Consider the following 57,671-nt stretch of genomic DNA (forward strand, 5'->3'; position numbering starts at 1 on the left):
GATTGCACTTGTTTCGGCAATAAGCCATCCTGATTTAGGAGCATTAAAAAGAGCTATTGAATCTAATGTACAACGTAAAGTAACTATCGTTAAACCTAATGATATTAAATCATTACAAGATTACACTATTCTTATTTTATACCAGCCTACTGCTGAATTTAAAACCATTTTTGATACTAGTAAAGCGGCTGGAATCAATACGTTTATTATTACTGGAAACAATACTGATTTTAATTTTTTAAATCAACAACAGGATAATTTAGACTTTAAAATGAGCGCACAAAAAGAAGAGTATTTATCCGTTTTTGATACGCAATTTAACTTGTTTGCAGTTGAGAATATTGGGTTTGAAAATTTTCCACCATTACAAAACGCTTTTGGCACAGTAACTACAAAGGGAGCAATCTCAGTTTTACTGTCGTCCAAAATTAGAACTATCGAGACTAATGCCCCTTTACTCGCTTTTGCAGAAAATCAACGCAAACGAGTTGCTTATCTTTTGGGTGAAAACAGTTGGAAATGGCGTTTACAAACGCATATAGATAATCAATCTTTTGAAAAATATGATCTTTTCATAGATAAGATTGTTCAATTTTTAGCTTCTAATAACTCCAAAAAATCATTGGTAGTAGCGCATGAAAGTTTTTACAACTCAGGCGAAGCAATCGAAATTACAGCTCAATATTTCAATAAAAACTATGAATTCGACGAAAAAGCAAGATTGACAATTGCTGTTACTAATACTAAAACGAAACAAACGACGAACTACGATTTGTTGAAAGGAAACAATTCCTATAAAGTGAATCTGGATGGACTAGAATCGGGTTCCTATTCCTTTTCAGTAAAGGAATTAAATTCTAGAACGACGTACTCCAGCCGTTTTGAAATTCTTGATTTTGACATTGAAAAGCAGTTTATCAATCCTGATGTAGAGAAATTGACACAATTAGCATCGCAAACACAAGGAAAAATATATTTTCCAGACCAAATAAATGGTTTAATAAAAACACTTTTGGAAAACGAGGATTATAAAGCCATACAGAAAAATAGTGTAACCAAAACACCATTGATTGACTGGATTTGGTTATTAATCTTGATTTCCATTTTACTTGCGACGGAGTGGTTGGTTCGAAAATACAATGGATTACTTTAAGTAAATACAATGAAATACAATGGATTTTAGACTAAAAGTTTTTTATACGGTTGCCAATCGTTTGAGTTTTACAAAAGCAGCAGCGGAATTGTTTATTTCGCAACCAGCTATTTCAAAGCACATTCAAGAGTTAGAAGAACATTATAAGATTAAACTTTTTGATCGAAGTGGATCAAAAATCTCCTTGACAACTGCTGGGGAAGTATTGTTACAACATACCAAAAGTATTTTTGAAGTGTACCGCGAAATAGATTTTGACATGAGTACCCTCATTAATCAACGTTCGGGATTGTTGCGAATAGGCGCCAGTACAACAATCTCTCAGTATATAATCCCACCACTTTTAGCTCGATTTCATCAAAAGTTACAAGATATAAAAGTGAGTTTACTGAACGGAAATACAGAACAAATTGAAAACGCTTTATTGAAACAAGAAATTGAAATTGGAATTGTAGAAGGACAATCTAAAAATAAGTCTATTAAATATGCCGCGTTTTTAAAAGATGAATTGGTTTTAGTTTGTAACAGTTCCAATCCTTTGAGCAAACGTAATGAAGTGACGCAAAAAGATTTAAAAAGGATGCGTTTTTTAATGCGAGAACGAGGTTCAGGAACACTTGAAGTTATTGAACATGCGTTGAAACCATTTGAAATTAAAATATCCGAATTGCAAATTGAAATGCAATTAGGCAGTACTGAAAGTATAAAATCTTATTTAATAAATTCTGATTGTGTAGCTTTTATATCGATTCATGCGATAAAAAAAGAACTTAAAAGTAATGAATTGGCAATATTAAATATTAAAGAGCTGATAATTGAACGTTTCTTTTATATCATCACCTTGCAAGGAAAAACAGATTCGCTTTCGGATTTGTTTATACAAAACATTTCAAATCATTATAATTTAAAGTTATAGTAGATTACAATTTACGATTGGGATAAATTGTTTTATCTAAGCACCTTTGTACCGTAATAATTCAATTACTTTACAATGGAAACGCATCATAAAGAAATTCAAAAACAACCTTTTATTTTTTTTAAAGTTAATGCCAAATTGCAGCAACTCATTTTTTTTGTGTTGCTATTATTTTGTACAACAATTTTTGTCTCTCCGCCTATAGCCTTAGTATTAGGATTACTACTCGCCAATCTTTTTGGACATCCATTTTTAAATTTAAATCATAAAGCGACTAATTATTTGTTGCAATTTTCAGTAGTGGGTTTGGGATTTGGTATGAATATTCACAGTGCTGTTTCGGCAGGAAAAGAAGGTTTTTTGTTTACCGTGATTTCTATTTTCACCACTTTGGTTTTAGGAACCTTTTTAGGAAAATTATTTAAAATTGATAAAAAAACATCCCATTTAATTTCTTGTGGAACTGCAATTTGTGGAGGTAGTGCAATTGCAGCAATCGCTCCCGTAATCAAATCCAATGAAAAAGAAACGTCTGTCGCTTTGGGAGTCATATTTATTCTGAATTCAGTAGCACTTTTTGTTTTTCCAGCAGTAGGGCAGTGGTTGGGTTTATCTCAGCAAGAGTTCGGCTTGTGGTGTGCAATTGCCATACATGACACCAGTTCTGTGGTAGGAGCAGCGAGTAAATATGGTGCAGAAGCCTTGCAAATAGCCACAACAGTAAAATTAGCACGGGCGCTATGGATTGTTCCCGTAGCGTTGATCACTTCCTTTATTTTTAAAAATAATACAAAGAAAATTAAAATTCCTTACTTTATAGGATTGTTTATTTTGGCTATGCTTTCTACTACTTACTTGCCACAAATGAATCTTATTACGCCCTATTTTGTTTCAATTGCTAAAATTGGTTTGACCATAACTTTATTTCTAATTGGAGCCGGGTTAAATGGAACTATCTTAAAAGCGGTAGGACTAAAACCGTTAGCACAAGGGGTTTTGCTATGGATATGCATTGCCATCGCTACATTAGTTGCAATTATTTATCTAAAATAGTTTTATGATGAAATGTTTTTCTTTTGATCACATGAAATTGCAGTCGGATATAATCATACATAAGAGCAATTAATAAAAAAGTAGCAGCAATAAAAAGTGTTTTCATTTTCAGTGTATTATAGAGAAAACCACCTGAAAAACAGCCAATAAAAAAGAAAATGATGATGGATAGCCGAAGATAGATACTTATTTTTAATTTTTTCTTTTCGTCTGGCTTTTTATAAAAAAACAATTGAGACAGTTCAATTCCAAGGTCTGTAAAAAGCCCGGTTAGGTGGGTAGTTCGAACTATAGATTGTGAAATTTTTGTCACTAAAGAGTTTTGTATTCCCATGGCGAAAAGCATCGAAAAAGCAATCCATTTTCCTTCCATACTAGATAAGGCTGCTTGTGTTCCAAAAACACCAACAGCAATCAAAACAATCATTTCTAGAGAAATGGGCAGTACATGAGATAGATTAGGATGTTTTTTTGAAATCAATTCTGCTAAAAAATTAGAGGTAAAGGCGCCAAATAAAAAGAAAATAGTGAATACAAAAAAGGTAATAGCGGCTACGTAATCGCGTTTCATTATCTCTTCGGCAAAATAGGCGAAATGCCCCGTAACGTTAGTAGTTAAAGTTTGAATGGATAAAACTCCCGTAATATTTACAATTCCAGCTACAAAAGACAATAAAGTAGCCAAACGAAGATTGTGAACAAAAGTTCTATTTTTTCCTTGATGTCGAAACATAATTGTACTTTTCTTTTTTAATTAACACAATCTTAAATCCTTTTTTTTCTAATAACGAATTAAAGAAATACATTTGTCTTTCAAAAAAATAAATTTAATGAAAAATTTTAAAATTAGACCTACGTTTATTGCTTTATCTGCTCTTGGCGTTGCTTTTCTTCTATTGTCATGGGGAGTTATAGGTCATGAAAGAATTAACAGAGCAGCAGTAATGGCATTGCCAAAACCATTGCAAACTTTTTTTTACAATCACATTGATTTCATTACACAAGCATCTACTGTTCCAGATTTAAGAAGGAACGTCTTAAATGACAAAATGGAGCCGCCACGTCATTATTTTGACATGGAGAATTTTGGTGCTGTGGAAACTTTTCCAAAAAATATGGAAGAAGCAAAGGCTAAATATGATGAAAAGTTTTTGACTAAAAACGGAATCTTGCCTTGGCACATCCAAGATATGATGGCCAAATTAACTAAAGCTTTTAAAGAAAAAAGAAAAAATGAAATCCTATTCATTGCGGGTGATTTAGGTCATTATATTGCAGATGCACACATGCCATTGCATACTTCAGACAATCATGATGGACAAAATACCAACCAAAAAGGAATTCATTCTTTGTGGGAAAGTCGTTTGCCTGAATTGTTTGTAAAGAACTATAAATTGAATGTAGCACAAGGACACTATTTAGAGAATGTCGATAAAGCAACTTGGAATATTATTTTTGATACACATCGTTTAGTCGAACCACTGCTAGCTGCCGACAAAAAACTAAGAACCGCAACACCCGAAAACAAAATCTATGTGACCGACGCTACTGGAACTATCGTTAAAAATAAATATGGTGGCATGTTATATTCTGATGAGTATGCGGGTAAATTACATACGGATTTAAATGGGATGGTGGAACAACAAATGAAGAAAGCGATTACGGCAACGGCAAGTTTTTGGTACACCGCTTGGGTCAATGCTGGAAAACCAGACTTAAGCAATCTCGATGCTAGTGAACTTACAAAACGCAACAGTAAAAATCTAAAAAAAGATTTGAAAACCTTTGAAAAAGGAAGTCTTTTTGGATTAATAAATGAAAAAGAATAAATGCTCCTTTTCTAATTAAAAAACGGGTGAGACTTAAATCTCACCCGTTTTTTTATGCTAATTAATTTTTTGATACTTTTTGTTTTTCAACATATCGGAGGCAGTTTGATAGTATGAAACGGTTTCGTTAACTAAATCTGTTCTTTCTTTTTTTAATGGCGTTTGTTCGTAGAATATTTGGAAATCCAGCGGTACTGTCTGGTTTGGTTTCAACGCTAGCTGAAACTGTTTGACGCTTTTTTTAGGTGAAATAACCGTCAAAATATTGTCTTTTATCAATCCTAAATCCTGGTACGTTGCAATCAAGGCTCTAGGTTTATAATCTGGTTTTAACACATCTTGACCATAAAATTTACTTTGGTATTTAAAGTTTAATAGCCCTAAAACGGTTGGCATAACGTCAATTTGTGACATCAAATTAGTGTAATTTTGAGGTGCTACAAATCCAGGACTAAAAATCATAGCAGGAATTCTGTATTTATCTGCAGGAAGTTCTGTTTTGCCAGCACTTGAAGCACAGTGATCCGCTAAAATGACAAATACAGTGTTCTTGAACCAAGGCTGTTTTTTAGCCATTTCAAAGAATTTTTTGATGGCAAAATCAGTATATTTTACACCACCATCTCGCGATTTTGCATCGCCGGGAATATCAATTTTTCCATTGGGGTAAGTAAAGGGCCTATGGTTACTCACCGTCATAATATGATTAAAAAATGGCTTGTTAGTTGAAGCCTCTTTATTCATAATCCCAATAGCTTTATTGTACATATCTTCATCGCAAACTCCCCAAATATTATCGAAAGTAATCTCGTTTGGTGCAAACGTCTTTTTATCTACGATATCGTATTGATTTCCCGCGAAAAAATTTTCCATATTATCAAAAAAAGCATCGCCTCCATACATGAATTTTACGGCATACCCTCTTTCTTTAAATATAGCTCCGGTCGAGAATTTATTTTTATTGTCTTTCCTTTTTACAACACTTTCGCCCGCTGTGGGAGGAAAACATAGTGTAACCGCCTCAAGACCGCGCACTGTTCTGTTTCCTACCGCATAAAGATTAGTAAAAACCAAACTTTTTGCTGCTAAACTATCTAGAAAAGGAGTGATATTATTCTCGTTTCCATACATTTTCATAAACTCTGCACTGTAACTTTCGATTGTTATCAAAACCACATTCTTATGATTTTCGGCAGCTTCACTTTGAATTTGTCTCAAGGTTGTTTCTCCAGAGATTTGTGGAATCTGTTGCTTTAATTGTGCATAGGCATCAGCACTAGGAACGGTTTTATAAAATTTAAAATAGTCTAGCTCACTATTCATAAATGCCAAATAGAACTTATAAATTCCGTTCGCTTGCAATTCATTTGCAAAAATATTTTGTGAATTTTCCTTAACCGATAAAGCTGGAATGGCAAAAAGAGACAATCCAAAAAGGAGGAAATAAATTCCTGAAATTTTCATTTTTTCAACGAAAGCAGGAATGCTTTCGATATAAACTTTCGATTTTTTTACAATAATATAGGTTACTAGACCAGCAATGATGAATAGTGCTGAAAATATGGGGATAACTGGATATGATTCCATAATATTTCCAATCACTTCATTCGTGTAAATGAGATAATTTACAGCTATAAAATTGTACTTCACTCCAAATTCATTCCAGAAAAAGTATTCACTGATGCCATTTTGTAAAATTAAAACCACATATAAAAAGATCACAAAGGAAAATAGCCAGTACCGAATTTGGCTCCGATATTTAGGTAAAAAAAGAAGTGATGCAAATAAAATTGTTTTTATCGAAAGAAAGGCAATTACGATTTTTGGCAAAGCACTTCCATATTCATTGAGCACCGTGTTTCCAAAGGAAATATAAAGCATTAGTGCAACTAATAATCCAAGGATTAAGTAGCCATAAGGTTTAAAATATTTGGAATTAGATATAAAAATAAGGTAGAGCCATAAGAAGCCACTAACTAGCACGAAAACAAAAAAATCAGATAAAAAACCAAAGACAAATAAGGACAATGTATCCATCCAAGTAAAGGTTGCTTGAGTTATAGGATGAAAAAATAGAATTATTCTTAAACAAAAACTAACGGTAATGTAAAAAAGGAGTAAGTAATAGAATGGAGAGACTTTTTTTGATAAATTCATGTATTTATATTTTTATGTAAAAATATAATTAATTTATAAACTTAATTTTCTACCTAAATTAATATTGACTTAAGATAGAATTTAGCGGGTTCCAAAACAAAATAAAACCAATAATTTTACTAGGAATTTAAAATGCAATTACAATGAAAAAAAAAATATTGATTTTGTTTCTTTTCATAGGGACAATGGGCTATTCCCAAAACTGGAAATCTAGTTTTGAAGAAGCAAAATCGCAAGCTATTGCAGAAAATAAAAATATTATACTTGTGTTTTCCGGATCTGATTGGTGTGCACCTTGTATTAAATTAGATAAAACAATTTGGCAATCTAAAGAATTTAAAAAGGAAGCCGATGAAAAATGGGTCTTGTACAAAGCTGATTTTCCAAAGAAAAAAGCAAATTTGTTAGGTGCTGAAGTAACAAGTAGCAATAAAAAAATGGCTTCGGAATATAATAAATCTGGAAATTTCCCACTGGTACTTCTTTTAGATAAAACGGGCAGGGTATTAGGGATAACAGGATATAAGAACACAGGTCCAGAGCAATACATTCAACTCATTCATTCTTTTGAAATCAAATGAGAAAAACAGTCTGTATAGGTTTTTTGTTAGCATTAATAGTAGCTAATGCACAAATTGCGCACAAGCGAAAGTTGTCAATGTTAGGAAGTCCTTTTGAGGTAACCGCTGTTGCTACCGACACTATAAAAGCTAATGAATATATTGATTTGGCTGTAGCCGAAGTAAAACGTATCGAGAATTTAATTTCTGATTGGATTCCCACTACACAAATTTCTGACGTAAATAGAAATGCAGGAATAAAACCTGTAAAAGTAGATGCAGAAGTTTTTGATTTAGTAGAACGTTCCATCAAAATTTCTCAAATTACAAAGGGTGCATTTGATATTTCGTACGCTTCCATGGATAAAATATGGAAATTTGACGGTAGCATGAAAACTATGCCGACGGAGGAAGCCATAAAAAAATCAGTTGCAAAAATTGGATACAAAAATATTATTTTAAATAAAAAAGAACAGACTATTTTTCTAAAATCAGCGGGAATGAAGCTAGGCTTAGGCGGAATAGGACAGGGATTTATTGCTGACAAAATAAAGGATTTGTTATTCTCAAAAGGCTGTACAGCTGGAATTGTAAATGTTTCAGGAGATATTAATGCCTGGGGAAAACAACCAGATGGCAAATCTTGGAATATTGGAATAGTAAATCCTTTGAACAAAAATAAAATATTTGCAACTTTTCCCATCGAAGATAGTGCCGTGGAAACATCAGGTAGTTATGAGAAGTACGTTATTTTTAATGGCATTCGCTATTCTCATATTATCGATCCCAGAACAGGTTATCCAGCTACAGTAGTAGTAAGTGTATCCGTTTTTGCTAAAAAAACTGAGATCGCAGATGCTTTAGCAACTGGAATTTTTGTGCTGGGGGTGGATGTCGGGTTGGATTTAGTAAATCAAATTAAAGGTGTTGAATGTATTATTGTAGATGATAAAGGCAAGATTCATTCCTCCAATGGTATTGATGTTCAAAATATAACTAAATAAAAAAGTGAAGATGATAAATAAAATAGCCTTTTTGTTTTTTACAGCATTGATTTTACAGTCCTGCAGTTCCGTAAAAGAATACGAGAAAGAAAAAATTAACGATCCTGATATGAAATTATCAGCGAGAACCGCGGAACGATATGAGACTTCTTTTCAAGTGTATCGGGAAGCTGCTGCAGGAGCCAATGGAGGAAAATCTGGCGGTGGTTGTGGGTGCAACTAATTAAAAGCATGTATTTAGATGGTAAATTTGAATCCTTGAAAAAATGAAAATAAAAATTTTATCTTTTTTTATCTTACTGACTACTGCTGCTTTTGCACAAGATAAAGATCCGGTATTTAAAAAAAGAGTGCTAGAAAGTACGGAAGTTGACTTTTTAGCCAGTTACTACGATCAAAATGGTTCAAGATCAGCTGTCTCAGGCGGTATAGGATCTGAAAAACTTACAGATGTAGCCTCAAATATTGTGGTGGCAATGCCATTGAATGATGATGATGTTTTGACTATTGATTTGGGAATATCAGCCTATTCATCAGCTTCTTCAAGTAATATAAATCCATTTAATTCCACTGGCGCTTCTGCTGGAGGAGGTGGCGACGATGATGATAGAGTAGCGGGTGGAAAAGTAATGGCTTTAGGTCCTTCTGGAACGCCATGGCAAGCTTCATCTGGTGCGTCTAGAAGTGATCAATTGGTGTCGGTGGTTGCTAATTACAGCCATAGTAGTGACTCCAGAAATTTTATATGGAATACAGATGTTTCTTTTTCAAATGAATATGATTACACTTCTGTTGGGTTTGGAGGCGGAATTGCCGGTCTTTTTAATGAAAAAAATACAGAATTAAGCTTGAAAGTAAATGCATATTTGGATCAATGGAGACCAATTTATCCAACGGAATTGCACGAATATTCTAACTATGGTTCTAACTTTTTAAACCAAGGCTATTTTAATGGAGTAACGGTTTTGGATCAAAATGGACAATCTACCGCCAATTATTTGCCATCAGCATTTCAAACGATAAATGCAGTGAATAGAAACTCTTTCTCAGCATCCATAGGTTTTTCTCAGGTCTTATCTAATAAATTACAAGTGTCCGTATTTTTTGATGTATTGCAGCAACAAGGATTATTGTCTTCCCCATATCACCGAATCTATTTTGCTGACAAAGCTAATTTTTACATTGGACAAGCGCAATACATTAATAATTATGAGAGTACAAGCAATGCTGGAGTCTACAAATTAGCAGACGATATTGAAAGATTACCAGATTCTCGTTTCAAACTTCCTATTGGAGCCCGTTTAAATTATTACATTAATGAACACTTCCTATTGAGAACGTATTATCGTTTTTACTCAGATAACTGGAACATTCAGTCTCATACCGCTACTGTTGAACTTCCTGTGAAATTATCAGACAAGTTTACTGTTTTTCCAATGTATCGGTACTATACACAAATAGCTTCTAAATATTACGCACCGTACGAAACACATTTATCCACAGAAAAATTTTATACTTCAGATGCGGATTTAGCCACATTTGATGCTAATCAATACGGTTTTGGTATCAACTATACGGATATTTTTACGGCCTCGAAAGTATGGAAATTTGGTTTAAAAAACATTGATTTCAGATTCAATCACTATGAACGAAGTGATAATCTTAAAGCTAATATTGCTACAATTGGTTTCAAGTTTGTAATGCAATAAAGCTTAAATTTACAAAAAAAGTATAAAATGCACATATTAATTGTAGAGGATGAAGCGGGTATTGTTCAGTTCATCCAGCAAGGATTAGAAGAAGAAGGTTATACGATTACCAGTGCCTCTGATGGCTTAATGGGTTTTCAGTTAACTCAAAAAGAGAATTTTGATCTTATTTTGCTGGATTGGATGCTTCCAAAAATGACTGGTTTAGAATTGTGTAAAGCCATTCGATTGAAAAACAGCAGTACTCCAATTATATTTTTGACTGCTAAAGATACGATTCAAGAAACCATTGAAGGACTCAAAGCAGGCGCTAACGATTATATAAAGAAACCGTTTAGTTTTGATGAATTAGTGGAACGGATTAAAATTCATTTTAGAAGCCAAAAGGAAAATGAAATGCTTACTCTTGGTACGATTGAAATAGATACCGTCAAACATCAGGTTTTAGTCAATAAAAACGAAGTAGCACTAACACAACGTGAATTTGAACTACTAGGTTATTTAGTAAAAAACAAAGGAAAAGTATGTACCAGAACTCAAATTATTGAAGATGTTTGGCACATTCATTTTGAATATGACACTGGCGTTATCGATGTTTTTATAAATGCCATACGCAAGAAATTAAACTTAAAAATAGAAGAAGATTATATAAAAACCGTTCGCGGTATAGGTTATATTGCTAATGACTAAAAAAATGCCACAACTTTCCTTTAAAAATCGAATTGCTTCACATTATATTATAACTACTGCATTATTAATTTTTGTAGTTTTTTTTATTATCTATTCTATTGTTAAATTTAGTGTTTACAGCCATGTAAATACTGATATTAGTTTTGAAGTGGAGAAACATCTTACTGAAATTGAAGTTGTAGATAGTAGTTTTCATTTGATTCATGAAGAAGAGTGGAAGGAACGGGAGCACAATACACTTGATGTAAATCCAGTATTTATTCAATTTATTGATAAGAAAGGAGTTGTGATTGAAAAATCTCCCAATCTCAAAAAACAAACTCTGACCTATTTTGCTGAAAAAGTTGATAATGAGGTTTTTGACACAAAATTAGAAACGAACACTATTCGTCAAATTCAGGTTCCCATTTATCAAAAGACCAAGGTAATTGGTTATATACTAGTAGCAATGTCACTAGAAGATGCCTCGCTAGTTCTTAATAATTTATCTGAAGTACTGATGATTGCGTATCCATTAATTTTGATTTTGCTGTTCTTCATTGCTCGTTTTATTGCAGGAAGAAGTATCAAACCCATTAGTGCTATTATTAATACTTCCAATATTATTACCAAGGACAATCTGACTTCTCGAATTCCGATGCCTCAAAATAGAGATGAACTTTTTGTTTTGTCACAAACAATCAATAATTTATTAGACCGAATTGAAACCGCCGTTGAGAGAGAAAAACAATTTACTTCAGATGCATCTCATGAACTAAGAACTCCTTTAACCGTAATAAAAGGCACTTTGGAGGTTTTAATACGAAAGCCAAGAGATGCTGCTGAATACGAAGAAAAGATTAATTTTTGTGTAAAAGAAGTAAATCGGTTGAATCATTTAGTAGATCAGCTTCTCCTATTGGCGCGATTTGAAAACCAAAAGCAAACCTTAAAAATTGAAAAAGTATACTTGAATGCTATCTTTTTAGACACTATTGCTCGATCTTCTTCCACCATCCAATCCAAAAAAATTACTGTTTCAGCTGAATTTTCCCAAGATTATTTTATAGAAACAGACAGTTATTTATTTTCAATTATAATTAACAACCTGATTTCAAATGCGCTGAAATATTCTAATTCAGATGACAGTCTAACCATTAAAATAGTAAACAATGGTGCTAAGATTGAATGCCACATCATTGACTCGGGCATTGGAATACCTTCAGAGGATTTAGAAAGAATTTTCAATCAATTTTACCGTTCAAAATCAAGTGATCACCCTGAAATTAAAGGAACCGGTTTAGGGTTATCCATTGTTAGAAGATTATGTTCATTACTCAACATCACAGTGGCAATTACTAGTCAAGAGAATAAAGGTACGACCGTAATTTTAAGTTTATTTGAAGCAGACCTTAAGTAGTTCTTAAGGAAATCCTTATCTTTAGGCCTTACTTTTGAAGTATAAATAAGATAAAAAATGCTCGAAAAAATTATTGCTTTCAGTCTAAAGAATAAACTAATTGTTTTGCTTTTCACCCTTGGAGTTTTTGGATTTGGTTTGTACTCCGTATTCCAAATTTCCATTGGCGCCGTGCCCGATGTAACTAATAATCAGGTTCAGGTAATTACTACTTCACGCAATCTTTCTACTCAGGACATTGAACAGTTTATTACGTATCCCGTAGAAATAGAAATGGCAAATCTGCCTGGTGTAAAGGAAATCCGATCGATCTCTAAATTCGGCTTGTCTGTTGTGACCATAGTTTTTGAAGATAACCTGGGGACGTATCTGCCCAGACAGCTCATCGCTGAAAAAATTAAAGCCGCGTCTGAAAAAATTCCACAAGGTTTTGGCACACCAGAAATGGGTCCTATCACAACAGGACTTGGGGAAATCTACCAGTATACGTTAGAAGTTAAACCAGAATTCAGAGGTAATTACACGGTAACTGATTTGCGAACAATTCAGGATTGGGTAATAAAACGCCAATTATCCGGTATTAAAGGGGTTGTCGAAATTAATACATGGGGCGGTTATTTGAAGCAATATGAAATTGCAATCAGTCCGGCGCGATTAAAAGCGATGAACATTACTACGGCTGCTGTTTTTTCGGCACTTGAAAAAAACAATAGTATTGCTGGAGGCGCCTACATCGAAAAAGTAAATCAAAGTTATTTCATAAGAGGAGAAGGTAAAGTAAATGCTCTCGAAGATATTGGTAATATTGTAGTAAGTAATACCAGTGGATTACCGGTGTATATAAAAAATGTGGCCGACGTTCGTTTTGGTCATGCCAACCGTTTTGGAGCTATCACTGGAAATGGAGAAGGAGAGAAGGTTTTGGGACAAGTGATGATGCTTAAAGGAGGAAACTCCAAGCAAGTAATAGATGATGTAAAAAATAGAGTTGCTGAAATTCAGAAAACACTGCCTGAAGGTGTTTACATTAATGGTTTTTTAGAACGTAGCGAATTGGTTGGAAAAACAACATTCACTGTTGCCGAAAACCTAATTTTAGGATGCTTAATCGTAATTTTCGTTGTTATTTTGTTACTGGGTAATTGGCGTTCTGGACTAGTAGTAGCTTCAGTAATCCCATTGTGTTTATTATTCGCAATTTCGTTTATGAATATTTTTGGTATCGATGCGAATTTAATGAGTTTAGGGGCCATTGACTTTGGAATTATTATCGATGGAGCTGTAATTATCGTTGAGTTTATTGCTTTTCAAATAGCCAGCAAGTCAGCACACTTAGTAAATCTACCCAAAGAAGAACGTCAATTAGAAATAGATCAAATTACGTATAAAAGTGCTTCTAAAATGATGAATTCGGCTATTTTCGGTCAGTTGATTATTCTTATCGTTTTCATACCTATTCTATCGCTTTCGGGAATCGAAGGTAAAATGTTCAAACCTATGGCAATGACTTTTAGTTTTGCTTTATTGGGTGCAATGATCTTTTGTTTTACTTATATTCCGGTTGTTTCTTCTTTATTTTTGAAACCAAAAGTAGAAAATCCAAATTCGTTATCGAGCAAATTAATCCGTAAACTTAACTCTTGGTATTTACCCATTATTACTTGGGCAATAAGCAATACTAAAAAAGTATTGTATGGAGCTTTAGGATTATTATTGTTGGCTGTTGGATTATTTGCAACGATGGGAGGAGAATTTATTCCAACATTAGATGAAGGTGATTTTGTAATTCAGCCCGTTTTGAAAACTGGAACTTCGTTGACAAAAACGATTGCTACAACTACAAAAATAGAAAAAATAATTCTCAAAAAGTTTCCCGAAGTCACACAAGTTGTCAGTAGAATTGGCGCAGCTGAAGTACCAACAGATCCAATGTCTATGGAGGAAAGTGATGTTATCGTCAAATTAAAACCAAAATCAGAATGGACTTCGGCTTCCACAAAAGATGAATTGGCCGACAAAATTAAAGCAGCTATTGAAAAAGAAATTCCAAATATGGAAATCGAATTTACACAGCCTATTGAAATGCGATTTAACGAATTAATTTCCGGAACACGCTCGGATGTAGCGGTTAAAGTCTTTGGCGAAGACTTAAATATTTTAGCACAAAAAGCGCATGAAATAAAAAATGCAATTGCAAAAGTCGAAGGTGCATCAGATATAATTATAGAAAAAACAGAAGGTTTACCGCAAATGTCAGTGGTGTACGATCGTTCTAAAATTGCTCGTTACGGTTTAAATATTTCTGATTTAAATGAAATGATTGCTCTTGGCTTTGCCGGAAAAACAGTAGGAAATGTATTTGAAGGAGAAAAACGTTTTGATATGGTAATACGCTTAGATCAAGCAAATCGGCACGATATTGAAGATTTACGTAATTTATATGTTCCAACACCGAACGGACAACAAATTCCGTTGAGCGAATTAGCGTCAATCGAATATACAGAAGGTCCTGCAAAAATTTCAAGAGACAACACCAACAGAAGAGTTGTAGTGGGAATTAATGTTAGAAACCGAGATCTGCAAAGCGTGGTGACTGATATTCAAAAAATTGTAGCAACCCAAGTAAAGCTGCCAGCGGGATATTATGTGAAATATGGTGGGCAATTTGAAAATTTACAAAGTGCCAAAGCCCGTTTGATGGTTGCAGTTCCCATCGCTTTATTTTTGATTTTTATCCTTTTGTATTTCGCATTTGGATCTGTAAAGGAAGCCTTAATGGTGTATTCCGCGATTCCTTTGTCGGCAGTGGGTGGGGTTCTATTTTTATGGATGCGAGATTTGCCATTCAGTATTTCGGCAGGTGTAGGATTCATAGCCCTTTTTGGAATTGCAGTGCTAAACGGAATTGTGCTGATTGAACATTTTAAAGAATTAAAACACCAAGGCATGAAAGATATCGATGCATTAATTTTAAAAGGAACTACAGATAGGTTGCGTCCAGTTTTATTAACGGCAGCAGCAGCAGCACTAGGATTTTTACCAATGGCAATTTCATCATCTGCAGGAGCAGAAGTGCAACGGCCATTAGCAACAGTCGTTATTGGTGGATTGTTTACCGCAACGATTTTAACCATGATCGTTTTGCCAATATTGTATAAAGTTTTTGATAGTATCGCCCTTAAAAAAGCGAAGTTTAAGAAACATAGTAGCGCAACCTATATAATTTTATTTTTATTGAGTTCTTCTTTGGTTTTTTCACAAAATTCTAATCCAGAATTAGAAGGTCTCCTGTCCAAAGCAATTCAAAATAACAGAGGAATAAAGGCGGCTCAATTGCAAGTGGATAAAACAAAAGCCAATATTAAAACGGCAAATACTTTTGACAAAACTAATATTTATTATAGTTATGATCAAAATAATTTAGCATTGAATAATGCTCCATTGCGCGTTTTTGGAGTGCAACAACGGTTTGCTTTTCCTACAGTATATGGGGCGCAGAAAAAGGTATATTCCTCCGAATACGAGAGGGAAAAAGCTAATTTTGATATTCAGAAAAACAAGCTTTCTTTATCCGTTTCTAAATCGTATCAGCATATCGTTTATTTGCAGCAGCAGGAAAAACTGTATCAGTATTTAGATAGTTTGTATCAAAATTTTTCTAAAGCGAGCGACAGACGTTTTGAGTTAGGAGAAACTAATTATCTGGAGAAAATTACGGCTCAAGCTAAATTTCGCCAAATAAAAACTAAACTTTCACAAATAGATAAAGATAAAAAAGCGCAGTATGAACTGTTGCAATCCTTGCTTCAAACTGATGAGGAAATAGTTATTAGAAGCAATATTATTATTCCATTACACACTTTGACTAACCAGTCAAGTAAGTCATTTTATACCACATATTTAGAGAGTATTACACAAAATTATCAAAGTCAAATTAAGCTTCAAAAGCAGCATTGGCTACCCGATATTAATTTTGATTATTTTCAAGGAAAAAATAATGGATTATCACAATCTTTATATGGATTCCAAGTTGGTTTAGCAGTACCCATATTATTCTCTGGAACAGTTTCTAAAATAAAAGTTGCACAACTAGAATTACAAAGTTGGGAGCAACAAAAGCAAAATGAAGAGTTGAAAATAGAGCGGTACCTAAGTCAAAAAAAGAACGAGTTAGCCAAGCATCAAGAAGCAATAAATTATTACAATCTGTATGGAAAGAAATTATCAGACGAGATCATTAAAGTTGGAAATAACAGCTACAAACATGGCGAGATTGATTTCTTTCAATACATTCAAAGTTTAGAAAATGCTACTACCATTCAAGTGGACCATTTAGAAACTGTTCTTCAATTCAATCAAACCCAATTAGATTTGCAATATTTAAACTTTTAAATTAAAACAATGAAAAAATCACTATATATTATCACTCTGTCTCTTGTCTTGTTCGCTTGTAAAGAAGCAAAAACAGAAGTAGTAGAACAAAAAGACAATGGGTTGATTGCGGTGACCGCTGCCCAATTCCAGTCTTCAAGGATGGAAATTTCAAGTCCAATAGAACATGATTTTGATGTAACGGTAAAAGCAGCTGGAAAAATTGATGTTCCGCCACAAAACCGGGCTAAAGTAAATACTTTTATGGGTGGTTATGTGAAATCAACAACACTTTTAGTTGGAAATAAAGTAACTAAAGGCCAAGCTTTGTTAACGTTGCAAAGCACAGAATTCCTTGATATTCAAAAGGAATATATGGAAGTGGCGGAGCAAATTACTTTTTTAAAGTCTGAATATGACCGTCAAAAAACATTATATGATGAAAAAATAACTTCCCAAAAAAACTACTTAAAAGCAGAGAGTGAGTTCAGAAGGGCCAAAGCAATGCATCAAAGTTTGCGAGCCAAATTAGTACTTTTAAACATTAATCCGAAAAATGTGGAGAAAGGAATTTTAACTTCGATAATTACTATTTTTTCTCCAATAACGGGAGATATTGTCATTATGAATGCTAATGTGGGTATGTATGTCTCTCCTTCTGATGTGATTTTAGAAATTGTAGATACGGATCATTTGCATTTAGAATTAGGTGTTTTTGAAAAAGATATCTTAAAAGTTAAAATTGGACAAAAGATCCTTTTTAAAGTTCCAGAAGCTTCTCCAGAGTTCTTTAATGCTGAAGTCCATTTGGTTGGTAAATCAATTGAAGGAAATGATAGAACAATCAATATTCACGGGCATTTAGACGATGCTATTAAGCAAAAATTATTGACCGGAATGTTTGTTGAAGCTGAAATTGTGACAAATTCCAAAAAAGGTTTGGCCATTCCATCTCAAGCATTGATAACGGAGAATAACAAAAATTTCGTACTTTTAGTAGCTGAGGAAAAAAACGGGTACTCTTTTAAGAAAGTAGGCGTGACAGTAGGCGAAAAGTCTGAAAATTTTGTTGAAATACTACCAAGTGCAAACATTACAACCTCAGCGAGAATTTTAACAAAAGGGGCATTTGATTTATCTAAATAATCATTAAACAAGGACAAAAATGGATTTAAACAAACTAAAAGATCAATTGCAAACGGAAGTCGATACCGCCTTTTTATACGATAGTATTGCTGAAATTCAGTCTGATGATGCGCTTACAAGAGTGTTGCGTAGCCTTAGCGAAATTGAAAAAGGTCATGCGAAACACATGCATGATAAAGTGTTGACATTCGAACCAGAGTATAAAATGCCTTCGCCTTCTTCTAGAGCCAAGTTTCAATTAAAACTGGGTAAAATATTTGGTTACACCTCCATCATTAGCAGTCTTTCAAATATAGAGAAGCAGTTTGCAGCAAATGCAATTAAAAATAAAATTAAAAGTGGAGAAAAGCCTACAGGATTTGAGCACAATCATCTTAATATCATTGAAGCCGTAAATAATAATGCCGCACTTAATGTTTCCGGTGGCTTGCTGTCTAAATTTGAAAGTCGACATAAATCAGTAGGAGGAAATGCATTGCGGGCATCTGTTTTAGGCTCTAATGATGGCTTAGTTTCCAATATGAGTTTAGTAATGGGAGTAGCTGGGGCAGCGGTTTCAAACAATACGATTTTGTTAACAGGTAGTGCCGGACTTTTAGCTGGAGCTATTTCGATGGCCTTAGGCGAATGGCTTTCGGTACAAAGTTCGAGAGAATTAAACCAACGCCAAATTGATTTGGAAACTGAAGAATTAGAAGCTTCACCAGAAGAAGAAAAAAAAGAATTGGTTTTACTATATCAAGCCAAAGGAATGAATGCTATCGAAGCACAAAAATTGGCCGATAAAGCTTTTGAAAATCCTCAAACGGCAATTGATGCTATTATAACAGAGGAATTAGGTATCGATAAAAATGAGTTAGGTGGATCAGCTTGGGAAGCCGCAACGGCTTCTTTTATTCTTTTCGCCATTGGAGCCATAATCCCTTTGTATCCTTTTATGTTTTTAGATGGAAAAAATGCAATATTACTAAGCGTAGGTAGCAGTGTTATTGGACTATTTGGTATTGGAGCAGCTATCACGTTATTGACTGGAAAAAGCATTTTGTTCTCCGGATTCAGACAAGTTGGGTTTGGGTTGGGAGCAGCAGCAATAACATACGGTATAGGCTCTCTGATTGGAGTTTCATTGGCGGGATAAACCAGCAATTAGCGGTCTGTAGTGCTTAGCGAATGAAGAAAATTAGATAATAATAATAATAATACACTTTGAATTTTTAAAACTTAAATAAATTAGGACATGAATGACGCTCATATACATTTGGTGGTAAACCATTTTCCGATTATCGGAACCATCTTTGGACTTGGAATTTTAGTAGTTGGATTACTTCTAAAAAACAATGCTGTTAAAAATACAGCTTATGTTTTGTTTGTAATTGCAGCTATTTTTGGCTTCTTTAGCATTGCAACTGGTGAAGGTGCAGAAGAAATAGTTGAAGACTTTCCTGGAATTGGCAAAGCTATAATTCATGAACATGAAGAAGTAGCAGAGAAATTAGCGTTGGTCTTGTACGCACTAGCCCTTATTTCTGTTTTTGGGATTTACACTAATGTGAAAAATAAAACTAAAGCCACTTTAGTTTCCTACATCGCTTTAGGTATTGCTTTGATTGCCGTTTATTTTGCGCAGCAAACAGGAACTTCAGGAGGAGAAATTCGTCATACTGAAATTAGAAATGATAGTACTTTTTCTCCTATTGGGAATACAAACGCTGCTGATGCAAAGGAAAAAGAGAACGACTAGTATTAATTTAACAAAAATATAAGTTTAAGTTAAAATAAAAATTGCTTTGTAAATATTTAATAGACTATATTTGCACAAGTATAAAAAAAGATTACAAAATGTTTACAAATCAATTGCATCATCATCATTTCCATTATTGCTCTCAAGCGATGTGTTAATGATATGTGTGTAAATCATCATATTCTAAAAACCCGTTTGAGTACATCAAACGGGTTTTTTATTGCCCAATGTTTGTACTCAATCAAAATATTTTAAACAAAAAAAAACAAAATGAGTACATTAAAAATTGCAATTCAAAAATCAGGACGTTTAAACGAAGACAGCATTCAAATTCTTAAAGATGCAGGTATTTCAATCGACAATGGTATAGACCAGTTAAAAGCCGAAGCATCAAATTTCCCATTAGAGGTTTTGTATTTAAGAAATTCAGATATTCCTCAATATCTAATTGACGGAGTTGTAGATATTGCCATAGTTGGGGATAATTTGCTAGTAGAGAAAGGAAATGATATCGAAGTTATACAAAAACTAGGTTTTTCAAAATGTAAAGTATCTGTTGCTGTGCCTAAAGCATTTGATTACAAATCGGTTCAAGATTTAAACGGAATGCGTATTGCCACTTCTTACCCTAAAACAGTACTTGATTTTTTCAATTCCAAAGGAGTGACGGTCGATATTCACCAAATATCAGGTTCAGTAGAAATAGCGCCAAACATAGGTTTAGCAGACGCTATAGTTGATATTGTGTCTAGCGGAAGTACTTTATTCAAAAATAATCTTAAAGAAGTAGAAGTTATTTTTAAAAGTGAAGCAGTTTTAGCGGTTTCACCAAAAGTAACACCAGAATCTCAAAAAATAATCGATACTTTAAAATTCAGAATCGAATCTGTTTTAAGAGCAAGGAAATCAAAATACATTTTGATGAACGTTCCTAATGACAAGATTGAAGCAGTTGGTAAAATTCTTCCTGTATTAAGAAGTTTAACCGTGTTACCATTAGCACAAAAAGGATGGAGTAGTGTGCACTCTGTGATTGATAAAGACACTTTTTGGGATGTTATCGATCAACTAAAAGAAGCTGGTGCCGAAGGAATCTTAATTTGTCCAATCGAGAAAATGGTATTGTAATATACGATCTCCGAAATTGGAACTTAGAAATCGAAGTTGATAGCTTTAAGTTATAAAAAACAAGCAATACTATTCTTTGCGAACTTTGCGAAACCTTTGCGAACTTTGCGGTTAAACACAACAAAATGAATAAAATATACAATCCAAAACCAGAAACGTGGTCCGCTATTTTAGAACGGCCAACCAAAACTGTAGATGATATTGAAGCTACGGTAAAAGAAATCTTTAAGGAAGTTCAGAAAAAAGGGGATGAGGCCATATCCAAATATACGTCGCTGTTTGATGGCGCTTCCATTGCAAATATTGAAGTTTCGACAGCGGAGATTGAGGCGGCTGTTGCTACTGTCTCCGATGAATTAAAAGAAGCGATTGTATTGGCAAAAGCAAATATTACCAAATTTCACACGGCTCAAAAAACAGATCGGGTTGAAGTAGAAACAACCGAAGGAGTAAATTGTTGGCAAGAGAAAAGACCGATTCAAAAAGTAGGATTGTATATTCCAGGAGGAACAGCGCCACTTTTTTCAACCGTATTAATGCTCGCAGTTCCTGCAGAAATTGCAGGTTGTAACCAAATTGTACTGTGTTCGCCACCGGATAAAAACGGAAACATAAATCCAGCAATCTTGTTTGCTGCAAATTTATGTGGAGTTACAAAAATTTTAAAAGTAGGTGGGATTCAAGCCATTGCTGGAATGACTTTTGGAACAGAAACGATTCCAAAAGTGTACAAAATCTTTGGTCCAGGAAATCAATTTGTAACAGTTGCAAAACAATTAGCCACACAATTTGGAGTAGCTATTGACATGCCTGCTGGACCATCTGAATTATTAATTGTGGCTGATGACACTGCAGTTCCCGCATTTGTAGCCTCTGATTTATTGTCGCAGGCAGAACACGGAGCAGACAGTCAGGTTATTTTGGTTTCGACTTCTAAGAAATTAATGGATGCGGTAGAAAAGGAAGTGCAAATTCAAATCGAGGCTTTACCTAGAAAAACCATTGCCGAAAAAGCGATTGCCAATTCCAAATTAATTTTTGTTGAAAACGATAAAATCGCATTGGATTTAATCAATGAGTATGGACCAGAACACTTTATAATCTGTTCTGAATTTGATGATTATTACAGTAATGGCGTTTGTAATGCAGGATCTGTTTTTATTGGAAATTTCACTCCTGAAAGCGCGGGTGATTATGCATCAGGAACCAATCACACCTTACCAACGAACGGCTACGCTAAAAATTACAGTGGTGTCAATTTAGACAGTTTTACAAAAACGATGACTTTCCAAAAAATATCTGAAAAAGGAATACAAAATATTGGAAAAGCAATCGAAATTATGGCTGATGCCGAAGGGTTGCAAGCACACAAAAATGCAGTTACATTACGATTAAAAGCACTTGAAGATGGGAAATAGTTTTGATATCAATAATTTGGTTCGAGAGAATGTAAAATCAATGAAGCCGTATTCCTCTGCTCGTGATGAATTTGAGGATTTTGATACTGCTGATATGATTTTTTTGGATGCCAATGAAAATCCGTTTGAGAATGGAGTAAATCGCTACCCTGATCCGCAACAAATGAGTGTAAAATCTGTTTTGGCAAAACAAAAAAATGTAAAAACGACTCAAATTCTGCTTGGAAATGGCAGTGATGAAGTGCTGGATTTACTGTTCCGAGCTTTCTGTGAGCCAAAAACAGATAATGTGATTACATTACCACCAACGTACGGAATGTATGGCGTTTTGGCCACTATCAATGCAGTTGAAAACAGAGAAATTTTACTTTCAAAAGATTTTCAACCAGAAATTGAAAAAATCGTCGCTGCCATAGATGAAAATACAAAAATGATCTTTTTGTGTTCTCCAAATAACCCAACCGGAAATTCATTTTCAGATGAAGGAGTTGCCTATCTTTTACAAAATTTCAATGGTTTGGTGGTCATTGACGAAGCGTATATCGACTTTTCTAAAAAGGACAGTTGGATCAATGAATTAGATGAATATCCTAATTTAGTAATCACTCAAACGCTGTCAAAAGCGTATGGTTTAGCAGGGATAAGATTGGGAGTTTGTTACGGTTCTGCAACTGTAATTGCAGTTTTAAATAAAATTAAACCACCGTATAATGTAAATGAATTGACTCAAAGACGCGCTTTGGAGCGATTGGATGATATTGCTAAAGTAACAAGTGAAATCACTTCTATTATAGCACAAAGAGAAGAATTACTTAAAGTATTGCTTGATGTTAATTATGTAGAAAAAATTTATCCAACTGAAGCCAATTTTATTTTGGTAAAAGTAGATGATGCTAATAAAAGATACGCTGAATTAATTGCCAAAGGAATTGTAATTCGAAACAGAACAACACAACCACTTTGCGAAAATACGTTGCGTTTGACTGTTGGAACCGAAATAGAAAACAAAAAATTAATAGAAGCTTTAAAAGAAATTTAAATGCTAATTGAAGCAAATTTCTACAGATTCTTAAATTTTCTATTTTAGACTAATTTTTTAGTCTTCTTTCGGGAATTGAAATAAATTAATTTGTAAAAATCTGTGAAATCGGTGTTTCAAAATAAAATAATATGAAAAAAGTCCTTTTTATAGATCGTGACGGAACAATGGTTTTAGAACCAAACGATTACCAACTTGACAGTTTTGAAAAATTAGAATTTTATCCGAATGTTTTTCAGTATTTGGGTAAAATTGCTTTGGAACTGGATTTTGAGCTGGTTATGGTAACCAATCAAGACGGTTTGGGAACTGATTCGCATCCAGAAGCAGGCTTTTGGCCCGTTCACAATTTAGTTATGAAAGCATTCGAAAATGAAGGAGTTGTTTTCAGTGAAGTGCTAATTGACAAAACCTTTCCGCATGAAAATGCACCCACACGCAAGCCAGCAACGGGTTTACTTTCAAAATATATTGGCAATCCAATATACGATTTAGAAAACTCATTTGTAATAGGAGATCGAATTACAGATGTAGAATTGGCCAAAAATTTAGGTGCAAAAGCAATTTTTATCAATACGGACGAAGCATTAGGAGGAGATGAAATCGCGTCAATAAGAGAAGAATTAGACGCAGTTATTGGATTACAAACCACGGATTGGAAAGTGATTTACGAATTTCTAAAATTAGAGGAACGTTCCGCCACCATTTCAAGAAAAACAAATGAAACCGATATTTACATCATCCTAAACCTAGATGGAACTGGGAAAAGTAAAATTGAAACCGGAATTGCTTTTTTTGATCACATGTTAGACCAAATTGCCCGTCACGGACAAATGGATCTAGAAATTCTTGTAAAAGGAGATTTAGAGGTTGACGAGCACCATACAATAGAAGATACTGCCATTGCGCTTGGTGAAGTTTTTGCCAAAGCATTAGGCAATAAATTAGGAATTGAACGTTATGGTTTTTGTTTGCCAATGGACGATTGTTTGGCACAAGTTGCTATTGATTTTGGTGGAAGAAACTGGTTGGTTTGGGAAACCGACTTCAAACGAGAAATGGTTGGTAAAATGCCAACGGAGATGTTTTTTCACTTTTTTAAATCATTCTCAGATGGTGCAAAAGCAAACATCAACATCAAAGCCGAAGGTACAAATGAGCATCACAAAATTGAAGCTATTTTCAAGGCTTTCGCCAAAGCGATAAAAGTTGCTGTAAAGCGCGATACCGAAAAAATGATTTTACCAAGTACAAAAGGAATGCTGTAGCCCCCTAACCCCTGGAGGGGGAACTAAAATGTAAAAGAATAAAAATGAGTCAAAATATAAAAGAATCAACTTCAACTCGCCCTTTGGGGGATGGTGGGATTGTAATCATAAATTACGGAGCTGGAAACATTCAAAGCATTATGTTTGCCATGGAACGATTGGGTTTTCAAGCTGTTTTAAGCAACGATTGGACGGAAATCAAAGCTGCGGACAAAGTGATCTTTCCGGGTGTTGGCGAAGCAAGTTCTGCCATGAGAATGCTTGTTGATAGCGGACTGGATGTGCTGATTCCAACCTTGAAACAGCCTGTTCTAGGGATTTGTCTTGGCATGCAATTGATGTGCAACAAATCAGAAGAAGGAAATACGACTGGATTGGGAATTTTCGATGTTGATGTGGTAAAATTTACTTCAAAAGTGAAAGTGCCACAAATGGGTTGGAACCAAATTTACAATTTGAAATCGCCTTTATTTCAAGGAGTTGCTGAAAATGAATACATGTATTTAGTGCATAGTTTTTATGCGCCGCTGTGCGATGAGGCCATTGCAACAACAAATTATGAATTGGAATATGCATCGGCGCTGCTAAAAAACAATTTTTACGGAACTCAATTTCACCCCGAAAAAAGTGGTGATGTTGGAGAGCAAATTTTAGAAAATTTTCTGAAATTATAATTTTAACACTTTCGACTTTCGAACTTTAAGACTAATTAAAATGAGAATAATACCAGCAATAGATATCATAGACGGAAAATGCGTTCGCTTATCAAAAGGGGATTACAATACGAAGATAATTTACAATGAAAATCCGCTTGAAGTGGCCAAATCATTTGAAGCTCACGGAATTGAATACTTACATTTAGTTGACTTAGATGGAGCAAAGTCGAGCCAAATTGTGAATTACAAAATTTTAGAACAAATAGCGACTCAAACCAAACTAAAAATCGATTTTGGCGGTGGCCTAAAGTCGGATGCCGATTTGAAAATCGCTTTTGAAAGTGGTGCCAACCAAATTACAGGTGGCAGTATTGCAGTAAAAAATAGAGCAATTTTCGAAAAATGGATTGCTGAATATGGTTCTGATAAAATCATTTTGGGAGCGGATGCAAACAATGAAAAAGTAGCGGTATCTGGCTGGTTAGAAGATTCTGATGAAGATTTGATTCCGTTTATTCAAGAGTATCAAAACAAGGGTATTCACTATGTGATTTGCACGGATATTGCCAAAGACGGTATGCTTGAAGGACCTAGTTTTGATTTGTATGCTAAAATTTTGGAGCAATGCAATGTTAAATCAGGTGCAGTCGCTATTAAATTAATTGCGTCTGGCGGAATCTCCACTTTTGATGAATTACCAAAATTAGCCCAATTAGGTTGCGAAGGAACAATCATAGGAAAAGCAATTTACGAAGGACGAATTAGTTTGAAACAATTGGAAAATTATATTATAACAAACCCTATCAGGGTTTAAAACCCTAATAGGGTTAATCACATTAGACTATGCTTACAAAAAGAATAATTCCTTGTCTAGATATAAAAAACGGACGTACCGTAAAAGGTGTAAATTTTGTAGATTTGCGCGATGCCGGCGATCCAGTAGAATTAGCCAAAATCTATTCTGATGAAGGAGCTGATGAATTGGTTTTCCTAGACATTTCAGCAACCGAAGAACGACGCAAAACCTTGATTGATTTGGTTCGCAAAGTGGCAGCAACAATCAATATTCCGTTTACTGTTGGCGGTGGAATTTCTTCTGTAAAAGATGTCGAGGTTTTACTGCAGAATGGAGCAGACAAGGTGTCTATCAATTCATCGGCGGTAAAAAATCCACAGTTGATAAATGATTTGGCACAAAAATTCGGCAGCCAATGTATCGTAGTTGCTATTGATGCTAAACAAATTGACGGCCAATGGATTGTACATTTAGTAGGAGGAAAAGTAGCAACCGAATTGAATTTATTTGATTGGGCGAAAGAAGTGGAACAGCGCGGCGCGGGCGAAATCTTGTTTACCTCAATGGATAATGACGGTACAAAAAACGGATTTGCAAATGAAGCTTTGGCACAACTATCGGAACTGGTTAATATTCCAATTATTGCTTCAGGCGGTGCCGGAAACCTACAACATTTTGTAGATAGTTTTTCCATTGGTAAAGCAGATGCAGCATTGGCGGCAAGCGTATTTCATTTTAAAGAAATTGAAATCAAAACATTGAAAACAGCACTCAAAAATAACAATATCGAGGTTAGAACATAAAAATAGATAATGGAATAAAGAGAAAAGAAAATCTGATTAGATACTCTTTCAATCTTTAAATTTTCAATCTTTAAATTATAAAAATGAATATAGATTTCTCAAAAAATACAGACGGATTAATTCCAGCCATAATTCAAGATAGCATAACTAAAACGGTTTTGATGCTCGGTTTTATGAATGCCGAGGCGTATCAAAAAACAGTTGATACTAAAAAAGTAACTTTTTATAGTCGTACCAAGCAACGACTTTGGACAAAAGGCGAGGAAAGTGGCAACTTTTTGAATTTGGTCGAAATAAAAAATGACTGTGATAACGACACCTTGTTGATTCAAGTAAAACCAGAAGGGCCAACTTGTCACAAAGGAACGGATACCTGTTGGGAGGAGAAAAACGAAGCGAATTATGGCTTTATTTCTGATTTAGAAAACACGATTCAACTGCGAAGAGAAAATGCAGATTCTGAAAAAAGTTATGTTGCCTCTTTGTTTAAATTAGGGATGAACAAAATTGCTCAAAAAGTAGGAGAGGAAGCAATTGAAGTAGTAATTGAGGCAAAAGATGACAATGACGATTTGTTTTTGAGCGAAAGCGCCGATTTACTTTTTCATTATCTTATTTTATTACAAGCCAAAGGTTTTAAATTAAACGATGTGGTTGAAGTTTTAAAAAGTCGTCAGAAATAGAAATTTATTTCAAATATTTTTCAGCAATAAAACCCAATAGTCAATGTATAAACTATTGGGTTTTCTTTTATTTCAAATCGTAATCCACTATATTTACTATTATTTTAAAAATAGGAATACCACAATGCAAGTGATGAATTTAGACAATACCACATTGACACTAGAACGCAACGATCCAAACATAAATTCTGGACTGTACATCATCTTAACTACCGATGAAGATGATTCCCGACCAGTATATATTGCTGGAAATTTTAATGATTGGCGTACTCAGGACAAAGATTTTATGATGGAAAAAATTGGAAACAATCTTTATCACTTTAAATTCTCGCATGATTTTGATTATCCAGAATTGCTTTTGTATAAATTTACGAAAGGAGATTGGAGTGAAGTTGAGATTGACCGTAACGGCAACCGAACAGAAAATCGTTCGACAACTGCGCACACCGGTATTGTAAATGAACATGTTGCGAGATGGAGAAAAAACTGGTTGCCATTCAAGCAATCTTTTTTGCCACAGGTTCAGTTGATATCAGATGAATTTAAGATTCCACAACTCAATAAAACAAGGAAGATTTGGGCTTTATTGCCGCATGATTATGACAGTTCAAGCGAGTCTTATCCCGTACTATATTTGCAAGATGCTCAAAATTTATTCAACGAAAAGGCGGAGTTTGGAAATTGGGAAATTGACAAAAAACTAGCCGTTATGTCCGAGTATAAAATTGGAAAAATTATCGTAATTGCTATAGAACACGCAGAAGAAGATCGTATTATAGAATACAATGTAGGGAAAACTGTTTTGGGAAAAGGACAAGGTAAAAAATACATTCGGTTTGTAACTGATACGTTAAAACCCTACGTAGATAGTAATTTTAGAACAAAAAAAGAACGCGAATTTACAGGAATAGGAGGGAGTTCGATGGGTGGATTAGTAAGTATTTTTAGTGGATTGCGAAATCCCGAGGTGTACGGCAAACTGATGATTTTTTCGCCTTCATTGTGGGTAATACCAGATTTAAAAATAAAACCTAAAAAAACTAATGCAGCGGATACGAAAATCTATTTATATGCTGGCGGTGACGAAAGCAAAACAATGATTGAGCACATCAAAAAGTTTCAGAATGATTTGCTTGCAAGTGAATTTGTAAATGACGACTCTAAAATTAATTTAAGTATTAACAGACAAGGAAAGCACAGTGAAACCTATTGGAGTGATGAATTTCCAAAAGCAATTGAATGGTTGTTTTTTCAATCGAAGTAAAGTAAACATAGCGCAATTATCAAATAAATAAAGTAGGTAATAAAAAAGAAACAAATGATAACAAACACGATTCAAAATACAGATGATTTTTCAGGAACAATTTTGATTCCCGTTTTTGAAACTTATGAAAAAAGTATTGTTCCCATTGCATACAATGGATTAGAGATTTCTTCTAAATTATTTTATGGAAAAAAAGACACGCATTATGTAGCGGAGAAAAATGAGGCGACCTATATATTTATTGGTTTAGGTAAGGCGATTGATTACAGATCTCTGAAAACTATTTTTAGACGTATTTCATCAAAGCACAAAGAACTCTTTAGTTCAAATATTGCTTTAGTTGTACCAGAACAATGCATTGAAAATCAAGTTGAAGCCATAGTTTCGGGTTTGCTTTTAGGGACTTATAATTTGGGTCATTTTAAAATAGATAAAGACGAACATCCTTTTCTAGCTATCGATTTTACTTTGAGTTTAGTTACCAATCAGGATTTTTTGGCTGCAGCCAAAAAAGGAATTAAAATTGCAAAAGCGCAATTGAGTACTTTTACTTTAGTTGATTTGCCGCCTAACACCGTCACACCAAAATACCTTGCCAATTGGGCTAAAGAAAGCGGAGCGAAATACGGTTTTGAGGTGGAAATTCTGGGTTATGAGGCATCAAAAATTGCAGGTTTAGGTGCTTTTTTGGCGGTAGGAAAAGGAAGTGAGAATGAGCCACAGTTTATCATTATGAACTACACACCAAACGCGGTAGTAGGGAAAATGAAACATGTGGGATTAGTAGGGAAAGGAATTACTTTTGACACAGGTGGACTAAATATAAAATCGGCAGGAATGGTTCACATGAAGTGCGATATGGCTGGAGGTGGTGCTGTTTTTGGAGCGATGCAATTGATTGCTGATTTACAATTACCCATCAAAGTGACGGCAATCGTTCCTTGTGCTGAAAATTCAGTGGATGCCAAGTCATTTTTGCCTAGCGATGTGATTCATAGCTATAGCGGTCATTCTATAGAAATTATTGATACCGATGCAGAGGGACGTCTTATTTTAGCAGATGGATTGTCTTATTTAATTAAAAATTTCAAACCAGAATATATTGTTGATATTGCTACGCTTACCGGAAGCAGCGTAGGTACTTTTGGGTACGAATGTGGGGCTCTGTTTACCAATAATCAGGAAATGGCCAAGAAATTACAAGAAAGCGGCGATGCTGTTGGTGAACGTTTATGGCCTCTACCACTTTGGGATGAATACAAATCAGATATTGCAAGTGACATCGCCGACGTGAAAAATTACAGCGGAAAACCTGTTGCCGGTGCCATAAGTGCTGCTAAATTTTTAGAATTTTTTACTAAAGAGCATAAAGCGTGGGCGCATCTGGATATTGCTGGAGTAGCTTTTGGCGATGATGAATTTGCAAAAAGTAAACACGCTACAGGATATGGAGTTCATTTATTAACTAAATTCATTGAAAATTTATAACGTATGGAAAACTCTAAAACCTTCCTTTGTATTTCAAATTATTTCAAAGGCACCGATTTTTTAATTCAATTAAAGAAGTTAGGCAACAAAGTTTATTTAGTGACAAGTGAAAAATTGAGGGATAAACCTTGGCCACACGAGCACATTGATGAGATTTTTTACATGGAAGGCCAAGATGTCGATTGGAATTTAGAGCATTTATTACTAGGAGTTGGTAATTTTATGAAGTCCGCTAATATTGATTCGATTGTTGCTTTAGATGATTATGATGTGGAGAAAGCCACCTATTTGCGAGAAAATCTCCGCATTGACGGGATGGGACAAACTACGGGACGTTATTTTAGAGATAAATTAGCAATGAGAATGAGAGCCAAAAGTTGTGGAATTCCTATCCCAGCTTTTTGTTCGTTATTTAATGACCATGATATTAATGCTTTTGCCGATAACATTGCCGCACCGTGGGTTTTAAAACCACGATCAGAGGCTTCGGCAACAGGAATTATAAAAGTTCATGACAAAGAAAGTTTGTGGATTCATATCAATGAAATGGGAAATAATAGATTTAAATATTTACTGGAGCAATTCAAGCCTGGCGATGTGTATCATTGTGACAGTTTGATTCTAGACAGTAAAGTTATTTTTAGTTTAACGTCTAAATATTTGGCTACGCCAATGGAAATTTCGCAAGGTGGTGGCGTGTTTCGATCTGCCAATATTCTCTATAAGTCTGATGATGATCAAGCGATCAAAAAATTAAATGAGCAAGTAATGAAAGGCTTTGGTTTAAAACATGGAGCCGCACATACAGAATTTATAAAAAGCAAGGAAGATGGCCAGATCTATTTTCTCGAAACTTCATCACGAGTAGGAGGAGCGCATCTAGCTGAAATGGTCGCAGAAGCATCAAATATTAATTTATGGAAGGAATGGGCAGCTATTGAAGACGCTTTAGTAAAGAAAACAAAATACCTTTTACCCAAAGTAAAAAAGGGATATGCAGGGATTGTCCTTACTTTGTCCAAATTTAAATATCCTAACTTATCGTCATTTTCAGATCCAGAAGTCTGCTTTAAAGTGCCTTTAGATTATCATGCGGGCCTTATCGTAAAATCAGATAAGCAGGAAAGAGTTTTAGAATTGTTAGAGGAATACGGTACCCTTCTAGCCAATGATTTTACTGCTGTAGTAGAACAAAGTAAGGTAACTAACTTACATTAAAGGGCATTGATGTACGATTAAAAAAGCGACTCTTTTAATAGTGAGTCGCTATTTTTTTTTAAGTTTTCTTAAACTATAAATAAATAGGTTTTTATACCTTCGTTTAAATTTTTGTGCTTCAATAAAAGTTTCGATCTCAATCCCTTATGAAAAAAATAATTCTCATTTTTAGCTTTTTAGGATTTATTAGTTGCAAATCATCAATTGATACTCCTTTAGTTACACTTCAAACACCAATTCAGAATGAATACTTTACAATTGCTTTTGGTTCTTGCGACAATCAAAAAATTAAAAATGAACTGTGGCCAGCAATAGATAAAAATCATCCTTCGGTTTGGATTTGGGGTGGCGACAATGTTTATTCAGATACGGAAGACATGCAGTTTCTGAAAAAGAACTATGAAATTCAGAAACAAGATGTTGATTACCTTCAATTTAGTAAAGACAAAGTCGTGCTTGGAACTTGGGATGATCATGATTATGGCTCTAATGATGGCGGAGTAGAATATTCTCATAAAAGAGAGAGTCAGCAACTATTCTTAGATTTCTTGGAAACTTCAAAAGAGGCCCCAGAACGAAAAAGAGAAGGTATTTATTCTGCTAAAACGATCGCTGTAAATGGGCATAAAGTAAAAATTATTGTTCTTGATTCTCGTTATTTTAGAACAGCGTTGACAAAAGCCATCAACTCTAAAAAACGATTTCAACCTAATAAATATGGTGAAGGAACACTCTTAGGAGCAGCACAATGGAAATGGTTGGCAGAAGAACTTCAATCTTCTGATGCACAATTTAATGTCATTGTCAGCAGCATTCAATTTTTATCAAATAAGCACGGTTTTGAAGCGTGGGGAAATTTTCCACATGAAGTTGAAAAATTAGAGCAACTAATTGTTTCCACCAATGCAAAAGGAACCTTTATAATCTCAGGTGATCGTCATATCGCCACTTTCAGTTCTAAAAATGTTACAGGTTTATCTTACCCCTTAATTGATTTTACTTCTAGTGGCTTAACTCATACTTACACTTCTTTTTCTAGTGAGGAAAATCCGTATATAAAAGGAGAGGTGGTCAAAGATATTAATTTTGGATTATTAAAATTTGATTTTAAAAACCATAAAGTGATCATGCAAATTCGTGGAAAACAGAACGAATTGCTGCAAGAATACGTTCAAATCTATCCTGAAAATTAATAGATGGAATTAAATTTCTAATTTTTAAAGGTTATTTTTGTTCCAAATGAATTTACTATGAAAAGACAATGGCATTTTATTTTTATGTTCTTTTTTATTTTTAATAGTTCCAATGCCCAAGGACTATTGGATAAAAAAGCACCCTTATTTACCAGACAAGATACGCTTAGAGGCAGTATTACCAAAGAAAGAGCGTGGTGGGATGTAAAAAACTATCATCTTGATATAAAGGTTAATCCTGCTGACAGCACCATTTCAGGCACGAATACTATAAAATATCAAGTTGTTCAGGAATACAAGACCATGCAAATTGATCTTCAAAATCCAATGAACATTAATAGAGTTATTCAGGATGGCAAGGTTTTAAAATATAGCAGAGAAGGAAATGCATTTTTTATTGAATTAATTGCACCTCAGACAAAAGGTATAATTAAAGAACTTACTATATTTTATAGTGGAAAGCCAAAAGTGGCTATTAATCCGCCGTGGGACGGAGGAATCACTTGGAAAAAAGATGCTAATGGCATGCCTTTTATTGCTTCTTCTTGTCAAGGATTGGGTGCTAGTGTTTGGTGGCCAAACAAAGATCACATGTACGACGAGGTAGAGAATATGTTGATTAGTGTAAATGTTCCTGAAAATTTAACAAATGTGTCCAACGGTCGCCTAATCAGCGTAAAACAATTAAAAGATGGTACCAAAACATATAATTGGTATGTTTCAAATCCAATAAATAATTATGGTGTTAATATTAACATAGGGGATTATGTTTCTTTTTCGGAGCGATTCAAAGGAGAAAAAGGCGATTTAGATTGTACTTATTATGTCTTGAAAGACAATTTGGCGAAAGCCAAAAAACAATTTCAAGATGTTCCGCGTATGTTAAAAGCTTTTGAACACTGGTTTGGACCATATCCTTTTTACGAAGACAGTTACAAATTAGTTGAAGCGCCTTATTTAGGAATGGAACATCAAAGCAGTGTCACCTATGGAAATGGTTTCCAGAACGGTTATCGTGGCCGGGATTTAAGCGGAACAGGTTGGGGTTTAAAATTTGATTTTATTATCATCCACGAATCGGGACATGAATGGTTTGCGAATAACATCACCTATAAAGATATTGCTGATATGTGGATTCACGAGAGTTTTACCAACTATTCTGAGAGTCTTTTTGTTGAATACTATTATGGTAAAGAAGCTGGATATTCCTATGTTAGAGGTATTAGAAAAAATATTGAAAATGACAAACCCATAATTGGGCAATATGATGTAAACAATGAAGGATCTGGAGATATGTATTATAAAGGAGCCAATATGTTGCATACGTTACGCCAAATTGTAAATGACGATGAAAAGTGGAGAAACATTTTAAGAGGACTGAATAGTACTTTTTATCACCAAACGGTTACTACCAAACAAGTGGAAGATTATTTGAGCCAAAAAGTTGGAATTGATTTAAATTCTGTTTTTAATCAGTATTTAAGAGATACTAGAATTCCGACACTAGAATATTTTTTCAAAGACAACCAGCTAGGGTACCGTTGGACAAATTGTGTTACGGGATTTAATATGCCTGTTAAAGTAGCATTGAATGGAAAAGAAAAAGTATTGCAACCAAAAACCGAGTGGCAAACACTGTCTTCAAAGTCGGAGAATCCAAAATTAGAAGTTGACAAAAATTTCTATGTAGCGAGCTTCAATATTACAGAGTAATGACGGTTTAAAGGTCTATAATTTTAAAATCATCGAATAAATGGTAAAATAATTTATTGGGTAAAACAGTGGTAAAAACGAAAGGGAACTAATTCAAGTATGGGCAAAATAGAAGTCAAGAAAAGGGATGCCACAACAACCCTTTTTTTGCTAAAAATTTTAGATTAAATTTTTCTTAATGTATTTCAAACTACTTATCGCAGATTCAATTGGATTTGGTTTGTAATTTGATTCGTGTTCCAAAAAGAAACGTTTCATTCCTGACAGTTCTGCCTGCGCAAAAATCGATTTGAAATCAATAGTTCCAGTTCCAATTTCTGCATTCCAATCTGGATTTGTTTTATCCATATCCTTTACATGCCACATCGTAAAACGTCCGGGATACTTTTCAAACAATTGTAGCGGATCATTTCCAGAGCGCACGACCCAGTATAAATCCATTTCAAAATCAACTAGGCTTTTATCAGTTTCATTCAATAAAATCTCGTAACCATTAGTAGCACCAAATTTGGTAAACTCAAAATCATGATTGTGGTATGCTAATTTTAAACCTCCATCTTTACAAAGTTGACCTACTTTATTGATTTGCATAGCCAATTTTTTATAAGCATCGGCAGTAGTTCCTCGCAGTTCTGAGACAATATAAGGCACAGTTACATATTCACTTCCTAACACATTTGCTGTTTCTATATAAGTTTTAACCACGTCAGTTGAACCCTCTTTTATTATAGAATTAAAGTCGAAATGATTGCTTGTAGCCCTCAAACCATTGTCATCTAACATCAATTTGAAATCACGAACCGAGGCCCCAAAAAATCCTTGCGCAGCAGAATATCCAAATGTTTCTACCTCGGTAAATCCCGCTTTTCCAACTTGTGCTAAAACACCTTTAACATCTTTTGGCAAGGTGTCACGCAACGTCCATAATTGAATTCCGATAGCTCTCTTTTTAGCTTCAAAAGCAAATGTAGGAGCAAGGGCCAAAGCGCCTAACGCTAAACTAGCATTTATTAAAAATTCTCTTCTTTTTAGCATGAGTTATTTTTTTAGATTGTTTAAACATCACAAATTGTAATAGCTTGTTGGAGCGAAGCAAGTTTGTCGGGATTTTTTGGAATAAATTCTTGTCCCACAAAACCTTTAAACCCTGTTTTTACAATTGCTTTCATAATAGCAGTATAATTCAATTCTTGCGTATCATCAATTTCATTTCGCCCAGGAACACCAGCCGTATGATAATGCGCAATATACTGATGATTATCACTAATATTTCTGATCACATCCCCTTCATCGATTTGCATGTGATAGATATCGAATAGTAATTTGAAATTTTCTGAGTTCAATCGCTTTGCTAAAGCAACTCCCCATAACGTTCTATCACATTGGTAGTCTTTATGATCAATTTTACTATTTAGCAATTCCATTACCAAAATGACATTGTGCTTTTCAGCCAAAGGAATTAGTTTTTGTAAGCCAAGAACGCAATTGCTCCAACCCTCTTCATCTGTTTTTCCTCTTCGGCTTCCGCTAAAACAAATTAGGTTTTTATAACCTGCTTTTGCGACAAGCGGAATCATTTCAGTATAGTTTTTTAGGAGTGTTTCATGAAATTTTTGATCATTGAAACCATCCACTAAATTAATTTCTGCACCGTTGCACATCGTTGAAACTAAGTCGTACTTTTTTAACATCGGCCAGTCTTTTGGTCCAACCAAATCAATTCCTGTAATTCCTATTTTCTTAGCTTCAATACAGAGCGTTTCGATGTCAAAATCATTAAAACACCATCTCGCAACGGAATGATTTATAGTTCCTTTTAACGGTCTAAATTGGATATCTGGATTACTCTTTGGCATAGCCAAAGCAGAAAAACCAGCGGGAATTCCCATAATAGTTGTTCCTGCTAATATTCCTTTTATGGCAGCTCTTCGGTTTAAATTCGTACTCATAATTAATTTTAAATAGCGGAAGGTATTTCTTTTACTTTATTTTTTTCATTGAATAAAAGGGCAAAAAGAAGGAATACTGCAAAAGCAATTCCCGCAGGAATTATCCAAACCATTTGCCAGTCTATGGCGCCGTCTACCATTTTATAATTGTCGGTTATCCACCCTGCAACTGCAAAACCAATAAGCATACCAACGCCGTAAGTAGCTAATGTTATTAAACCCTGAGCCGCGCTTCTATATTTTTCTCCTGCTTTTGAATTGGTATAAATTTGTCCAGAAACAAAAAAGAAATCATAACAAATACCGTGTAAAGCAATCCCTATTATTAACATGAAACTCAAATCATCTCCATTTCCATAAGCGAATAAAACATACCGAATTGCCCAAGCTAGCATTCCCACTAAAATTGTTTTCTTGAACCCGAAACGGGTAAAAAATACAGGAATTAACAACAAAAACAAAGCCTCTGATATTTGACCGATTGCCATTTTTCCAGTAGGATTCGAAACTCCAACTTCGGTTAAAAAAGGATGTGCATTCTGGTAGTAAAAAGCGAGTGGAATACAAATAAGAATCGAAGAGAGGAAAAAGATAGCAAAGTTTTTATCTTTCAATAATTTTAATGCATCAAGACCAATAATATCTCCGATTTTAATTTTTTCATCGCTTACTTTTGGTGGTGTTTTTGGTAAAGAAAAACTAAAGATTCCTAAAATAAAAGCCGCTATTCCTGCTAAAAGAAAGGTGTTTTTAAGTAATCCTTCAGAAACTGCTGCTGCAGCATCCCAGTGAAAAACAAAACTTATCGCCAATCCTGCTAAAATCCAACCAATCGTTCCCCAAACTCGGATACTTGCAAATTCTTTCTCTGGATCTTTCATTTGGTTGAAGGAAACTGAATTTACTAATGCTAATGTTGGCATGTATAAAATCATGTAACTTAGAACGTAAGTATAGAACAGTCCAACTTCCTCTGATTGGTACATTTGATACATCAAAAAAGCACCAATAAGATGCAAAATTCCTAATATTTTCTCTGCATTAAAATACCGGTCAGCGATTAATCCTACAATGAAAGGAGCAATTATAGCACCCCAAGATTGTGTTGAAAAAATAGCCGCAGTTTCTGAACCGGAAGCTTTTAAATTGTTTCCTAGAAACGTTCCAAGGGTTACAAACCATGCTCCCCAGATAAAAAATTCTAAGAACATCATTATAGATAATTTTATTCGGATGGTGCTATTCATTGGTAACTTGGTTTTAATTTATGGTTTGGTTAGTATAAAATGTTGGAAGCGGAAATTTTAAATTACATACCAGCTTCGCAGCCCGTTGTAATTTTCATGGTATTCCATTCCTTGATCATTATGTTTCTGAACCATACATTATCGCCATGATCTTGCAACGCTATTTTACCTTTCTTAAAAGCAGCAAAGCCAGGCCAAGTTGCAAATTTACTACCTGCTACTAGTGTTTTGAAATTAGCATCCCAAAGTGTCGTTTCTACAATTTTTACTCCATTTAGCAAGAAGGTTAATTTTCCGAATTTACAAACAATATCTACAGTATTCCATTCACCAACACCTTTTACAGGTTCTGAGGAACTTTTTATTAAATCATATAAATCACCTGCTCTGTGTTTTTCAATTTTTCCGTCAGGATGACCGTCATTGTCTAAAACTTGCATTTCTATACCTGTTTCATAAGTATTTTTGAATTTTACTAAATCTTCTTTAACGTAGAAAATAATACCGCTGTTTGCATTTGTAGCCACTTTCCATTCTAATTTTAAATGAAAGTTTTCATATTCAGCATCGGTAACAAGATCACCACCTTGCCCATCTTTTGCAGCCGCTGGATCAAAATGCAAAACACCATCTTCTACTTTCCAGCCAGAACCTGCTGTTTTTTTTCCGTAAGTATGCCATCCAGTAGTCGATTGTCCATCAAATATTGATTTAAATCCTTTAGGAATAGCTGCTTGTTGCGCACTTGAAGTTTGAATCATAATCATAACAAGTAAGGAAGAACAAATATTTTTAATCATTTTTAATATATTAAATTAATCTAAATTATAAAGTTAACGCTTTCCAGCCTTGGCGATACTCTCGTTTTACAAATTGATTTACTTCATCAAAATTTGTAATTCTCATCGCATCATTATCCCATAACAGTTTTGCAGAACGTCCAGGGTAAACATCTTCTCCAAGTTCATCTCGTTTAAGATCATATCCTCTAATTGCTAAATTTGCTATTAACAAAGCTTCGGTTAAGGGACCCGCAATTTCAAAAGGAGAACTCAACTCTTTTTTTCCATAACCAGCGATTGAAGCTTCAACCCATTGTTTATAATGACCTTCAGAGCCATCGTTTACTCTACCGTATTTTTGAGCTATATTTAGATTTTCATTTTTGCTAAGTGGCAGTAAACGCGGATTTAAACCATAGGTGTCACACATCATTTTTCCTTTTGTACCCGTAAATAATGTTCCATTCCCTCCATCACCAAAGATTTCATTCGGACCTAATTCTGAAGGTCTTTCAGGTTGAATTCCTCCATCCATCCAGTGTACAGCAATATCGCCATTAGTTTTTTTAGTTTTTGGAAAAGTTAAAGTTACGTGACTTGAAGGAGGACAACTCTCTGGGAAATACCCTCTTTGAAATTCATCTACATAAACAGAACCAATACTACATTGAACATCTTTAGCATATTTTAAATTTAAAACGCTAAAAGGAGCTTCTAATAAGTGACAGCCCATATCTCCTAATGCGCCTGTTCCATAATCCCACCAGCCACGCCAATTGAATGGAACTAATTTGTTTACATAGTCTTTGTAAGGTGCAGTTCCCAACCATAAGTCCCAATCTAATTCTTTTGGAATATCTGCTTTATTAGCAGACCAAGGAATTCCTTGAGGCCAAACAGGTCTGTCTGTCCAAGCATGTATGGTGTGCACATCTCCTATTAGTCCTGCTTCATGCCATTCCTTCATGATTCGCGTACCATCATTTGAGGCACCTTGATTTCCCATTTGGGTAACCACTTTATATTTTTTGGCCGCTTGTGTCAACATACGAGCTTCATAGATATCATGTGCCATCGGCTTTTGAACATAAACATGTTTGCCTAATTGCATCGCTGCAAGGGCTTGAATGGCATGATTATGATCTGGAGTAGAGACAGAAACAGCATCGAAATTTTTGTGTTCTTTGTCTAACATTTCACGCCAATCGGTATAAAATTTAGCTTTAGGAAATGCCTTCACACTTTCAGCGGCTCTTCTAGTATCCACATCACATAGATAGGAGATAGTAGCTTTTCCACTCTTGGCAAACATCGCGATATCTGACTTTCCTTTTCCTCCCACACCAATACTGGCTATAGATAAACGGTCACTTGGCGCTACATATCCTCTGCCCAACACATGACGGGGAACAATCAGGAATGCAGCAGCAGCGATAGCAGTTGTTTTTATAAAATCACGACGGTTATTCGCAATTTTATTTATTTCTTTTTTTTCTTTCATTTATTTTAATGCGGTTAGTTAATAGTAATAAATGAGCTGTTTTTCAATTAGCTAAAAAAGTACAGCTTGTTTGAATACAATATGAAATTATTTTTTTAGAGATAAAATGTAGGTTGCCATCGATTTTGCATCATCCTTTTTTAATGAAGCATGCGCTGACATGGGTATAGTACCCCAAACTCCAGAACCCCCTTTAATGATTTTACTCGTTAGATATGCAACATTTTTATCATTTAGAGCGTATTTTTTAGCGATGTCTAAATAGGAGGGACCTATTAGTTTTTTGTCTAATTTGTGACAGCCAATACAATCTGATTTTGCAATTAATTTCTCTCCATCAGAAATTTGGTACAGGATAGCTTCTTTTTTAGTAACGTTGCTATATTTTATATCAGAATTATAATTAGAAAATGAGGATAAGCCACCCAAAGCAACCCCAAAAAACAAATATTTTAATTTCATTATCATTGTATTTAAGTTTTATAATCCTAAGCTTTTTCGATTAAAAGCCTGATTCGTTTCTACTGCTGCAAAATCATCAAAAGCCTTGTCTGTTACTTTTATAATGTGATTTTTTATGAATGCAGCACCTTCTCTCGCGCCATCTTCCTGATTTTTAATACAGCATTCCCATTCCATAACAGCCCAACCTTTAAAGTCATACTGTGCCAATTTGCTAAAAATAGTTTTAAAATCAATTTGTCCGTCTCCCAGCGAACGATAGCGACCGGCACGATTTATCCAGCTTTGATATCCACCAAAAGTCCCTTGTTTTCCTGTTGGGTTAAATTCGGCATCCTTCACATGAAAAGCTCTAATCTTTTCATGATAAAAATCAATGTATTGAAGATAATCTAATTGCTGCAATACAAAGTGGGATGGGTCATATAACAAGCAAGCTCTGGAATGGTTATTCACAGCCTTCAAAAACATTTCATAAGTTTCCCCATCAAAAAGATCTTCACCCGGATGAATTTCGTAACAAAGGTCTACACCATTTTGATCAAATTCATTTAAAATAGGCAACCATCGTTTTGCCAATTCTGCAAAGCCATCTTCCACTAAACCAGGAGGTCTTTGTGGCCAAGGATGAAAATACTGCCAAAGCAAGGAACCACTAAAAGTGGCATGAGCATTCAATCCTAAGTTTAGAGATGCTTTTGCGGCATATTTTAACTGTTGTACCGCCCATTCTTGTCTCGCTTTTGAATTCCCATGAACATTTTTTGGTGCAAACGCATCAAAAAAATCATCATAGGCTGGATGAACCGCGACTAACTGACCTTGGAGGTGAGTTGATAATTCTGTTATTTCTAATCCATAAGAAGCGATTTTTCCTTTTAATTCCTCCGCATAGGTTGTGCTTTCTGCTGCTTTTTGCAAATCAATAAAGCGAGAATCTAATGTAGGCATTTGAATCCCTTTAAAACCCAAATCAGAAGCCCACTTACAAATTCCATCTAAGGAATTAAATGGAGCTTCATCTCCAATGAATTGCGCTAAAAATACTGCTGGTCCTTTTATTGTAGTCATATTATATTTTATCTAAAACCTTTTTGAACTGTATTTTTTACAAAACAAAAGAAGTCCATTTTTTATCAGAGTGGGATGATGCCACTACATTTTCTATAAAGGCCATTCCGCGAACTCCATCTTTAACAGAAGGGAAATCTAACATTTCAGCTGTTGGCTCTTTACCTTCTAATTTACAGTTCAGTGTTAAGGCAAAATTTCGATAGATATTTGCGAAAGCTTCTAAGTATCCTTCAGGATGTCCACCTGGAGTTCGGCAATTATGGGTTGCAAATGAAGACAAATAGGCATAATTTGATCCTGCTCTTAAAATTTGTGTTGGTTCATTCAGCCATTTAACGACTAAGGTATTAGGATCGTGTTGCAACCATTCGATTCCTCCTTTTTCACCGTAAACTCTTATTTTTAAAGCATTTTCTTCTCCAGCCGCTACTTGTGACGCCATTAATACACCTTTCGCGCCATTATCAAATTTCAACAAGACCGCTCCATCATCATCCATGATGCGCCCTTCGACTAAGGTGTTTAGTTCCGCACAAACAGCTGTGATTTTTGCCCCTGTGATATATTCTGCTAAATGCGCAGCATGAGTGCCAATATCACCCATTACGGAACTTTTTCCAGACTTTGTAGGATCTGTTCTCCATGCTGCTTGCACATTTCCTTCTCGCTCGGAAAGTGTACTCAACCATCCTTGAGGATATTCAACCCAAACTTTTCTAATTTTTCCTAATTTTCCTTCATGAATCATAGCTTTGGCTTGTTTTACCATAGGATAACCAGAATACGTATGGGTTAGACATAGCAATAATCCTGTTTCTTCCACTTTTTGTTCCAAAAGTTTTGCTTCTTCTAAAGAAAAAGTCATCGGTTTTTCGATAACAACATTAAATCCGTATTCTAAAGCCATCATAGCTGGTGCAAAATGCGCAAAATTTGGAGTAACAATGGTTATAAAATCAATTCTTTCGTCATGCGGTAATGCAGCTTCTGCTTTGATCATTTCTTCATAAGTCAAATATGTTCTTGATTCTGGAAGAAATAAAGCCTTTCCGGATGCGAGAGCAGTTTCGGGTCTAATGCTTAGTGCACCACAACTTAATTCTATAAGTCCATCCATATTGGCGGCTAAACGGTGAATTGCACCTATGAAAGCATCTTGGCCTCCGCCGACCATTCCCATTCTTAATTTTCTCATCATGATGAACCTAAATATTTCCTTTTTTTAATTCCTTAACCGCATAATCACAAGCTCGAGCTGTTAAAGCCATGAATGTTAGTGATGGATTTTGACAGGCCACTGAGGGCATGCAAGCTCCATCAGTAACAAATACATTACTAACTTCATGCAATTGATTCCATTTATTCAAAACGGAGTCTTTAGGATCGTTACCCATTCTGGCAGTACCCATTTCGTGTATAGCCATACCGGGATAACAATCATTATCATACGTTCTAACATTTTTGATTCCAGAAGCTTCTAACATCTCGGCTGCATCATTCATCATGTCCTCTCGCATTTTAGCTTCATTCTCTTTGTATTCGCAATCAATGGCTAAAACAGGTTGTCCCCATTTGTCTTTTTTACTGTGGTCGATGTATACTTTATTTTCATAATAAGGCAACATTTCTCCAAATCCACCCAATCCCATGCTCCAAGAATCAGCTGGTAATGACATGGTAGCTTTGAAGTTTTCACCAAAAGCCAGTTCGGCTACTTCTTTATGCCATGATCCTCTACTGGCACCACCTTGATAACCAAAACCGCGCAAGTAATCACGTTTATCGTTACCTACATTTTGATATCTCGGAATATATATTCCGTTCGCTCTTCTCCCATAGGTATATTTATCTTCAAAACCTTCAGCAGTTCCTTCCGCTCCACAGCGGAAATGATGATCCATTAAGTTATGTCCTAGTTGACCGCTGGCATTTCCCATTCCATTTGGATGCGCTTCTGAAGTTGAATTTAGTAATAAGAAAGTAGAACCTAAAGTGGAAGCATTCACAAAAACAATTTTGGCATAAAACTCCATGGTTTCATTAGTTTCTGCATCAATAACTAGTACGCCTTTTGCTTTTTTGGTGTCTTTGTCATAAATAATATGATTTACGATAGAGTAGGGTCTTACGGTCAATCTATTGGTTGCCATAGCAGCAGGAAGGGTTGATGATTGCGTACTGAAATACGCTCCAAAAGGACAACCGCGACTGCATAAATTTCTGTATTGACAACTACCGCGTCCTTTATGTGGAACTGTTAAGTTGGCAGTACGTCCAATAGTAAGAATTCGGGTTTTATTGTAATGCTTTTCTAATCTTTCTTTAACTGATTTTTCTACACAGTTTAGATCCATTGGAGGTAAAAATTTTCCATCTGGCAAAAGAGGCCAGTTTTCGGCTTGACCACTGATTCCTGCATATTTCTCTACATAATCGTACCATTTTGTAATATCTTTATAGCGAATAGGCCAATCATTACCATGACCATCTTTAGCATTATCTTCAAAGTTGTGGTCACTAAAACGGTAACTTTGGCGGCCCCACATTAAAGATTTCCCGCCAACATGAAAACCCCTATACCAGTCAAAACGTTTGTCTTCCGTATACGGGCATTCTAAATCATTTACCCACCATTTTTCGGTCGCTTCATTGTATGGGTAATCTCTTGTTTGAACAGGATGCGTTCTTTTTTGTTCTTCGGTAAGTTTACCAGCGCGCTCAAATTCCCAAGGTGCTTTCATGGCTGATTCATAATCCTTGATGTGTTCAATGTTCATGCCTCGTTCCAACATCAAAACCTTTAAACCTTTTTCGGTAAGTTCTTTTGCTGCCCACCCGCCACTAATCCCTGATCCTACTACAATAGCATCATAAGTATTTTCCTCTTTTAAATTCGTATTTATATTCACGTGTAGTAATTTTTATTTATAAAATAGTTTAAAACAAAAGCCGCCAACAACAATTAGTTCGTTGCCCAAGCTTTTTGCCCAGGAGTATACGTGGCACTTCCATCATAGCGCCCTGGAACAGGTAAGTATTCGCGCGCTTGTGTACACCCTATTTCTGAAGAATAATACCCTAAAATAGTTAAATCTCGTGCGATTAAAAAGAAAGAAGGCGCTTTATCAGCAGCAATTGCCTCTTCTTGTAATGAAGTCACTAGTTTTTGACGTTCTGTAATGGACATGGATAAAAAGTCTTTATTGAATTCTTTTGAACATTGATATTGCATTGCTTTTAATCCTGATGCAAAAATTTCTTGCATCTTAGCGGGATAGCAATCTCTAATAATCATTGGAATAAAAGCACCAAGTCCTGCAGCTTTGGCTCCCGGAGAGGATGCTGTGGTCGGCAAAATGATATCGGCGAATTCAGCCAAAATTTCTTCATCCGTAGCAGAAAAAGATACTTGGTTTTTCTCTTTTTCGGGCAAAGTAAAACTTTCAAATAAAACCCCCATTGTAGTTGCTGAGATTGCGCTTCCCATCAAAAACGCAACGCTTTTAAGTGCTTCTCTTCTATTCATTTGCTAATTATTAAAATTAATGATTATTTAAAATTTAGGATAACTATACAATAATAAAGAAAAAAAAAGCAGGTTGATTTTTTTTATGTTAAAATATTGAATAATTCCATATTTTTCAAATTATTAAGGAAATCAGACAAAAAAATTCACTAAAGAACTAATTAAAGGGATAATATTGATTAAAATGACACATTCAGAAAATAAAAAAAGGAGAAAAAATAGCCATTGAAGCTAATTTAATAATTTATTAACAAGTTTTTGCTTATAAGATATAGCTATGAATTTAGTAAAAAATCTTTCAATGCGTTAAAATGACATTTATACAAAAAAAAGGTAGTGCATTGAGGCTCAAATATCTTTTTTGTAAATTAAAATCAACAACCGTCATACTGCGGTAAAAAAAAAATCAAGCTTCCGTTTTTTACTAAAAAAAGTGAGGCCTCGATTTAGAAAATAGCTACCTTTCAAATAATCCTAAAGTGCCACCAACCCAATCTTTATCCTTATTGAACTTTACACCTATCATTTCACCACGACTCAATCTAACAAGGTTACACAATAGAGTAGGGGATTTATCTTCTTTCTTCCAAACGCAAAGGACGCGCACTTCGGCTTTTACTTTACCGTTAGGTGATTGCACAATGGGCAGATAGTGTACTTTTTTTTGTAATATGTAAAGTTCCTTTTCTACTACTGCTTCGATATCTGCTTGAGTGACATGAAAAATAACTCCTGTGCCTGAAAAGGAGAACAAGGGCTTTAAAACATAATTTTCTAAATCCTTAGGAATTTCCTGAAGCTCACTTAAGAGTGTTGTTTCAATAAAATATTTCCCTTTTAAAAATGGTAATATAAATTTACTGATTCTGAAAAACCAATTGGGATGACCAGCCCATTCCACCTCAAGATCATCTGAGAAATTGAAGTCCAGTTTCAAATCTGGACGCAAATCCAATTCATCAAAAATAACCCGATTATAGATTCGTTTTATCAAAATCTCATCACCGTTTTCATTTTTGTAATACAGTTGTTTGCCCTTTTTTATCAATTCTGTAACACATACGATGGGAATACCGATATCCCTTTGACAATAATAAAAGTCAATTTTGGTATTCTGTTTTTCTGGTTCTATTTCAAGAAGAATAACATTTTCTTTGGGATGATTGTTGCAAATTGCTTCTTCTAGAATATGCAAATAGTCTTGTGGTTCAACATCCGTTATGAAGGGAGTTAACTCTTTAAGAAAGGGATAATGATTCTTAAATTTCTCATACAGATTGACTTGATAATTGTATAAAGATGGAAATCCTTGTACCTCGATTAGTTTTGGGATAACCGCGCCATCCTCTTCGCAAATACCAAAATCAATCGCTAAAAAAGTAGTGTGTTCATCTTCATTAGGTACGTTATGATTGAGTTCTAACGACCTGTTTGTAAGAGATTTGAATTCTTTTTTTTGAATAAAAGCTATAACTTCATTACAGCCCTCAATTAATTGATTTTTTAGTTCCTTCGAAATAAAAAAAGGGGTTTCTCCCAACCTGAATGTAGGTAGGTAATTGAAATCGGAAGCAATATCATCTTTAAAGTCTTGATATTTTTTGTCTGTAAATTGAGTAGTAAACAACTCCCGATATTTTGAAATCATTTGGAATAGGTAGTTTTAGTTAGAAAGCATTTTTTTAGTTTTCATCAAGTCATTTATCGCTATCCGAAGGAAATTTGGAATCAAGGTTTCATTGGTCCTGTAAATTTTATCATCGTCCATTAGGTCCTCTAACATATTCCGGAACTTCTTTTTACCTTTCATATTCTTGATTTTCTCCTTCGCATCTTTATTTCTCATGTGCGCAACAAAGCTTATGGGATCTGCTTCAGGATGAAATTGTGTACCTACGAAATAATCGGTGAAACGAACTGCCATAATCGCTCGTTCGTATTGCACATGATCCCTAATTTTTTCCAAAGAGATAATTTTCGCTCCTTTTTTAGCAAAAACACTTAATTTTGGCTGTACGACTTGATAATCTCTGGAATCAATTGCATAAAATGGATCAGCCAAACCTTCGAATAAAGGATCGGTTATGCCTTCCTTTGTTTTATGAATAGTCATTACACCAAAAGAGGTATCGTTTCTTTTTGTTACTGTCGCTAATCCAAAATGCAAGCAAGCCATTTGGAACGAATGGCAGATAAACAGAACATGCTTTTTTATTGCGTTTTGGTTATTCCACTTTGCTAACGAATCAATGAATTCATAGTAATTGGTATCCCAATTCCCATCTCCTATCAATGGATTTCCTGGGCCTCCAGTAGAAATATAAATATCAAATTTGCTGATATCCGGTAATTTACATTTTCCTCGAACATCAAATATTTCAAAACTCACTACAGGACTAAACCTATTCACCACATCAATAATACAGCGCATTCCCTGATTGGGTTCTCCGTTGTACATATCTAAAATCGCAATTTTTATAATTTTATTTAACATAATCGTAGTTCTAAAAAATAATAAGCAAAGGTACTTTATATTTTATAATCCCTTGGTAAATTCACCTGTTATAAAGTCGACCACGCTCGACAGACTACCTGTTTGGTGAAAAACAGCTAATTGTTTATCAGCACCGGTTCCGTATTTCAGAATTTCATGAACGTGATTTATATCGTCGCGACTGCCTAATTCATCCACCACATCATCTATAAAATCTAGCAATTCCAAAATTAGCATTTTAGTTTCCACTTCTTTTTGTAAACCAAAATCAATCATGTTATTCTCAATTCCGTATCGTGCAGCTCGAAATTTATTTTCCTTAATTAAAGCCAATCGATACACATTAAAACTGGTATTGTTCATGTTCAATTTGTACAATTTCGCTACAATTGCCTGAATTATGGCTACAATGCAAATCGTTTCATCGACTGTCAATGACATATCACAAATCCTAAATTCAATCGTATTATAAAATGGATGCAATCGTAAATCCCACCAAATTTTCTTTGGGTTATCAATACAATTAGTCTTTACTAAAGTCTCTAAATAGTTATCGTAGGATGCCACTGAGTCAAAATATTCTGGTAATCCTGTTCTTGGAAACTTATCAAAAACTTTGGTTCTAAAAGATTTATATCCTGTTTGTCTGCCTTCCCAGAAAGGAGAATTCGTAGACAGCGCAAAGATGTGAGGTAAAAAATAGGTTGCTTGATTCATCAATTGCAAACCGATTTCTCGATTTTCAATTCCTACGTGGCAATGCATTCCAAAAATTAAATTAGAACGTGCCGCATCCTGCAATTCGTTGACAATATCGTGATATCTTGGATCGTCAGTAATAGGCTGATCTTGCCATTTCGAAAAAGGATGTGTGCCAGCTCCGCCAACAATTAGATCTTGTTTGTCGGCTAATTCCACGATTTTAGAACGTAAAAACCGAATCTCATTTTTAGCATCGTTGACATTATTACAAATATTGGTTCCCACCTCCACTACAGATTGATGCATCTCAGCTTTAACCTGCTCATTCAAAATGATTTTGGCACCATCCACAATTTTAGATAAATGTGACCGCAAATCTCTGGAAACAGGATCTATAATTTGGTATTCTTCTTCTACACCAAGTGTAAAAACAGGTAATTTTTTCATTAGCATATTATTTAGGAGCTGTTTACTTCGTCAGTTCGCTTCGCTCGCGTCCCGCTTTCCGTTTCAATGTTTACTATTGGTTGTCTTGTTTGGTTTTTAAAGCAAACGCGTCAGCAAGTAATAAGGAATTTTCATACCAATCTATCTACAGGCTGCTGATCGAGGCCAAGGGGTTTCGTTAATTCATTCCTCTTATTTTCCCGCCGCCGCCTCTTTGATAAAAGTTCCCCAAGTCAAATTCATCTTTCCTGCTTTTTGTTTTTTTGCGGCAGCGATAGCCATTTTTGCAGCCTCTTCAACAACCCATTCAAAATTTTCAGCACCAACTGAAGTTAATTCGGCGTCAGGAGCCGGATTTCCAAAATCTATCGCATAAGGAATCCCGTCACGAACGGCAAATTCTACGGTATTAAAATCGTAACCTAACCCTTTGCAAAGGCGCAACGTATAGTCTTTTATAGTGGCTAACAATTTTTTATCTACAGGTGGTCCATCAATTACATAGCGCAAATGATGCGGATTTCTTGGTTCATATTGCATAATACGGACGGCTTTACAACCCAAACAATACACTCTAAAATATTCCGTAAAAACAATTTCTTCTTGTAACATCATGACTAATTGTCCTGTTTCCTGATGCTTTTCCCAAAACTCCTCGATATTTTCTAATCGGTATACATTTTTCCAGCCACCGCCAGCGTACGGTTTCATATAAGCAGGAAAGCCAATATATTGAAATATTCCTTCCCAATCCATTGGGTATTTTAGGTTGCGAAATGATTTTCCAGTAGTATCTGTTGGGTGTTCTGCTGATGGAAGAATTACCGTATTGGGCAACGGAACGCCTAACGTGTCGGCTAATGCATTATTAAAAAACTTATCATCAGCGCTCCACCAAAACGGATTGTTGATTACATTAGTTCCTGTTAAAGCAGCATTCTTTAAATAAGCGCGATAAAACGGAACATCTTGAGAAATTCGATCAATAATTACCGCATATTCCCCATCTTGATTTTGAACTACTTTATCAATAGCAACCGCTTCGGCAATTATTCCTTTTTCATTTTTTGAATTCACCCGATCTATAAATGCTTGCGGGAAAGTATCTTCCATTCCGAATAATATTCCTATTTTTTTCATCTTATTGTTGGTCTTTATACTTAATACTCGATTCTTAATACTTTTAAAAAAACTTGATTCTTGATAAATAATGGGGAAACATTTCTTGCCAAACAGGCCAATCGTGTTTTCGTTCCTGGCGAATGTCTAACCAATGGTGGATATTTCTATCCGTTAGAACCTTACTCATTTGCAGATTTGCGTCAAAACAAATATCCCAATTGGAGGTTCCAAGAACGATGTCCATATTCCATACTTCGTGGTCATCTAATCCATACAAATAATCTTCGGGACTGTTGTAAAATACATCGTCATTATGAAACCCATCCATAAAACTCTTAATATTGAAGGCACCGCTCATAGAAAAAAGATGGCTTACGTAACCGGGATGACGAAAGGCAAAATTTGCTGCATGATACCCACCAAAACTGCAACCTGCAACAACTACTTTTCCTGCAGAAGTATTATTTTTAATTTTCTCGACGATTTCATGACAAATCATTTTATCATATCGGACATGATTTTCTATGCGATGAAGAGGATGAATATTTTTATTGTAGAAACTGTCATTATCAATACTATCAGGACAAAAAACTTGTATTAATCCCTGTTCAATGTACCATTTTGCAGCATCAATCAGTCCCATATCTTTGTTTTCATGGTAACTCCCCATAGAAGTTGGAAATAAGACAACAGGATATCCTCCATGTCCAAAAACTAACATTTCTATGTCTCTATTTAAATTTGGAGAATACCATTTAAAATACTCTTCTTTCATACTTTTTAATTTTAACAATTATAATGAAAAAACTCATACAAAAGGCATCTTTAATTATACTTGATCAATATTTATTATAAAAAAGACTAGGATTACCAAATTGGAAATAAATGATAATATTAAGGTAAATAAGGAACTGTTTTTTAAATTATAAACAATAAGTTCACCCTTTTTTAACCTCTTGTCATATAAAAAAAATTATTTAGAAAGCCATAATGAACCATACTGACCGCAACCAATTATTTTCCTTTGGTGAAATTGAATTAATAAAAATAAACTAAGTCAAAATCGTTTCTTTATTTTGACTTTTTTTCAAACAGTTGTACTTGACTTTTTAAGCGTTCTACTAGCATGCTCATCATTCGCTTGTTGATGTTGGAGGCATTTTTTACGTAAATATCGTATTCAGCTGTGGTAAATAAACCAATCACCATCCCTTTCAGGACGTTTCTAAACTTGGTGTCTTTTTGAACTGCATTTTCCATAGTAGCCATCTTTTTTTCGATTGTGTAGGTTTGAAAATCAGTTTTATTTTTGCTTGCATAAGCAAGGAAAGAGGCTATCAATAAATCATTTTGTAACTTTAGAATAGGACGAAGGACCTCATTTTGAAATGATTCTTCCGTTGTGGATTGTGTGGTTACAGAACCGATTGCCTGTCCTCTATATTCATTTAAAAAAGTATCTCGTGTGTTCATTGTTTTTTTTTTAAAATTAAAAAAAAATGAAATAGGAATAGCTTAATTTTACACTTATATATAAAAACTTATGAGATTTCATACCAGAAAATGGGTAAAACCGGAAGATCTAAACCCAAATGGAACTTTATTTGGAGGTAAATTATTAGCTTGGATCGATGAAGAATTGGCTTTGTACACCATTATTCAATTAGAAAATACTCGAATCGTAACTAAGTACATGTCAGAAATCAATTTTAGAAGTTCAGCGCGACAAGGTGATATTATCGAAATTGGTATTGATGTCATCAAATTTGGAATTACTTCCCTGACCTTAAAGTGTGAGGCGAGAAACATGATGACGCGCGAAACTATTATCACAATTGATCATACTACAATGGTAAATTTAGACGCGGATGGAAAACCAAAAGCCCATGGAAAATCAGCAATAGAATATATCAAAGATAGGCTGTAGATTTCCAAACTGAAGCAGTGCGTGTTTAGGATTTTTGTTATATTTTGATATCATTTTCAGAGATAGTTTCAAAGATTTCCAAATCAAAATAACCCACTGAGGCAATAATATGATCAAATATATCAGACATGATGTATTCATAATTCTCAAATCGTTTGTCATGTGAAAATGCATAAACTTCCAGAGGAACACCATGCGAAGTAGATTGCAACTGGCGGCAAAGCATCAACATGTCTTTATTTAATTCAGGATAATTTAGTAAATATTCTGTAATATATTTTCGAAACAAGCCTAAATTGGTCAAATTTCGACCGTTAATTGCAAGTGATTTGTCTATTTTATTAGCTGCATTGTATTCGTCTATTTCTAATTTTCGGTTGTCAAGATAATCCGATATTAGATGGATTTTTTTCAAATTATCCAGTTCTGCTTCTTCTAAAAACCGAATACTGCTTGTTTTAATTAGAATGTGCCTTTTAATACGTCGTCCGTCTGAATTCAGCATGCCTCGCCAGTTTTGAAACGAATCCGAACTCAAACTATAGGTAGGAATAGTAGTGGTGGTATTATCAAAATTTCGAACTTTTACCGTTGCCAAATTAATTTCGATTACATCACCATCAGCTCCAAATTTATCCATCGTAATCCAGTCCCCAATTCGAACCATATCATTAATAGAGACCTGAACACTAGATACAAAACCCAAAATAGTATCTCTGAAAATCAAGATAATTACCGCAGAAACAGCTCCTAAAATCGTCAATAGCTCTTTTTGATCAATCTCAAACAATTTTGAAATGATTAAGGTTATTCCAATTACCCACAGCATGATCATAATAACTTGAATAAAACTATCGATTGGCTTATCGCTGTAGCGGGGTTTTAGTTTTAAATAATCCCGCAATGCATTAAAAATGGTGCGTATAATCCATAATACTAAAATGATAATGTAAATACCAACTAGCTTACCAAAGAAAGTTTCCCAATAAACAAATCGGTCCAAAATTATAGGAACTGATTTGTAAATAAATAAAAGTGGAATTAAGTGCGCAATGTATTTGGCTGTCTTATTGGTAACTAATAAATCATCAAATTTAGTTTTAGTTTTTTGGGCAATAACGGCCATTATAGTAACCAAAATAAGACGAAAAACAACATAGATAGCATACGCCATCACGCATAAAACAAGGATATTTAATACTAAACTAAGATAAGAAGCAGTACTACTTCCCAATCCCCATTTACGAAAAACAGGATATAGAAAAGTGAATATTTTTTCTATGTATTTATACATTTTGTAAATATTTCTTATCTACATAAAAAGTTCCAAAAGGAATTAAAGAACCCAAACAGATAATTCCAAATTTTTTAAAATCCCAGTTTTGTTCAAATTTCAATATGATAGCTAATATAATATAACTAACAAATAAGATTCCGTGCGCCATTCCTATTGGGAAAAGCAATGTTTTATAAAGCGCTAAATTAGTTGGTTTTACAGCAAGCATATTTGAAAACAAAGCCAAATAAGAAACGCCTTCGAGGATAGCGACAATTTTGAAAATTTTGAGCATAAGATTAAATTTGGGAGTAAAAGTAAAAAAATAGGTTTTGAAAAAAGGAACATCTACCTTTATTTGTGTCAAAATTAAGTAATATCCTTGATTTACGGCATATTGATTCCTAAAGTAAATTACTTTTGTATCCTTAAACTTTGATAATGAGCAAACGCGATTTAAAAAAATATTTGTCTGAATTAAATAAAGAGCAACTCGAAGAACAAATTATCGAATTGTATGAGAAATTCAGTCCCGTAAAAGTCTATTATGATTTTGTTTTTAATCCAAAGGAAGAATCACTTTTACAAGAATGCAAGCTCAAAATTTCAAACGAATACTATCCTTTAAAAAAATCGGGAAGACGCAGCAAACCAAAAATGAGGCGCTCAGTGGCTCAAAAATACATCAAACATTTTATTATTTTGGGTGTAGATCCCTTTGTAATTGCGGATGTTATGCTATATAATATTGAAATTGCTCAAACATTTGCTTCGGAACATATAATTAAGCACGATTTGTTTTTTAAAAGTATGTTCAATTCCTTTGAACAAGCCGTTATTTTCTTGATTGCAAATGGAATACTGCAGGATTTTAAGTCCCGATTAAAAGTCATTCATCAGCAGACAATCAGTCAGAAATGGTATAACGAGCCGGAATTTAATGCCGTTTTAGAACGTATTGAGTATTAAATGGTGTCATAATTGAATTTTATTTAATCCATCCCATATTTTTTTAATTAAAAGTGACAGTTAAACTGTTTTTTAGGTGTAGTTTTGCAAAAATCCAACAATAAGCAATGTCCCAAAACACTTCAGAAATAGAAATCGAAGACAAAAAAGAACTTTACGCCTATCAAAAAGGCGATATTGATGCCATATTTGAACGTATCGATAATGCACCTCCTCAGCACCACTTATTATACCAGTTGCCTACCGGTGGCGGAAAAACAGTAGTTTTCTCAGAAATCGTGCGCCGTTATTTATCACAACATGATAAAAAAGTAGTTGTTTTAACACACCGAATCGAGTTGTGCAAGCAAACTTCAAAAATGTTGAAGGGTTTTGATGTAAAAAACAAAATCATCAACAGTAAAGTAAAAGAACTTCCTGACCAAAACGATTATTCCTGTTTTGTAGCCATGGTTGAAACGCTGAAAAACCGAATCAATGATGAAAAACTGCATTTAGATAATGTAGGATTGGTAATCATCGATGAGGCGCATTACAATTCCTTTAGAAAATTATTGAGCTCTTTCAAAAACGCCTTTATTTTAGGGGTTACAGCAACTCCTTTAAGTTCTAATATTAAGTTGCCAATGCATGAAAGCTATGATGAATTAATCGTAGGAGATACCATTAGCTCTTTGATTTCAAATGGATTTTTGGCAAAAGCAGTCACGTATAGTTATGATGTAGGTTTGACCTCCTTGAAAGTTGGGATCAATGGGGATTATACCGTGAAATCATCGGATGACCTTTACACGAATATGGCCATGCAGGAAAAATTGTTGCATGCCTACACTGAGAAATCCTTAGGTAAAAAAACCCTAATTTTCAATAATGGGATCAATACATCATTATATGTATATGAAACGTTTAGAGAAGCCGGTTATGCGATTCGCCACTTAGATAACACCAGCAATAACGAGGAAAGAAAAGATATTTTACATTGGTTCAAACATACTCCGGATGCTATTTTAACATCGGTGGGGATTCTTACCACCGGTTTTGATGAGCCTACAGTTGAAACCATAATATTGAATAGAGCTACAAAATCTTTGACATTATACTATCAAATGATTGGTCGCGGTTCCAGAAAATTGCCTAATAAAGATATTTTTAACGTGATCGATTTAGGAAATAATGCCGCAAGATTTGGACTTTGGAGTGAGCCTGTAAACTGGCAGCACATTTTTAAATCACCCGAGTTTTACTTGGAAAATTTACGTGACGATACGGAAATTGAATTGTATTTTAAATACAGCATGCCACCGGAATTACGTGAAAAATTTAGTAAAACGGCCATTGTAGCTTTTGATGTTGATGAAGAGCACAAACTCATTATTAAACAAAATTTGCGTTCCAAAGAAGTGCTTGAAAAATCCTTAGAACAACATGCTGCCATGTGTGTTGATAATTCAGAGACTTTGCAAGAGGCAAAAATATTGGGAAAATTACTAGATGATGATATTGATTGCCGCATCAAACGCTATTCAAAATGTCTGAGTCAGTGTAGTAAAAACTACCGCGAATGGCTTGTTGACGATTACAAATTAAAATTGGTACTGTTAACCGGTAAAAAATACCGTGAAAAAATCATGAATGAACCGGACGAAGATTAATATTTTTTTTTTAGAAGCTGATCCCGCTATTCGTTGCAATCTTCCACTTTTTAAAAAAAAAGCGCAAGGATTTCCACTGCTATCGGGGCTAGAAATTACGGTTACCAAACAACTATTTTTTTACAAAATATAAAATCCAAAAAAAATGTCAAAACAATTCTCTGATTTAGGAATTTCAGCACCCATATTAAAAGCGATTACCGAATTGAAAATTGTAGTACCAACAGAAATTCAGCAAAAAACGATTCCGTTACTGTTAGCAAACCAAACTGATTTAGTTGGACTTGCTAAAACAGGAACAGGAAAAACGGCTGCTTTTGGATTGCCAATCGTACAATTAATAGATACCAATTCTCCAGTCGTTCAAGCAGTAATATTAGTGCCAACGCGAGAATTAGGCCAACAAATATTTAAGAATTTAGAATCATTTGCTGCATTCTTACCCCAAGTTTCTATTGCAGCTACTTGTGGTGGAATTCCAATTAAACCGCAAATAGAACGGTTGGCAATGCCAACGCATATTGTTGTGGCAACACCGGGACGCTTAATAGATTTGATTCAGCGCAAAGCCATCAATTTAAAAGAAACCAAATTCCTCGTGCTCGACGAAGCCGATGAAATGGTAACGATATTAAAGGAAAGCTTAGACGAGATTGTAGCAGAGTTAAACGAAAGTCACAGAACCTTCTTATTCTCGGCCACCATGCCCGGCACCATAAAACAGTTGATCCAAAACTATCTAAATAAAAATGTGGTACAAGTAAGTGCCAACATGGAAACGGTAGGAAATCAAGGCATTGACCACGAATATATTGTGGTAGATCCTATTGAAAAACTGGATGTTTTAATGCATTTTTTGAATTCGAAAGAAGGAGAACGCGGAATCATCTTTTGTAAAACCAAAGCGGCGGTTAATAAATTAGCCAAAAACTTAGCCATCAACCGCTTTTCATCAGGCGCTTTGCACGGCAGTTTATCGCAAGGAATCCGTGACCGAATCATGGAGCAATTCCGTGAAGGACATATCAATATTTTAGTAGCTACTGATTTAGCCGCAAGAGGAATAGACGTTAAGGAAATCTCGTATGTGGTGAATTACCATTTACCTGATGTGTATGAAGCCTACGTGCACCGCAGTGGAAGAACGGCTAGAGCAGGAGCGAAGGGACTTTCTTTGACTGTTTTACAACCCGAAGAAGTGGCTGAAATCGCTGATTTCGAAAAAGAATTGGGAATAAAATTCACCCAATTTAAAAAACCGAGCGCACTCAGTATTGAAGAAAACAATACTTTACTTTGGGCCAAACAAATTTTCAAAACCAAACCCAACCATGAGGTAGATGCCGAATTGAAAACTAAAATAAAAACCGTTTTTCATCATTTGACTAAAGATGAATTAATCGAAAAATTGTTGGCTAATTATTTGTTGCAAAACAAAAACGAACCGACAGAGAAACCGGTAAAAAGACAAAAAATGAAATAACAACTATTTTGTTTTATAATGAAAAACCATTGCAAAGCTTGAGAAAGCTGGGCAATGGTTTTTTTATGGTTTTGTTTTAGATAAAAATTATAGAGAAAAGGTTTTTACTGGATGATTTGTAAATAATTATTTATATTTTAGCTAAACAAATAACAGCTCTTTTATGGCACAAAGCCTACCAAATTTGGGTGAATAGGAGCCATTTTATGGCTACTATATACAAGTTGTAGAGCATATCTAAAAAAACCTAGAACACAATAATTTTTTACCTAGAACTTAAAAAATATGAAACAAATTACAATTGGAAATTTAACTTTCTCAAAAAAAGCAATTCAAACAATTACCTTTGGTCTTTTTTGTACTGGAATTTTAATTGGAGCTTTAACTGCTCATCGAATTAAAACAGAAACAAATTTCAATTTTGGATTACTTGCGATTTTCAGTATTCCGATTTGGATTATATTAAAATCTAAATTAAAAACGGAAATAATTAAAAAGATATAGTAAATTTTCTTGTCCCAAAAGATAACTTTAGCCGAACTCAACTTGAAAAACACTTTGTCGCAAATCAAATGCTTACAATTGCTTAATAAGTAATTTAAGGAAGCTATTTGCAGTGCGGAAAACAGTCAAACCAAATTTTGTCTAGAAAAAAGTACAACG

Annotated in this window: 52 protein-coding genes (1 of these 52 cut by a window edge); 32 read left to right on the forward strand and 20 right to left on the reverse strand. The window is 34.6% G+C overall.

Features of this window, described 5'->3' with window-relative positions; genetic code table 11:
• The 3 genes from BUA03_RS10465 to BUA03_RS10475 form a co-directional block, all read left to right on the forward strand.
• Nucleotides 1–1,153, forward strand: the 3' portion of a protein-coding gene (locus tag BUA03_RS10465) for a hypothetical protein (protein ID WP_066077657.1). It extends 875 nt beyond the left edge of the window; only the last 1,153 of its 2,028 coding nucleotides appear in the window; its start codon lies off the left edge, out of view; it ends in the stop codon at nt 1,151–1,153.
• A 19-nt stretch (nt 1,154–1,172) separates the two neighbouring features.
• Nucleotides 1,173–2,069, forward strand: coding sequence for a LysR family transcriptional regulator (locus BUA03_RS10470; RefSeq protein WP_066077479.1), 897 nt, complete (start codon nt 1,173–1,175; stop codon nt 2,067–2,069).
• Between the two features lie 75 nt (nt 2,070–2,144).
• Nucleotides 2,145–3,122, forward strand: coding sequence for a YeiH family protein (locus BUA03_RS10475; RefSeq protein ID WP_066077480.1), 978 nt, complete (start codon nt 2,145–2,147; stop codon nt 3,120–3,122).
• On the opposite strand, the gene BUA03_RS10480 is transcribed toward BUA03_RS10475, so the two are convergent.
• The gene (locus tag BUA03_RS10480) at nt 3,106–3,855 is read right to left on the reverse strand and encodes a YoaK family protein (protein WP_066077482.1); all 750 of its coding nucleotides are present in this window, start codon (nt 3,853–3,855) and stop codon (nt 3,106–3,108) included. The genes BUA03_RS10475 and BUA03_RS10480 overlap by 17 nt on opposite strands.
• Before the next feature lie 97 nt (nt 3,856–3,952).
• Here BUA03_RS10480 and BUA03_RS10485 point away from each other — a divergent pair, with 97 nt between their 5' ends.
• Complete coding sequence (locus BUA03_RS10485) at nt 3,953–4,951, forward strand: zinc dependent phospholipase C family protein (protein WP_066077484.1); 999 nt, start codon at nt 3,953–3,955, stop codon at nt 4,949–4,951.
• A gap of 57 nt (nt 4,952–5,008) precedes the next feature.
• Here the strand turns inward: BUA03_RS10485 and BUA03_RS10490 are convergent, their stop codons facing one another.
• Nucleotides 5,009–7,108, reverse strand: a complete 2,100-nt coding sequence (locus tag BUA03_RS10490) for an LTA synthase family protein (RefSeq protein WP_066077487.1) — start codon at nt 7,106–7,108, stop codon at nt 5,009–5,011.
• Between the two features lie 143 nt (nt 7,109–7,251).
• Between BUA03_RS10490 and BUA03_RS10495 the strand changes: the two genes are divergently transcribed.
• The 23 genes from BUA03_RS10495 (at nt 7,252) to BUA03_RS10605 (ending at nt 34,395) form a co-directional block, all read left to right on the forward strand.
• A complete protein-coding gene (locus BUA03_RS10495; RefSeq protein ID WP_066077489.1) occupies nt 7,252–7,689 on the forward strand; it encodes a thioredoxin family protein in 438 nt (145 codons plus the stop codon).
• Complete coding sequence (locus tag BUA03_RS10500) at nt 7,686–8,672, forward strand: FAD:protein FMN transferase (protein WP_066077491.1); 987 nt, start codon at nt 7,686–7,688, stop codon at nt 8,670–8,672. Before BUA03_RS10495 ends, BUA03_RS10500 begins: the two co-directional genes overlap by 4 nt.
• Before the next feature lie 10 nt (nt 8,673–8,682).
• The gene (locus tag BUA03_RS10505; protein WP_066077493.1) at nt 8,683–8,895 is read left to right on the forward strand and encodes a DUF4266 domain-containing protein; all 213 of its coding nucleotides are present in this window, start codon (nt 8,683–8,685) and stop codon (nt 8,893–8,895) included.
• Between the two features lie 43 nt (nt 8,896–8,938).
• Nucleotides 8,939–10,381, forward strand: a complete 1,443-nt coding sequence (locus BUA03_RS10510; protein WP_066077494.1) for a DUF3570 domain-containing protein — start codon at nt 8,939–8,941, stop codon at nt 10,379–10,381.
• 27 nt (nt 10,382–10,408) lie between these two features.
• Nucleotides 10,409–11,071, forward strand: a complete 663-nt coding sequence (locus BUA03_RS10515; protein WP_066077496.1) for a response regulator transcription factor — start codon at nt 10,409–10,411, stop codon at nt 11,069–11,071.
• 4 nt (nt 11,072–11,075) lie between these two features.
• A complete protein-coding gene (locus BUA03_RS10520) occupies nt 11,076–12,470 on the forward strand; it encodes a sensor histidine kinase (protein ID WP_066077661.1) in 1,395 nt (464 codons plus the stop codon).
• Between the two features lie 57 nt (nt 12,471–12,527).
• Nucleotides 12,528–16,862: a CusA/CzcA family heavy metal efflux RND transporter gene (locus BUA03_RS10525; RefSeq protein ID WP_066077499.1), complete on the forward strand. Its 4,335-nt coding sequence runs from the start codon at nt 12,528–12,530 to the stop codon at nt 16,860–16,862.
• 9 nt (nt 16,863–16,871) lie between these two features.
• Nucleotides 16,872–17,987: an efflux RND transporter periplasmic adaptor subunit gene (locus BUA03_RS10530; RefSeq protein ID WP_066077501.1), complete on the forward strand. Its 1,116-nt coding sequence runs from the start codon at nt 16,872–16,874 to the stop codon at nt 17,985–17,987.
• Between the two features lie 19 nt (nt 17,988–18,006).
• Nucleotides 18,007–19,125: a VIT1/CCC1 transporter family protein gene (locus BUA03_RS10535; RefSeq protein WP_066077503.1), complete on the forward strand. Its 1,119-nt coding sequence runs from the start codon at nt 18,007–18,009 to the stop codon at nt 19,123–19,125.
• A 99-nt stretch (nt 19,126–19,224) separates the two neighbouring features.
• Complete coding sequence (locus tag BUA03_RS10540) at nt 19,225–19,728, forward strand: DUF2231 domain-containing protein (RefSeq protein ID WP_066077505.1); 504 nt, start codon at nt 19,225–19,227, stop codon at nt 19,726–19,728.
• 270 nt (nt 19,729–19,998) lie between these two features.
• Complete coding sequence (gene hisG, locus BUA03_RS10545; protein WP_066077506.1) at nt 19,999–20,856, forward strand: ATP phosphoribosyltransferase; 858 nt, start codon at nt 19,999–20,001, stop codon at nt 20,854–20,856.
• 125 nt (nt 20,857–20,981) lie between these two features.
• Nucleotides 20,982–22,274, forward strand: coding sequence for a histidinol dehydrogenase (hisD, locus tag BUA03_RS10550; protein ID WP_066077507.1), 1,293 nt, complete (start codon nt 20,982–20,984; stop codon nt 22,272–22,274).
• Entirely contained in the window at nt 22,264–23,313 is a 1,050-nt protein-coding gene (hisC, locus tag BUA03_RS10555) for a histidinol-phosphate transaminase (protein WP_066077509.1), read from the forward strand. The genes hisD and hisC overlap by 11 nt, the downstream gene beginning before the upstream one ends.
• 131 nt (nt 23,314–23,444) lie before the next feature.
• Nucleotides 23,445–24,581, forward strand: a complete 1,137-nt coding sequence (gene hisB, locus BUA03_RS10560) for a bifunctional histidinol-phosphatase/imidazoleglycerol-phosphate dehydratase HisB (protein WP_066077511.1) — start codon at nt 23,445–23,447, stop codon at nt 24,579–24,581.
• A 44-nt stretch (nt 24,582–24,625) separates the two neighbouring features.
• A complete protein-coding gene (gene hisH, locus BUA03_RS10565) occupies nt 24,626–25,255 on the forward strand; it encodes an imidazole glycerol phosphate synthase subunit HisH (RefSeq protein WP_066077513.1) in 630 nt (209 codons plus the stop codon).
• Nucleotides 25,256–25,295: 40 nt separating this feature from the next.
• Nucleotides 25,296–26,051 (forward strand): 1-(5-phosphoribosyl)-5-[(5-phosphoribosylamino)methylideneamino]imidazole-4-carboxamide isomerase, encoded by a 756-nt coding sequence (gene hisA / locus BUA03_RS10570; RefSeq protein WP_066077515.1) that lies wholly within the window; start codon nt 25,296–25,298, stop codon nt 26,049–26,051.
• 29 nt (nt 26,052–26,080) lie between these two features.
• The gene (gene hisF, locus BUA03_RS10575) at nt 26,081–26,836 is read left to right on the forward strand and encodes an imidazole glycerol phosphate synthase subunit HisF (protein WP_066077516.1); all 756 of its coding nucleotides are present in this window, start codon (nt 26,081–26,083) and stop codon (nt 26,834–26,836) included.
• An 83-nt stretch (nt 26,837–26,919) separates the two neighbouring features.
• Entirely contained in the window at nt 26,920–27,519 is a 600-nt protein-coding gene (gene hisIE, locus BUA03_RS10580) for a bifunctional phosphoribosyl-AMP cyclohydrolase/phosphoribosyl-ATP diphosphatase HisIE (RefSeq protein WP_066077519.1), read from the forward strand.
• Nucleotides 27,520–27,562: 43 nt separating this feature from the next.
• Nucleotides 27,563–28,783 (forward strand): alpha/beta hydrolase, encoded by a 1,221-nt coding sequence (locus tag BUA03_RS10585; protein WP_245792613.1) that lies wholly within the window; start codon nt 27,563–27,565, stop codon nt 28,781–28,783.
• 54 nt (nt 28,784–28,837) lie between these two features.
• On the forward strand, nt 28,838–30,271 hold the full coding sequence (locus BUA03_RS10590) for a leucyl aminopeptidase family protein (protein WP_066077522.1): 1,434 nt from the start codon (nt 28,838–28,840) through the stop codon (nt 30,269–30,271).
• Between the two features lie 3 nt (nt 30,272–30,274).
• Nucleotides 30,275–31,489, forward strand: a complete 1,215-nt coding sequence (locus BUA03_RS10595) for an ATP-grasp domain-containing protein (RefSeq protein ID WP_066077524.1) — start codon at nt 30,275–30,277, stop codon at nt 31,487–31,489.
• A 146-nt stretch (nt 31,490–31,635) separates the two neighbouring features.
• Nucleotides 31,636–32,682, forward strand: a complete 1,047-nt coding sequence (locus BUA03_RS10600; RefSeq protein ID WP_066077525.1) for an alkaline phosphatase D family protein — start codon at nt 31,636–31,638, stop codon at nt 32,680–32,682.
• 57 nt (nt 32,683–32,739) lie between these two features.
• The gene (locus BUA03_RS10605; protein ID WP_066077527.1) at nt 32,740–34,395 is read left to right on the forward strand and encodes a M1 family metallopeptidase; all 1,656 of its coding nucleotides are present in this window, start codon (nt 32,740–32,742) and stop codon (nt 34,393–34,395) included.
• Nucleotides 34,396–34,554: 159 nt separating this feature from the next.
• Here BUA03_RS10605 and BUA03_RS10610 read toward each other — a convergent pair whose 3' ends face one another.
• The 16 genes from BUA03_RS10610 to BUA03_RS10685 form a co-directional block, all read right to left on the reverse strand.
• The gene (locus tag BUA03_RS10610) at nt 34,555–35,430 is read right to left on the reverse strand and encodes a sugar phosphate isomerase/epimerase family protein (RefSeq protein ID WP_066077529.1); all 876 of its coding nucleotides are present in this window, start codon (nt 35,428–35,430) and stop codon (nt 34,555–34,557) included.
• Between the two features lie 20 nt (nt 35,431–35,450).
• Entirely contained in the window at nt 35,451–36,344 is an 894-nt protein-coding gene (locus BUA03_RS10615) for a hydroxypyruvate isomerase family protein (RefSeq protein WP_066077531.1), read from the reverse strand.
• Nucleotides 36,345–36,352: 8 nt separating this feature from the next.
• Nucleotides 36,353–37,591 (reverse strand): nucleoside permease, encoded by a 1,239-nt coding sequence (locus tag BUA03_RS10620; protein WP_066077534.1) that lies wholly within the window; start codon nt 37,589–37,591, stop codon nt 36,353–36,355.
• 62 nt (nt 37,592–37,653) lie between these two features.
• Entirely contained in the window at nt 37,654–38,391 is a 738-nt protein-coding gene (locus BUA03_RS10625; RefSeq protein ID WP_066077535.1) for a 3-keto-disaccharide hydrolase, read from the reverse strand.
• Nucleotides 38,392–38,416: 25 nt separating this feature from the next.
• The gene (locus BUA03_RS10630; protein ID WP_175542103.1) at nt 38,417–39,874 is read right to left on the reverse strand and encodes a Gfo/Idh/MocA family protein; all 1,458 of its coding nucleotides are present in this window, start codon (nt 39,872–39,874) and stop codon (nt 38,417–38,419) included.
• A gap of 87 nt (nt 39,875–39,961) precedes the next feature.
• On the reverse strand, nt 39,962–40,336 hold the full coding sequence (locus BUA03_RS10635) for a c-type cytochrome (RefSeq protein WP_066077666.1): 375 nt from the start codon (nt 40,334–40,336) through the stop codon (nt 39,962–39,964).
• An 18-nt stretch (nt 40,337–40,354) separates the two neighbouring features.
• A complete protein-coding gene (locus tag BUA03_RS10640; protein WP_066077536.1) occupies nt 40,355–41,407 on the reverse strand; it encodes a sugar phosphate isomerase/epimerase family protein in 1,053 nt (350 codons plus the stop codon).
• A 37-nt stretch (nt 41,408–41,444) separates the two neighbouring features.
• Nucleotides 41,445–42,608, reverse strand: coding sequence for a Gfo/Idh/MocA family protein (locus BUA03_RS10645; RefSeq protein ID WP_066077538.1), 1,164 nt, complete (start codon nt 42,606–42,608; stop codon nt 41,445–41,447).
• A gap of 7 nt (nt 42,609–42,615) precedes the next feature.
• Complete coding sequence (locus tag BUA03_RS10650) at nt 42,616–44,319, reverse strand: GMC oxidoreductase (protein ID WP_066077540.1); 1,704 nt, start codon at nt 44,317–44,319, stop codon at nt 42,616–42,618.
• 53 nt (nt 44,320–44,372) lie between these two features.
• Nucleotides 44,373–44,936, reverse strand: coding sequence for a gluconate 2-dehydrogenase subunit 3 family protein (locus BUA03_RS10655; RefSeq protein WP_066077542.1), 564 nt, complete (start codon nt 44,934–44,936; stop codon nt 44,373–44,375).
• A gap of 457 nt (nt 44,937–45,393) precedes the next feature.
• On the reverse strand, nt 45,394–46,584 hold the full coding sequence (locus BUA03_RS10660) for a hypothetical protein (protein WP_066077543.1): 1,191 nt from the start codon (nt 46,582–46,584) through the stop codon (nt 45,394–45,396).
• 15 nt (nt 46,585–46,599) lie between these two features.
• Nucleotides 46,600–47,430 carry a type 1 glutamine amidotransferase gene (locus BUA03_RS10665; protein ID WP_066077545.1) on the reverse strand — a complete coding sequence of 277 codons (831 nt, stop codon included), beginning with the start codon at nt 47,428–47,430 and terminating at the stop codon, nt 46,600–46,602.
• Nucleotides 47,431–47,472: 42 nt separating this feature from the next.
• Nucleotides 47,473–48,579, reverse strand: a complete 1,107-nt coding sequence (locus BUA03_RS10670; RefSeq protein ID WP_066077547.1) for a carboxylate-amine ligase — start codon at nt 48,577–48,579, stop codon at nt 47,473–47,475.
• Nucleotides 48,580–48,771: 192 nt separating this feature from the next.
• Entirely contained in the window at nt 48,772–49,719 is a 948-nt protein-coding gene (locus BUA03_RS10675) for an ATP-grasp domain-containing protein (protein WP_066077548.1), read from the reverse strand.
• A 43-nt stretch (nt 49,720–49,762) separates the two neighbouring features.
• Nucleotides 49,763–50,476, reverse strand: coding sequence for an esterase family protein (locus BUA03_RS10680; RefSeq protein ID WP_066077550.1), 714 nt, complete (start codon nt 50,474–50,476; stop codon nt 49,763–49,765).
• A gap of 296 nt (nt 50,477–50,772) precedes the next feature.
• Nucleotides 50,773–51,174, reverse strand: coding sequence for a glyoxalase (locus BUA03_RS10685; protein ID WP_066077553.1), 402 nt, complete (start codon nt 51,172–51,174; stop codon nt 50,773–50,775).
• Between the two features lie 70 nt (nt 51,175–51,244).
• Between BUA03_RS10685 and BUA03_RS10690 the strand changes: the two genes are divergently transcribed.
• On the forward strand, nt 51,245–51,628 hold the full coding sequence (locus BUA03_RS10690) for an acyl-CoA thioesterase (RefSeq protein ID WP_066077555.1): 384 nt from the start codon (nt 51,245–51,247) through the stop codon (nt 51,626–51,628).
• Nucleotides 51,629–51,665: 37 nt separating this feature from the next.
• On the opposite strand, the gene BUA03_RS10695 is transcribed toward BUA03_RS10690, so the two are convergent.
• A complete protein-coding gene (locus BUA03_RS10695; protein WP_066077558.1) occupies nt 51,666–52,922 on the reverse strand; it encodes a mechanosensitive ion channel family protein in 1,257 nt (418 codons plus the stop codon).
• Nucleotides 52,915–53,199: a DUF3817 domain-containing protein gene (locus BUA03_RS10700; protein ID WP_066077559.1), complete on the reverse strand. Its 285-nt coding sequence runs from the start codon at nt 53,197–53,199 to the stop codon at nt 52,915–52,917. The genes BUA03_RS10695 and BUA03_RS10700 overlap by 8 nt, the downstream gene beginning before the upstream one ends.
• A 146-nt stretch (nt 53,200–53,345) precedes the next feature.
• Here BUA03_RS10700 and BUA03_RS10705 point away from each other — a divergent pair, with 146 nt between their 5' ends.
• From BUA03_RS10705 to BUA03_RS10720, 4 genes are all read left to right on the forward strand, one after another.
• Nucleotides 53,346–53,873 carry a DUF6155 family protein gene (locus BUA03_RS10705; protein ID WP_066077560.1) on the forward strand — a complete coding sequence of 176 codons (528 nt, stop codon included), beginning with the start codon at nt 53,346–53,348 and terminating at the stop codon, nt 53,871–53,873.
• A 107-nt stretch (nt 53,874–53,980) separates the two neighbouring features.
• The gene (locus tag BUA03_RS10710; RefSeq protein WP_066077562.1) at nt 53,981–55,525 is read left to right on the forward strand and encodes a DEAD/DEAH box helicase; all 1,545 of its coding nucleotides are present in this window, start codon (nt 53,981–53,983) and stop codon (nt 55,523–55,525) included.
• 145 nt (nt 55,526–55,670) lie between these two features.
• The gene (locus BUA03_RS10715; protein ID WP_066077564.1) at nt 55,671–57,008 is read left to right on the forward strand and encodes a DEAD/DEAH box helicase; all 1,338 of its coding nucleotides are present in this window, start codon (nt 55,671–55,673) and stop codon (nt 57,006–57,008) included.
• A gap of 285 nt (nt 57,009–57,293) precedes the next feature.
• On the forward strand, nt 57,294–57,512 hold the full coding sequence (locus tag BUA03_RS10720) for a hypothetical protein (protein ID WP_066077566.1): 219 nt from the start codon (nt 57,294–57,296) through the stop codon (nt 57,510–57,512).
• Nucleotides 57,513–57,671: the final 159 nt, after the last annotated feature.

It is taken from the genome of Flavobacterium fryxellicola (assembly GCF_900143245.1).
Taxonomy (GTDB): Bacteria; Bacteroidota; Bacteroidia; order Flavobacteriales; family Flavobacteriaceae; genus Flavobacterium; species Flavobacterium fryxellicola.

Excerpts from the sequence above, each read along its gene's own strand:
- BUA03_RS10470 (WP_066077479.1), top strand. The coding sequence starts at position 1,173 with ATGGATTTTAGACTAAAAGTTTTTTATACGGTTGCCAATCGTTTGAGT.
- BUA03_RS10475 (WP_066077480.1), top strand. The coding sequence starts at position 2,145 with ATGGAAACGCATCATAAAGAAATTCAAAAACAACCTTTTATTTTTTTT.
- BUA03_RS10480 (WP_066077482.1), bottom strand. The coding sequence starts at position 3,855 with ATGTTTCGACATCAAGGAAAAAATAGAACTTTTGTTCACAATCTTCGT.
- BUA03_RS10485 (WP_066077484.1), top strand. The coding sequence starts at position 3,953 with ATGAAAAATTTTAAAATTAGACCTACGTTTATTGCTTTATCTGCTCTT.
- BUA03_RS10490 (WP_066077487.1), bottom strand. The coding sequence starts at position 7,108 with ATGAATTTATCAAAAAAAGTCTCTCCATTCTATTACTTACTCCTTTTT.
- BUA03_RS10495 (WP_066077489.1), top strand. The coding sequence starts at position 7,252 with ATGAAAAAAAAAATATTGATTTTGTTTCTTTTCATAGGGACAATGGGC.
- BUA03_RS10500 (WP_066077491.1), top strand. The coding sequence starts at position 7,686 with ATGAGAAAAACAGTCTGTATAGGTTTTTTGTTAGCATTAATAGTAGCT.
- BUA03_RS10505 (WP_066077493.1), top strand. The coding sequence starts at position 8,683 with ATGATAAATAAAATAGCCTTTTTGTTTTTTACAGCATTGATTTTACAG.
- BUA03_RS10510 (WP_066077494.1), top strand. The coding sequence starts at position 8,939 with ATGAAAATAAAAATTTTATCTTTTTTTATCTTACTGACTACTGCTGCT.
- BUA03_RS10515 (WP_066077496.1), top strand. The coding sequence starts at position 10,409 with ATGCACATATTAATTGTAGAGGATGAAGCGGGTATTGTTCAGTTCATC.
- BUA03_RS10520 (WP_066077661.1), top strand. The coding sequence starts at position 11,076 with ATGCCACAACTTTCCTTTAAAAATCGAATTGCTTCACATTATATTATA.
- BUA03_RS10525 (WP_066077499.1), top strand. The coding sequence starts at position 12,528 with ATGCTCGAAAAAATTATTGCTTTCAGTCTAAAGAATAAACTAATTGTT.
- BUA03_RS10530 (WP_066077501.1), top strand. The coding sequence starts at position 16,872 with ATGAAAAAATCACTATATATTATCACTCTGTCTCTTGTCTTGTTCGCT.
- BUA03_RS10535 (WP_066077503.1), top strand. The coding sequence starts at position 18,007 with ATGGATTTAAACAAACTAAAAGATCAATTGCAAACGGAAGTCGATACC.
- BUA03_RS10540 (WP_066077505.1), top strand. The coding sequence starts at position 19,225 with ATGAATGACGCTCATATACATTTGGTGGTAAACCATTTTCCGATTATC.
- hisG (WP_066077506.1), top strand. The coding sequence starts at position 19,999 with ATGAGTACATTAAAAATTGCAATTCAAAAATCAGGACGTTTAAACGAA.
- hisD (WP_066077507.1), top strand. The coding sequence starts at position 20,982 with ATGAATAAAATATACAATCCAAAACCAGAAACGTGGTCCGCTATTTTA.
- hisC (WP_066077509.1), top strand. The coding sequence starts at position 22,264 with ATGGGAAATAGTTTTGATATCAATAATTTGGTTCGAGAGAATGTAAAA.
- hisB (WP_066077511.1), top strand. The coding sequence starts at position 23,445 with ATGAAAAAAGTCCTTTTTATAGATCGTGACGGAACAATGGTTTTAGAA.
- hisH (WP_066077513.1), top strand. The coding sequence starts at position 24,626 with ATGAGTCAAAATATAAAAGAATCAACTTCAACTCGCCCTTTGGGGGAT.
- hisA (WP_066077515.1), top strand. The coding sequence starts at position 25,296 with ATGAGAATAATACCAGCAATAGATATCATAGACGGAAAATGCGTTCGC.
- hisF (WP_066077516.1), top strand. The coding sequence starts at position 26,081 with ATGCTTACAAAAAGAATAATTCCTTGTCTAGATATAAAAAACGGACGT.
- hisIE (WP_066077519.1), top strand. The coding sequence starts at position 26,920 with ATGAATATAGATTTCTCAAAAAATACAGACGGATTAATTCCAGCCATA.
- BUA03_RS10585 (WP_245792613.1), top strand. The coding sequence starts at position 27,563 with ATGTATAAACTATTGGGTTTTCTTTTATTTCAAATCGTAATCCACTAT.
- BUA03_RS10590 (WP_066077522.1), top strand. The coding sequence starts at position 28,838 with ATGATAACAAACACGATTCAAAATACAGATGATTTTTCAGGAACAATT.
- BUA03_RS10595 (WP_066077524.1), top strand. The coding sequence starts at position 30,275 with ATGGAAAACTCTAAAACCTTCCTTTGTATTTCAAATTATTTCAAAGGC.
- BUA03_RS10600 (WP_066077525.1), top strand. The coding sequence starts at position 31,636 with ATGAAAAAAATAATTCTCATTTTTAGCTTTTTAGGATTTATTAGTTGC.
- BUA03_RS10605 (WP_066077527.1), top strand. The coding sequence starts at position 32,740 with ATGAAAAGACAATGGCATTTTATTTTTATGTTCTTTTTTATTTTTAAT.
- BUA03_RS10610 (WP_066077529.1), bottom strand. The coding sequence starts at position 35,430 with ATGCTAAAAAGAAGAGAATTTTTAATAAATGCTAGTTTAGCGTTAGGC.
- BUA03_RS10615 (WP_066077531.1), bottom strand. The coding sequence starts at position 36,344 with ATGAGTACGAATTTAAACCGAAGAGCTGCCATAAAAGGAATATTAGCA.
- BUA03_RS10620 (WP_066077534.1), bottom strand. The coding sequence starts at position 37,591 with ATGAATAGCACCATCCGAATAAAATTATCTATAATGATGTTCTTAGAA.
- BUA03_RS10625 (WP_066077535.1), bottom strand. The coding sequence starts at position 38,391 with ATGATTAAAAATATTTGTTCTTCCTTACTTGTTATGATTATGATTCAA.
- BUA03_RS10630 (WP_175542103.1), bottom strand. The coding sequence starts at position 39,874 with ATGAAAGAAAAAAAAGAAATAAATAAAATTGCGAATAACCGTCGTGAT.
- BUA03_RS10635 (WP_066077666.1), bottom strand. The coding sequence starts at position 40,336 with ATGAAATTAAAATATTTGTTTTTTGGGGTTGCTTTGGGTGGCTTATCC.
- BUA03_RS10640 (WP_066077536.1), bottom strand. The coding sequence starts at position 41,407 with ATGACTACAATAAAAGGACCAGCAGTATTTTTAGCGCAATTCATTGGA.
- BUA03_RS10645 (WP_066077538.1), bottom strand. The coding sequence starts at position 42,608 with ATGATGAGAAAATTAAGAATGGGAATGGTCGGCGGAGGCCAAGATGCT.
- BUA03_RS10655 (WP_066077542.1), bottom strand. The coding sequence starts at position 44,936 with ATGAATAGAAGAGAAGCACTTAAAAGCGTTGCGTTTTTGATGGGAAGC.
- BUA03_RS10660 (WP_066077543.1), bottom strand. The coding sequence starts at position 46,584 with ATGATTTCAAAATATCGGGAGTTGTTTACTACTCAATTTACAGACAAA.
- BUA03_RS10665 (WP_066077545.1), bottom strand. The coding sequence starts at position 47,430 with ATGTTAAATAAAATTATAAAAATTGCGATTTTAGATATGTACAACGGA.
- BUA03_RS10670 (WP_066077547.1), bottom strand. The coding sequence starts at position 48,579 with ATGAAAAAATTACCTGTTTTTACACTTGGTGTAGAAGAAGAATACCAA.
- BUA03_RS10675 (WP_066077548.1), bottom strand. The coding sequence starts at position 49,719 with ATGAAAAAAATAGGAATATTATTCGGAATGGAAGATACTTTCCCGCAA.
- BUA03_RS10680 (WP_066077550.1), bottom strand. The coding sequence starts at position 50,476 with ATGAAAGAAGAGTATTTTAAATGGTATTCTCCAAATTTAAATAGAGAC.
- BUA03_RS10685 (WP_066077553.1), bottom strand. The coding sequence starts at position 51,174 with ATGAACACACGAGATACTTTTTTAAATGAATATAGAGGACAGGCAATC.
- BUA03_RS10690 (WP_066077555.1), top strand. The coding sequence starts at position 51,245 with ATGAGATTTCATACCAGAAAATGGGTAAAACCGGAAGATCTAAACCCA.
- BUA03_RS10695 (WP_066077558.1), bottom strand. The coding sequence starts at position 52,922 with ATGTATAAATACATAGAAAAAATATTCACTTTTCTATATCCTGTTTTT.
- BUA03_RS10700 (WP_066077559.1), bottom strand. The coding sequence starts at position 53,199 with ATGCTCAAAATTTTCAAAATTGTCGCTATCCTCGAAGGCGTTTCTTAT.
- BUA03_RS10705 (WP_066077560.1), top strand. The coding sequence starts at position 53,346 with ATGAGCAAACGCGATTTAAAAAAATATTTGTCTGAATTAAATAAAGAG.
- BUA03_RS10710 (WP_066077562.1), top strand. The coding sequence starts at position 53,981 with ATGTCCCAAAACACTTCAGAAATAGAAATCGAAGACAAAAAAGAACTT.
- BUA03_RS10715 (WP_066077564.1), top strand. The coding sequence starts at position 55,671 with ATGTCAAAACAATTCTCTGATTTAGGAATTTCAGCACCCATATTAAAA.
- BUA03_RS10720 (WP_066077566.1), top strand. The coding sequence starts at position 57,294 with ATGAAACAAATTACAATTGGAAATTTAACTTTCTCAAAAAAAGCAATT.